Origin of the sequence: Bradyrhizobium sp. 154 (genome assembly GCF_023073875.1) — a bacterium.
GTDB lineage: Bacteria > Pseudomonadota > Alphaproteobacteria > Rhizobiales > Xanthobacteraceae > Bradyrhizobium.
The window spans coordinates 113,414-168,607 of sequence record NZ_JADPKG010000024.1; the positions used below are offsets into that span (position 1 = coordinate 113,414).

At 63.7% G+C, this 55,194-nt stretch carries 55 protein-coding genes, 1 tRNA gene and 3 pseudogenes (2 of these 59 only partly in view); 38 read left to right on the forward strand and 21 right to left on the reverse strand.

Annotated features, from left to right (window positions below):
* Both IVA92_RS04160 and IVA92_RS04165 read left to right on the forward strand, forming a co-directional pair.
* On the forward strand, positions 1–616 hold the 3' portion of the coding sequence (locus IVA92_RS04160; protein WP_247277878.1) for an ABC transporter substrate-binding protein. Its footprint begins 614 nt before the window's first position; only the last 616 of its 1,230 coding nucleotides appear in the window; the start codon falls outside the window, past its left edge; its stop codon occupies positions 614–616.
* Positions 617–812: 196 nt separating this feature from the next.
* Positions 813–2,096, forward strand: a complete 1,284-nt coding sequence (locus IVA92_RS04165) for a glycerate kinase (protein WP_247277879.1) — start codon at positions 813–815, stop codon at positions 2,094–2,096.
* 256 nt (positions 2,097–2,352) lie between these two features.
* Here IVA92_RS04165 and IVA92_RS04170 read toward each other — a convergent pair whose 3' ends face one another.
* Entirely contained in the window at positions 2,353–2,874 is a 522-nt protein-coding gene (locus IVA92_RS04170; RefSeq protein ID WP_247277880.1) for a MarR family transcriptional regulator, read from the reverse strand.
* Positions 2,875–3,051: 177 nt separating this feature from the next.
* Between IVA92_RS04170 and IVA92_RS04175 the strand changes: the two genes are divergently transcribed.
* From IVA92_RS04175 to IVA92_RS04185, 3 genes are read left to right on the forward strand one after another with little or no spacing between them, the layout of a single operon-like run.
* A complete protein-coding gene (locus tag IVA92_RS04175) occupies positions 3,052–4,092 on the forward strand; it encodes a branched-chain amino acid ABC transporter permease (RefSeq protein ID WP_247277881.1) in 1,041 nt (346 codons plus the stop codon).
* A gap of 6 nt (positions 4,093–4,098) precedes the next feature.
* A complete protein-coding gene (locus IVA92_RS04180; protein ID WP_247277882.1) occupies positions 4,099–5,868 on the forward strand; it encodes a branched-chain amino acid ABC transporter ATP-binding protein/permease in 1,770 nt (589 codons plus the stop codon).
* On the forward strand, positions 5,865–6,596 hold the full coding sequence (locus IVA92_RS04185; RefSeq protein WP_247277883.1) for an ABC transporter ATP-binding protein: 732 nt from the start codon (positions 5,865–5,867) through the stop codon (positions 6,594–6,596). The genes IVA92_RS04180 and IVA92_RS04185 overlap by 4 nt, the downstream gene beginning before the upstream one ends.
* Positions 6,597–6,746: 150 nt before the next feature.
* Here IVA92_RS04185 and IVA92_RS04190 read toward each other — a convergent pair.
* From IVA92_RS04190 to IVA92_RS35920, 4 genes and pseudogenes are all read right to left on the reverse strand, one after another.
* Positions 6,747–6,937 (reverse strand): annotated as a pseudogene (locus IVA92_RS04190) (pyridoxamine 5'-phosphate oxidase); the annotation flags it as partial.
* 134 nt (positions 6,938–7,071) lie between these two features.
* Positions 7,072–7,824 (reverse strand): anti-sigma factor, encoded by a 753-nt coding sequence (locus tag IVA92_RS04195; RefSeq protein WP_247277884.1) that lies wholly within the window; start codon positions 7,822–7,824, stop codon positions 7,072–7,074.
* Positions 7,821–8,123, reverse strand: a complete 303-nt coding sequence (locus tag IVA92_RS35915) for a sigma-70 family RNA polymerase sigma factor (RefSeq protein WP_346015509.1) — start codon at positions 8,121–8,123, stop codon at positions 7,821–7,823. Before IVA92_RS35915 ends, IVA92_RS04195 begins: the two co-directional genes overlap by 4 nt.
* On the reverse strand, positions 8,110–8,367 hold the full coding sequence (locus IVA92_RS35920; RefSeq protein ID WP_346015510.1) for a sigma-70 family RNA polymerase sigma factor: 258 nt from the start codon (positions 8,365–8,367) through the stop codon (positions 8,110–8,112). The genes IVA92_RS35915 and IVA92_RS35920 overlap by 14 nt, the downstream gene beginning before the upstream one ends.
* Positions 8,368–8,829: 462 nt before the next feature.
* On the opposite strand from IVA92_RS35920, the gene IVA92_RS04205 reads away from it, so the two are divergent.
* The 3 genes from IVA92_RS04205 to IVA92_RS04215 all read left to right on the forward strand — a co-directional run bounded on the left by IVA92_RS04205 (position 8,830) and on the right by IVA92_RS04215 (position 10,289).
* Positions 8,830–9,387 carry a GNAT family N-acetyltransferase gene (locus IVA92_RS04205; RefSeq protein ID WP_247277885.1) on the forward strand — a complete coding sequence of 186 codons (558 nt, stop codon included), beginning with the start codon at positions 8,830–8,832 and terminating at the stop codon, positions 9,385–9,387.
* Between the two features lie 86 nt (positions 9,388–9,473).
* Positions 9,474–9,947, forward strand: coding sequence for a hypothetical protein (locus tag IVA92_RS04210; RefSeq protein ID WP_247277886.1), 474 nt, complete (start codon positions 9,474–9,476; stop codon positions 9,945–9,947).
* A 162-nt stretch (positions 9,948–10,109) separates the two neighbouring features.
* On the forward strand, positions 10,110–10,289 hold the full coding sequence (locus IVA92_RS04215; protein ID WP_247277887.1) for a hypothetical protein: 180 nt from the start codon (positions 10,110–10,112) through the stop codon (positions 10,287–10,289).
* A gap of 400 nt (positions 10,290–10,689) precedes the next feature.
* On the opposite strand, the gene IVA92_RS04220 is transcribed toward IVA92_RS04215, so the two are convergent.
* Positions 10,690–11,310: a pyridoxamine 5'-phosphate oxidase family protein gene (locus IVA92_RS04220; protein ID WP_247277888.1), complete on the reverse strand. Its 621-nt coding sequence runs from the start codon at positions 11,308–11,310 to the stop codon at positions 10,690–10,692.
* 121 nt (positions 11,311–11,431) lie between these two features.
* Between IVA92_RS04220 and IVA92_RS04225 the strand changes: the two genes are divergently transcribed.
* Positions 11,432–12,316, forward strand: a complete 885-nt coding sequence (locus tag IVA92_RS04225) for a LysR family transcriptional regulator (protein ID WP_247277889.1) — start codon at positions 11,432–11,434, stop codon at positions 12,314–12,316.
* A 96-nt stretch (positions 12,317–12,412) separates the two neighbouring features.
* On the opposite strand, the pseudogene IVA92_RS04230 reads toward IVA92_RS04225, so the two are convergent.
* Positions 12,413–12,826 (reverse strand): annotated as a pseudogene (locus IVA92_RS04230) (PaaI family thioesterase); the annotation flags it as partial.
* 245 nt (positions 12,827–13,071) lie between these two features.
* Positions 13,072–14,241 (reverse strand): 4-hydroxybenzoate 3-monooxygenase, encoded by a 1,170-nt coding sequence (pobA, locus tag IVA92_RS04235; protein WP_247277890.1) that lies wholly within the window; start codon positions 14,239–14,241, stop codon positions 13,072–13,074.
* A gap of 265 nt (positions 14,242–14,506) precedes the next feature.
* On the opposite strand from pobA, the gene IVA92_RS04240 reads away from it, so the two are divergent.
* The 9 genes from IVA92_RS04240 (at position 14,507) to IVA92_RS04280 (ending at position 23,437) form a co-directional block, all read left to right on the forward strand.
* On the forward strand, positions 14,507–15,523 hold the full coding sequence (locus IVA92_RS04240; protein WP_247277891.1) for a TRAP transporter substrate-binding protein: 1,017 nt from the start codon (positions 14,507–14,509) through the stop codon (positions 15,521–15,523).
* A 222-nt stretch (positions 15,524–15,745) separates the two neighbouring features.
* A complete protein-coding gene (locus tag IVA92_RS04245) occupies positions 15,746–16,255 on the forward strand; it encodes a TRAP transporter small permease (RefSeq protein ID WP_247277892.1) in 510 nt (169 codons plus the stop codon).
* Positions 16,256–16,257: 2 nt separating this feature from the next.
* Positions 16,258–17,577, forward strand: coding sequence for a TRAP transporter permease (locus tag IVA92_RS04250; RefSeq protein WP_247277893.1), 1,320 nt, complete (start codon positions 16,258–16,260; stop codon positions 17,575–17,577).
* Positions 17,578–17,589: 12 nt separating this feature from the next.
* The gene (locus tag IVA92_RS04255; RefSeq protein WP_247277894.1) at positions 17,590–18,051 is read left to right on the forward strand and encodes a DUF3237 domain-containing protein; all 462 of its coding nucleotides are present in this window, start codon (positions 17,590–17,592) and stop codon (positions 18,049–18,051) included.
* Between the two features lie 236 nt (positions 18,052–18,287).
* Complete coding sequence (locus tag IVA92_RS04260) at positions 18,288–19,097, forward strand: crotonase/enoyl-CoA hydratase family protein (RefSeq protein ID WP_247277895.1); 810 nt, start codon at positions 18,288–18,290, stop codon at positions 19,095–19,097.
* The gene (locus IVA92_RS04265; protein ID WP_247277896.1) at positions 19,094–20,977 is read left to right on the forward strand and encodes a feruloyl-CoA synthase; all 1,884 of its coding nucleotides are present in this window, start codon (positions 19,094–19,096) and stop codon (positions 20,975–20,977) included. Before IVA92_RS04260 ends, IVA92_RS04265 begins: the two co-directional genes overlap by 4 nt.
* A 25-nt stretch (positions 20,978–21,002) precedes the next feature.
* Positions 21,003–21,764, forward strand: coding sequence for an SDR family NAD(P)-dependent oxidoreductase (locus IVA92_RS04270; protein ID WP_247277897.1), 762 nt, complete (start codon positions 21,003–21,005; stop codon positions 21,762–21,764).
* 10 nt (positions 21,765–21,774) lie between these two features.
* On the forward strand, positions 21,775–22,194 hold the full coding sequence (locus IVA92_RS04275; RefSeq protein WP_247277898.1) for a thioesterase family protein: 420 nt from the start codon (positions 21,775–21,777) through the stop codon (positions 22,192–22,194).
* A gap of 91 nt (positions 22,195–22,285) precedes the next feature.
* Positions 22,286–23,437: an ABC transporter substrate-binding protein gene (locus IVA92_RS04280; protein WP_247277899.1), complete on the forward strand. Its 1,152-nt coding sequence runs from the start codon at positions 22,286–22,288 to the stop codon at positions 23,435–23,437.
* A gap of 188 nt (positions 23,438–23,625) precedes the next feature.
* On the opposite strand, the gene IVA92_RS04285 is transcribed toward IVA92_RS04280, so the two are convergent.
* Together IVA92_RS04285 and IVA92_RS04290 are read right to left on the reverse strand one after the other, a co-directional pair.
* Positions 23,626–24,354, reverse strand: a complete 729-nt coding sequence (locus tag IVA92_RS04285) for a glutathione S-transferase family protein (RefSeq protein ID WP_247277900.1) — start codon at positions 24,352–24,354, stop codon at positions 23,626–23,628.
* Between the two features lie 35 nt (positions 24,355–24,389).
* Complete coding sequence (locus tag IVA92_RS04290; protein ID WP_247277901.1) at positions 24,390–24,650, reverse strand: hypothetical protein; 261 nt, start codon at positions 24,648–24,650, stop codon at positions 24,390–24,392.
* A 113-nt stretch (positions 24,651–24,763) separates the two neighbouring features.
* Here IVA92_RS04290 and IVA92_RS04295 point away from each other — a divergent pair, with 113 nt between their 5' ends.
* Together IVA92_RS04295 and IVA92_RS04300 are read left to right on the forward strand one after the other, a co-directional pair.
* Positions 24,764–25,462: a YafY family protein gene (locus IVA92_RS04295; protein WP_247277902.1), complete on the forward strand. Its 699-nt coding sequence runs from the start codon at positions 24,764–24,766 to the stop codon at positions 25,460–25,462.
* A gap of 5 nt (positions 25,463–25,467) precedes the next feature.
* Positions 25,468–25,791: a YkgJ family cysteine cluster protein gene (locus tag IVA92_RS04300; RefSeq protein WP_247277903.1), complete on the forward strand. Its 324-nt coding sequence runs from the start codon at positions 25,468–25,470 to the stop codon at positions 25,789–25,791.
* Here IVA92_RS04300 and IVA92_RS04305 read toward each other — a convergent pair.
* Complete coding sequence (locus tag IVA92_RS04305; RefSeq protein WP_247277904.1) at positions 25,788–26,198, reverse strand: hypothetical protein; 411 nt, start codon at positions 26,196–26,198, stop codon at positions 25,788–25,790. The genes IVA92_RS04300 and IVA92_RS04305 overlap by 4 nt on opposite strands.
* Before the next feature lie 190 nt (positions 26,199–26,388).
* Positions 26,389–26,736 (reverse strand): DUF3307 domain-containing protein, encoded by a 348-nt coding sequence (locus IVA92_RS04310; protein ID WP_247277938.1) that lies wholly within the window; start codon positions 26,734–26,736, stop codon positions 26,389–26,391.
* Positions 26,737–27,139: 403 nt separating this feature from the next.
* Between IVA92_RS04310 and IVA92_RS04315 the strand changes: the two genes are divergently transcribed.
* The 4 genes from IVA92_RS04315 (at position 27,140) to IVA92_RS04330 (ending at position 30,992) form a co-directional block, all read left to right on the forward strand.
* Positions 27,140–28,585, forward strand: a complete 1,446-nt coding sequence (locus IVA92_RS04315) for a TAXI family TRAP transporter solute-binding subunit (RefSeq protein ID WP_247277905.1) — start codon at positions 27,140–27,142, stop codon at positions 28,583–28,585.
* Positions 28,586–28,708: 123 nt separating this feature from the next.
* The gene (locus IVA92_RS04320; protein ID WP_247277906.1) at positions 28,709–28,927 is read left to right on the forward strand and encodes a hypothetical protein; all 219 of its coding nucleotides are present in this window, start codon (positions 28,709–28,711) and stop codon (positions 28,925–28,927) included.
* 160 nt (positions 28,928–29,087) lie between these two features.
* Positions 29,088–30,197 carry a cyclic nucleotide-gated ion channel gene (locus IVA92_RS04325; protein WP_247277907.1) on the forward strand — a complete coding sequence of 370 codons (1,110 nt, stop codon included), beginning with the start codon at positions 29,088–29,090 and terminating at the stop codon, positions 30,195–30,197.
* Positions 30,198–30,209: 12 nt separating this feature from the next.
* On the forward strand, positions 30,210–30,992 hold the full coding sequence (locus IVA92_RS04330; protein WP_247277908.1) for an enoyl-CoA hydratase/isomerase family protein: 783 nt from the start codon (positions 30,210–30,212) through the stop codon (positions 30,990–30,992).
* 73 nt (positions 30,993–31,065) lie between these two features.
* Here the strand turns inward: IVA92_RS04330 and IVA92_RS04335 are convergent, their stop codons facing one another.
* Positions 31,066–31,710 (reverse strand): glutathione S-transferase family protein, encoded by a 645-nt coding sequence (locus tag IVA92_RS04335; protein WP_247277909.1) that lies wholly within the window; start codon positions 31,708–31,710, stop codon positions 31,066–31,068.
* Between the two features lie 89 nt (positions 31,711–31,799).
* Here IVA92_RS04335 and IVA92_RS04340 point away from each other — a divergent pair, with 89 nt between their 5' ends.
* Together IVA92_RS04340 and IVA92_RS04345 are read left to right on the forward strand one after the other, a co-directional pair.
* Positions 31,800–32,780 (forward strand): YafY family protein, encoded by a 981-nt coding sequence (locus IVA92_RS04340; protein ID WP_247277910.1) that lies wholly within the window; start codon positions 31,800–31,802, stop codon positions 32,778–32,780.
* Positions 32,781–32,915: 135 nt separating this feature from the next.
* Positions 32,916–33,164: a hypothetical protein gene (locus IVA92_RS04345; RefSeq protein WP_247277911.1), complete on the forward strand. Its 249-nt coding sequence runs from the start codon at positions 32,916–32,918 to the stop codon at positions 33,162–33,164.
* Positions 33,165–33,225: 61 nt separating this feature from the next.
* Here the strand turns inward: IVA92_RS04345 and IVA92_RS04350 are convergent, their stop codons facing one another.
* The 3 genes from IVA92_RS04350 to IVA92_RS04360 all read right to left on the reverse strand — a co-directional run bounded on the left by IVA92_RS04350 (position 33,226) and on the right by IVA92_RS04360 (position 36,162).
* Positions 33,226–34,173 carry a fatty acid desaturase gene (locus IVA92_RS04350; RefSeq protein ID WP_247277912.1) on the reverse strand — a complete coding sequence of 316 codons (948 nt, stop codon included), beginning with the start codon at positions 34,171–34,173 and terminating at the stop codon, positions 33,226–33,228.
* 14 nt (positions 34,174–34,187) lie between these two features.
* A complete protein-coding gene (locus tag IVA92_RS04355) occupies positions 34,188–35,204 on the reverse strand; it encodes an alpha/beta fold hydrolase (RefSeq protein WP_247277913.1) in 1,017 nt (338 codons plus the stop codon).
* 154 nt (positions 35,205–35,358) lie between these two features.
* Positions 35,359–36,162, reverse strand: coding sequence for an MBL fold metallo-hydrolase (locus tag IVA92_RS04360; RefSeq protein WP_247277914.1), 804 nt, complete (start codon positions 36,160–36,162; stop codon positions 35,359–35,361).
* Positions 36,163–36,347: 185 nt separating this feature from the next.
* Between IVA92_RS04360 and IVA92_RS04365 the strand changes: the two genes are divergently transcribed.
* Positions 36,348–37,547, forward strand: coding sequence for an MFS transporter (locus tag IVA92_RS04365; RefSeq protein ID WP_247277915.1), 1,200 nt, complete (start codon positions 36,348–36,350; stop codon positions 37,545–37,547).
* Positions 37,548–37,682: 135 nt separating this feature from the next.
* Here the strand turns inward: IVA92_RS04365 and IVA92_RS04370 are convergent.
* A pseudogene (locus IVA92_RS04370) lies at positions 37,683–39,297 on the reverse strand (acyl-CoA synthetase).
* A gap of 198 nt (positions 39,298–39,495) precedes the next feature.
* Between IVA92_RS04370 and IVA92_RS04375 the strand changes: the two are divergent.
* Complete coding sequence (locus IVA92_RS04375; RefSeq protein WP_247277916.1) at positions 39,496–40,698, forward strand: ABC transporter substrate-binding protein; 1,203 nt, start codon at positions 39,496–39,498, stop codon at positions 40,696–40,698.
* A gap of 95 nt (positions 40,699–40,793) precedes the next feature.
* Here the strand turns inward: IVA92_RS04375 and IVA92_RS04380 are convergent, their stop codons facing one another.
* Entirely contained in the window at positions 40,794–43,850 is a 3,057-nt protein-coding gene (locus IVA92_RS04380; RefSeq protein WP_247277939.1) for an AAA family ATPase, read from the reverse strand.
* Positions 43,851–44,108: 258 nt separating this feature from the next.
* On the opposite strand from IVA92_RS04380, the gene IVA92_RS04385 reads away from it, so the two are divergent.
* Together IVA92_RS04385 and IVA92_RS04390 are read left to right on the forward strand one after the other, a co-directional pair.
* On the forward strand, positions 44,109–44,603 hold the full coding sequence (locus IVA92_RS04385; protein ID WP_247277917.1) for a hypothetical protein: 495 nt from the start codon (positions 44,109–44,111) through the stop codon (positions 44,601–44,603).
* 302 nt (positions 44,604–44,905) lie between these two features.
* Entirely contained in the window at positions 44,906–45,943 is a 1,038-nt protein-coding gene (locus IVA92_RS04390; protein ID WP_247277918.1) for a thermonuclease family protein, read from the forward strand.
* A gap of 90 nt (positions 45,944–46,033) precedes the next feature.
* Here IVA92_RS04390 and IVA92_RS04395 read toward each other — a convergent pair.
* Both IVA92_RS04395 and IVA92_RS04400 read right to left on the reverse strand, forming a co-directional pair.
* Positions 46,034–46,110: transfer RNA gene (locus IVA92_RS04395), tRNA-Met, on the reverse strand.
* Between the two features lie 493 nt (positions 46,111–46,603).
* A complete protein-coding gene (locus IVA92_RS04400) occupies positions 46,604–47,365 on the reverse strand; it encodes an SDR family oxidoreductase (protein WP_247277919.1) in 762 nt (253 codons plus the stop codon).
* 136 nt (positions 47,366–47,501) lie between these two features.
* On the opposite strand from IVA92_RS04400, the gene IVA92_RS04405 reads away from it, so the two are divergent.
* Together IVA92_RS04405 and IVA92_RS04410 are read left to right on the forward strand one after the other, a co-directional pair.
* Entirely contained in the window at positions 47,502–48,014 is a 513-nt protein-coding gene (locus tag IVA92_RS04405) for a CvpA family protein (RefSeq protein WP_247277920.1), read from the forward strand.
* 201 nt (positions 48,015–48,215) lie between these two features.
* The gene (locus IVA92_RS04410) at positions 48,216–48,998 is read left to right on the forward strand and encodes an SDR family oxidoreductase (protein WP_247277921.1); all 783 of its coding nucleotides are present in this window, start codon (positions 48,216–48,218) and stop codon (positions 48,996–48,998) included.
* 47 nt (positions 48,999–49,045) lie between these two features.
* Here IVA92_RS04410 and IVA92_RS04415 read toward each other — a convergent pair whose 3' ends face one another.
* Positions 49,046–49,522, reverse strand: coding sequence for a DUF3775 domain-containing protein (locus IVA92_RS04415; protein WP_247277922.1), 477 nt, complete (start codon positions 49,520–49,522; stop codon positions 49,046–49,048).
* A gap of 112 nt (positions 49,523–49,634) precedes the next feature.
* Between IVA92_RS04415 and IVA92_RS04420 the strand changes: the two genes are divergently transcribed.
* From IVA92_RS04420 to mbfA, 6 genes are all read left to right on the forward strand, one after another.
* Positions 49,635–50,483: an MBL fold metallo-hydrolase gene (locus tag IVA92_RS04420; protein ID WP_247277923.1), complete on the forward strand. Its 849-nt coding sequence runs from the start codon at positions 49,635–49,637 to the stop codon at positions 50,481–50,483.
* Positions 50,484–50,693: 210 nt separating this feature from the next.
* Positions 50,694–51,536 (forward strand): fumarylacetoacetate hydrolase family protein, encoded by an 843-nt coding sequence (locus tag IVA92_RS04425; protein ID WP_247277924.1) that lies wholly within the window; start codon positions 50,694–50,696, stop codon positions 51,534–51,536.
* A 181-nt stretch (positions 51,537–51,717) separates the two neighbouring features.
* Positions 51,718–52,329: a glutathione S-transferase family protein gene (locus tag IVA92_RS04430; protein ID WP_247277925.1), complete on the forward strand. Its 612-nt coding sequence runs from the start codon at positions 51,718–51,720 to the stop codon at positions 52,327–52,329.
* A 15-nt stretch (positions 52,330–52,344) separates the two neighbouring features.
* The gene (locus IVA92_RS04435) at positions 52,345–53,214 is read left to right on the forward strand and encodes an MBL fold metallo-hydrolase (RefSeq protein ID WP_247277926.1); all 870 of its coding nucleotides are present in this window, start codon (positions 52,345–52,347) and stop codon (positions 53,212–53,214) included.
* 116 nt (positions 53,215–53,330) lie between these two features.
* Positions 53,331–54,479: an alpha/beta hydrolase gene (locus IVA92_RS04440; protein ID WP_275974759.1), complete on the forward strand. Its 1,149-nt coding sequence runs from the start codon at positions 53,331–53,333 to the stop codon at positions 54,477–54,479.
* A 63-nt stretch (positions 54,480–54,542) separates the two neighbouring features.
* Positions 54,543–55,194, forward strand: partial view of an iron exporter MbfA gene (gene mbfA / locus IVA92_RS04445; protein ID WP_247277927.1) — the 5' portion only. It continues 320 nt past the right edge of the window; the window shows 652 of its 972 coding nt (coding positions 1–652); its start codon is at positions 54,543–54,545; its stop codon lies beyond the right edge, outside the window.

Here is a 55,194-nt window from a genome sequence, read left to right on the forward strand (position 1 = left end):
GAACATGATCGTAGCCGAGGAAAGCTACGAGACGTCGGAACCGACCATTGACAATCACATCGTCAAGCTGAAGGCGACGGGCGCCGATGTCTTCGTCAACATCACCACGCCGAAATTTGCGGCGCAGGCCATCAAGAAGAACGCCGAGATCGGCTGGAAACCGACCCACTTCCTCAACAACGTCTCGGCCTCGGTCGGAAGCGTGATCAAGCCGGCAGGCTTCGAAAACGCGCAGGGTATCATCTCGGCGGCCTATCTGAAGGACACCACAGACACGCAATGGGCCAACGACGCCGGGATGAAAGCATTTCTTGATTTCATGACGAAATACTTCCCCGAAGGCGACAAGACCGACGGCGGCACCATCGTCGGCTACGGCGTTGCGCAGACGCTGGTCCAGGTCCTGAAGAACTGCGGCGACGAGCTGACGCGCGCGAATGTCATGAAACAGGCGGCCAGCCTGAAGGACTTCCGCACCGAGGTGCTGCTGCCGGGCATCAAGATCAACACCTCGCCGACCGATTTCGCGCCGATCAGTTCGCTGCAGCTGCAGCGCTTCAAGGGCGAGCGCTGGGAGCTGTTCGGCGACGTGATCAACGCTGAAGCCGGCGGCTAGCCCTCTGAAACAGATGACGAGAACACCCCTGCGCGGCTCGCGCAGGGGTTTTTGCTTGCGCGCCGATTATGATCACGCGATTGCATAATCGAATGATGGCAGTGCCCGCTTACGCTTTGGCGCCCGATGCGGTAGGCAGGGGAGCGGCGGTATCGCCGCCATCGCTTCGCCCGAGACCCTGCCCAAGGCCTTCGTCATGACCGACCGCCGTCCCCTGCTCCGCGCACTCTACGACGCTGCCGTTGCTGCCGCCCATCCCAACGTCGTGCTGGCGCCGCACCTGCGGCCGGCGCCCAACGGACGGGTGATCTGCCTCGCCGCCGGCAAGGGCGCAGGCGCCATGGCCGCGGCCGCGGAGCGGCACTATCTCGACACCTTGAAGCTCGCGCCGGAGCGCCTCGTCGGCATCGCCACCACGCGCCATGGCTATGGCGTGCCGACGCGCCGCATCCGAGTGGTCGAGGCCGGCCATCCCGTGCCTGACGAGGCTGGCCTCAAAGGCGCGGCCGACACGCTCGCGCTCGCGGACGAGGCCGGGCCGGACGATCTGCTCCTGGTGCTACTCACCGGCGGCGGCTCGGCGAACTGGATCGCGCCGGTGGACGGCATCAGCTTCGCGCAGAAGCAGGCGGTCAACAAGGCGCTGCTGCGCTCGGGCGCGCCGATCGGCGAGATGAATACGGTCAGGAAACATCTGTCGCGGATCAAGGGCGGCCGGCTGGCGCGTGCCGGCAAAAATGCCGCCGAGATCGTCACGCTGGCGATCTCCGACGTGCCGCACGACGACCCTTCCGCGATCGCCTCCGGCCCGACCGTGCCGGATCCGACCACGCTTTCAGATGCACGAGCGATCGTGGCGAAATACAAGCTCGACATCGACGACGCCGTGCGCCGCGCGCTCGACGATCCCGCCAATGAAAGCTGCAAGCCCGGTGACGCCGCCTTCGCGCGCGCGCATTTCGAGCTGATCGCGCGGCCCAAGCAGTCGCTCGACGCGGCCGTGAGGCTGGCGCGCGAGTCCGGTTACGAGACCATCGACCTCGGCGCCGATCTCGAAGGCGAGGCCCGCGAGGTCGCTGCCGATCATGCCAAGCTCGCGCTGCAAGCGCGCGCGCAAGGCAAGCGCGTCGCGATCCTCTCCGGCGGTGAGCTTACGGTGACCGTGCGCGGCCACGGGCGCGGCGGACCGAACCAGGAATACGCGCTGGCGCTCGCGGGCCTCTTAAAGGACGCGGCTGGCATCTCGGCGCTGGCCGGCGACACCGACGGCGCCGATGGCGGCGCCGGCCATCCCACCGACCCCGCCGGCGCGCTGATCGACGCGGCCACGTTCGCCAAGATGAAGGCGCAGGGGCTTAAGCCAGAAGCCTATCTCGACAACAACGACGCGACCACGTTCTTCGAGGCGACCGGCGATCTGCTACAGCCCGGCCCGACGCTGACCAATGTGAACGATATCCGCGTGATCCTGGTGGATTGAGGTCGCTCTCCACACTGCGCTGTCATTCCCCGCCACCGGGTCTCGCCTTCGGCGAATCCAGTACGCCGCGGCTTCTCGATTTAGCCGCGCCGGCTCTGGAATGCTGGATCGCCCGGTCCCGGCTACGCTAAAGCTTCGCCGGGCTCCTCGGTGTTGGGCCGGCGAAGCGTTAGCGAAGACGGCAAGCCGGGGCGATGACAGCGGAGAATGTGGCTTGGGCTTGCCACGAGACGGCTCGGTACGCGGCCCCGCCCCCTCAAAACTCGTTGGCGATTTTCGCGAGCATCGCGAGCAGGGTTTCGCGGTTGGCCTGCCCGAGCAGGTCGTTCAGCCGCGCCTCGTGCTTGGTGGCAACGAGCTTCTTGGCGCGGGTCAGCACGGCCTTGCCCTTGTCGGTCAGGACCAGGATATGCGAGCGGCGGTCGTTGGTGGAGCGGATCCGCGCGCAAAGGTCGCGGCTTTCGAGATTGTCGAGCATCGCCACGAAGTTCGGCCGGAGAATGCCGAGGGTGGAGGCGATCTCGGTCTGGTTACGGCCCGGATTCTTCTCGACCAGCAGCAGCACCGAGAATTGCGCCGGCGTGAGCTGGAGCGTGGCCATGCAACGCAAAAAATTCTCGAACACCTTGAGCTGTGCCCGCTTCAAGACGTAGCCAAGCTGCTCCGAGAGCTCGCCGAGCTGGAGCGCCTCGGGCTGAGCCTCGGCCGCGTCCTTGCGGCCCTTGGCCATGTCGGCCGGCTTTTCGGAGGACTTTTCAGCAGTTTTGGAAACGGTCATCGCCTCTTGCTCGTAATCCCGCTAAATTCGGCCCGATCGCCCGCGCCACGCTTGAGATTATATTTGATAATTGTTATGGACCATATCAAATATCGCCAGCGTTTTTCAATGGCTGTGAGCGGACCGTCCACCACAATGGGGGGACCGGTCCGTAATCTTTAGGGGGAGCGTCCGGTCTTGAATACCACCATCATGCTGTTCCTGGTGCAGGACGGCATCACTAATGGCGCGATCTATGCGCTGCTCGGCCTGGCGCTGGTGCTGGTGTTCGCCGTCACCCGCGTCATCCTCATTCCCCAGGGCGAATTCGTCACCTATGGCGCGCTGACCTATGCCTCGCTGGCGGCGGGCCAGATGCCGGGCACGGCAAAACTCGCGCTGGCGCTGGGCATCGGCGCCTTCGTCTTCGATCTGTTCGTGGCGCGCAAGGCGCTGCACGGGCGGCTGATCCTGCGCAGCATCGTTGCCAACATCGTGCTGCCGGCGATCGTGCTGGCGCTGACCGTTTACTTCGCCGCCCAGAAACCGCCGGTGGCAATCTGCATCGCGCTATCGCTGGTGATCGTGGCGATGATCGGCCTGTATCTTTACCGGATCGCCTTCCAACCGCTGGCGCACACCTCCGTGCTGGTGCTGCTGATCGCATCGGTGGGCGTACACCTCGCGCTCCAGGGGCTGGGCCTTTTGTTCTTCGGCGCCGAAGGCCAGCGCGGACCGGCGGTGCTGTCCGGCGCCTTCACCGCGGGCGCGCTGCGCTTCACCGGCCAGAGCATCACCGTCTACGCCATCACCATTGCCTTCATCATCGGTCTCTGGCTGTTCTTCGGGCTGACACTCTACGGCAAGGCGCTGCGCGCCACCGCCGTCAACCGGTTAGGGGCACGGCTCGCCGGCATCCGCACCACGCTGTCAGGGCAGATCGCCTTCCTGCTGGCGTCCGTCATCGGCGCGCTGTCGGGCATCCTGATCGTGCCGATCACGACGCTCTACTACGACTCCGGCTTCCTGATCGGCCTGAAGGGCTTCGTCGCCGCGATCATCGGCGGCCTCGTCAGCTACCCCTTGACGGCCGTCGCGGCGCTGGTCGTCGGCATCGTCGAGGCGTTCTCGTCCTTCTATGCTTCCAACTACAAGGAGGTGATCGTTTTCATGCTCTTGATCCCGGTGCTGCTGCTGCGCTCGCTCGCCGCGCCCGCGGTCGAGGAAGAGAAGGACTGACGCGCGATGCAGAGCCGGCTTTCCATCCTCATCTTCGCGCTTGTCATGGCGGCGATCCCGTTTGTGCCCGGCATGCCGCCGTTCTGGATCGTGCTGCTCGACAATATCGGCCTTGCCGCCCTCGTCGCGATGGGCCTCGTGCTGCTGACCGGCGTCGGCGGTCTGACCTCGTTCGGGCAAGCGGCGTTCGTCGGCTTCGGCGCCTACACCACCGCGGTGCTGTCGACGAGCTACGGCCTGTCGCCCTGGCTGACGCTGCCGTTGTCGCTCGTGGTCAGCGGATCGCTCGCGGTGCTGCTCGGGCTGATCACCGTCCGCCTCTCCGGTCATTACCTGCCGCTCGGCACGCTCGCCTGGGGACTCGGCCTGTTCTACCTCTTCAGCAAGCTGGAGTTTCTCGGCCGCAACGACGGCATCTCGGCGATCCCACCGCTGTCGATCGGCGCGTTCAAAATGCTCTCTCCCGGGTCGATCTATTACGCGATCTGGGTCGCCGTCATCGTCTCGGCCCTGCTGACGATGAACCTCTTGGACTCACGCACCGGCCGCGCCATCCGCGCGCTCCGGCGCGGCCATGTCGCGGCGGAAGCCTTCGGCGTGCACACGCCGCGCGCCAAGCTGCTGGTGTTCATCCATGCCGCGGTGCTGGCCGGCCTCTCCGGCTGGCTCTACGCGCATCTTCAGCGCGCGGTGAACCCGACGCCGTTCGGCGCCCAGGCCGGCATCGAATATCTCTTCATCGCGGTCGTCGGCGGCGCCGGCTATGTCTGGGGCGGCGTGCTCGGCGCGGCGATCGTCGTGGTGCTGAAGGAGGTGCTGCAAAGCTATCTGCCGCTGATCCTGCCCGGCTCCGGTCAGGTCGAGACCATCGTGTTCGGCATCATGCTGGTGGCGCTGCTGCAGCTCGCGCCCGGCGGCCTCTGGCCCTGGTTCATGTCGTTCATGCCCGAGCGCACCAGCGGCGGGAAGCCTGATACCTCGTTGAAGCTCGAATCACGCACTCGCGCTGCGGGCCCATCCGGCATTCTGCTCCAGGTCGAAAAAGCGCGAAAACAGTTCGGCGGCGTAGCCGCCGTCAACAACGTCTCCTTCGACGTCCAGGCCCGCGAGATCGTCGCGCTGATCGGCCCGAACGGCGCCGGCAAGAGCACGACGTTCAACCTGATCACCGGCGTGCTGTCGGCGACCTCGGGCTCGATCTCGGTGCTCGGCAACAAGGTCGACAAGGCGCCGCCGCAGGAGATCGTCAAGCTCGGCATCTCCCGCACCTTCCAGCACGTCAAGCTCGTCCCCGACATGACGGTCCTGGAGAACGTCGCGATCGGCGCGCATCTGCGCGGCCATTCGGGGCCGATCGCCTCGATGCTGCGGCTCGACCGTGCCGACGAGGCCAAGCTGCTTGCCGAGGCCGCCCGCCAGATCGAGCGTGTCGGCCTTGCCGAGCAGATGCACCAGCTTGCAGGCTCGCTGTCGCTGGGACAGCAGCGCATCGTCGAGATCGCCCGCGCGCTCTGCGTCGATCCGATGCTGTTGCTGCTCGACGAGCCCGCCGCCGGCCTGCGCCATATGGAGAAGCAACGGCTCGCGACCCTGCTGCGCGACTTGCGCGACGGCGGCATGAGCGTGCTGCTGGTCGAGCACGACATGGGTTTCGTGATGAACCTCGCCGACCGCATCGTGGTGCTTGATTTCGGCACCAAGATCGCAGAGGGAACACCCGCGACGATCAAGAGCGATCCCGAAGTGATCAAGGCCTATCTCGGAGTGGCGGCATGAGCGCGCTGTTGTCCGTCACCGACGCACATGTCGCCTATGGCAAGGTCGAGGCCGTGCGCTCGGTCTCGCTCGAGGTTGGGGCCAACCAGATCGTCACCATCGTCGGCGCCAACGGCGCCGGCAAGACCACGCTGCTCTTGGCCATTATGGGCATTTTGCCGCTCAAGGGCCGAGTCGCCTTTGCGGGCCAGGATCTGGCGCAGCTCGATATCGAGGACCGCGTCGCGATGGGCCTCGGCCTCGTTCCCGAGCACCGCGAATTGTTCGTGACCATGAATGTCGAGGACAATCTCGAGCTGGGCGCCTTCCGCATCGAGCGACGCAGGGCGAAAGCCTCGATGGAGCGGGTCTACGCGCTGTTTCCGCGGTTGAAGGAGCGGCGCAAGCAGCTCGCCGGCACGCTCTCCGGCGGCGAGCAACAGATGCTCGCGATGGGCCGTGCGCTAATGGGCGAGCCGAAGCTCCTGATGCTGGACGAGCCGAGCCTCGGCCTCGCCCCGATCATCGTCGCCGACATTTTCCGCATCGTCACCGAGCTCCGCGCCAGCGGCGTCTCCGTCCTGCTGGTCGAGCAGAACGCGCAGGCCGCCCTGAAGATCGCGGACCAGGCTTATGTGATGGAGCTCGGCGAGTTCGCGCTCAGCGGCAAGGCCAGCGACATCGCGGCAAACGAGCGCGTCGCGGCCAGCTATCTCGGCTTCCAGCACGAAGGCGAGAGTGCGTTGTAGATTCGAGGGGCTTCGGCGGCCCCCCTTGTCATCGCCCGCGAAGGCAGGCGATCCAGTACCGAGACGGTTGTGATTGAACCGAGGGGCCGCGGCGTACTGGATGCCCCGCCTTCGTGGGCATGACGGCGGAGGGTGCTGCGAAATCCGTGCCTAACGGCCCGCCGCCTTCTCTTTCAGCGCCGCGACTTCCGCCTCCAGCTCCGCGATTCTCGCATCCGTCGCCGCCAGCGCAGCGGCCACATCCGCGGCATCGAATTTCTGCAGGATGTGCTGCGGGCAGTTGGCGTCCACGCCGCGATCTTGAACAGGATCACCTGCTCGGGCCGCGCGCGGTACCCCTTCGCATATAGCTCCTCGCCCAATTTCTCGTACCGATTTAGCCCACGGCGTTTTTGCCGGCGTAGCGACGACATCCGCGGCTCCTTCGGCTGACTGCCACGTCCGATGAGGCTTGTTCACGCAGGTCAGCTTGATACTAGCTGGCACTACCTCGGAACATCTTCACAAATGCTTCGAGTTCCTTCACGTTCAGATCTGAAATTGCGATGTAGGATCGCTCACGGTCTGACCATCTGACCATATTGAAGCCATTCTCAGTGCGCAACTCGAAGGGCACGTCCAGGTGATGATGCACGGAGATTTCGGTCAGACTGATCACGTGCTCGCGTCTGCGATATACCAGGGTCGACAGCGGAGTCCTGCCGACGACATCAACGCGTCCGCCGAGAAGTTCGAAGCCTTGAGCAGCAAGATCAACGACCGTTGGCGATTCCGTGATCCGACCGTTGAACCAGGGCTTGACGGTGTGCTTGTCCGAGGAAACGACATCGGTGGGCCGTGCTGCCATTAGCGAGCGGAGATGGCCGTCGAAGAGTTCGGCTACGACGATATCCCGCTGCGCGGTCCCGCGGAGTGCGATTCCCGTCAAGGTGCTTGACAGGGCAGCTACGACCAAGATCGAGGCTGCCATCTTGGCCCAACTGGGCGTTCGTTGTCTCGTTTGGAGCCCAAAGGTGGCCTCGAGCCGCGATCGGAGCCGCGGCGGAAGCGGCTCCGGCGGGAATTTCTCGGCAAGCACTTTCTTCAAGGCACCAACTTCATCTGCGAGCTTCCGCAAGTCGGGGTCGCTTGCGATCTTGCGCTCGACTGTGAGCGCGGCGGTGACGTCGAGTTCTCCGTCGAGATAGGCGTGAATGAGATGCACGTCATTGTCGTCGGAGAGTGTCATGAGCATCTCTCCTCCTTCATTCCTGCAATCAGCTTCTGGCGGGCTCGCGCAAGCCTCGACATCACGGTTCCGATCGGACTACCCGTGATGTCAGCGATGTCGCGATATTCGAGCCCCTGGATATCTCGCAAGACCAGTACTTCCCTGAATTCCGGCGGCAGGGCCGCGATGAACATTTCAAGTTTCGCCGCCTCGGCCGCGGCAATAAGCGCTGCTTCCGGTGATCCTGACGCATCCAGTTCACCTCCCCGCTCGGCAATGGAGCGATCACCCTCGCTCAGTTCGTCAAGGCTGACCAAAGCCGCGGCCTTTTTTTTCCCTGAGTAAGGTGAAGGCAGTATTCCTCACTATCGTCAGCAGCCAGGCGCGTGCATTCGGTCCCGAAAACCGCGGTAATGCGCGAAACGCCCTGATGCACGCCTCCTGGACGACGTCCTCGGCATCTGCACGGTTATGCGTGAGCCAGCGCGCAAACGCATGCGCGTCGGCGAGATAGGGCGCTACGACAGTCGCGAATTTCTTCCTGTCGTCGTTGGGGTTCAAGCTCATCCCCTGCCTAATCAACTCAAATATGGAACCAATTATTCCCGGTCTGCAGAAAAATAAGGGGACGCTCGCTGTAGCGTTCTTCAAAGGACAAGCAGCCTCGCAACTCGGAGTACCGGCCGCAGCGGCAGCCAACCTCATTCGAATGGACTATTCCGCTGCAAATGAGGCGTCGCAAGCAGATTGCCGCATCTCACCGCTGCAGGGCTCTTGCTGGACAAAAACGGGCGCTTGCCTGAATCGCGACGAACGGCCTACCCGGCACTTGAATCTAACGGCACAACTGGACTCGAAGACGCCGTTGTTTATTCCCAAGCCCCGGCGAAAAAGATTTCTGGTGGCCACCGGGAATTTTTCCGCACCGGGCCAAGTTAACTGAACATCGGTACACTTGGGCAATTCCAGCATTCGCTCAAAGGGGCACCAATGGCGGCGATTAGAGGAATCGCGCGAGCAGACATGGACGTGCTGTTGTGGTCCAACCCCCAACACTATGATCCTGACATCTGTCAGCTCGACATTCGGCAGCTTCCATTGGTGCAGGCATTCTTGTCCACGCTCGATGCTGAGACCCGCTGCCGCCGGTTTGGCGTGCCGGTCTCTGACGCGGTGCTTGATCTTCATGCGATCAGCGCACTCGACAATGCTGCGCTCATGCTCGGAATCTTCTCCGAACAGAGGCTTCGCGGGATGCTGGAGCTCTATCGGCGCGGCGGCTCCGACGTGATGGAGCTTCTGATGGTGGTAGAGCGAGGATCGCGTCGGCGTGGAATGGGCAGGCGCCTGCTGAATGCGTCGATGCTTCACGCCTTGAATATGGATGCTCGAAGCGTTGATCTTATCTACGCGAGCGACAACTGGCCGATGCGAAGACTTGTGCAAAGGGCGGGAGCCAGGATCGATCTTGCCTTTGGCACATTCCGTGCCCGGATCGATCTTGCGCAGAGGCCAACGATCGCAAGACATTTGGGAACTCCCATTGCCGATGATTTGCCGGCAATTCGAAGAGCTACGTGAAGGACAAATTTGGCCTCTTCTGCTCCCGAGCCTTATGAGCTGGTTCACAGAAAAGCGCAGGATACTCGGATATTTGGAGTGCAGACATGACTTTGGCAGATTACTCGTTTGGCGCATTCGCATTTTTGAACACAGCGAGACTGTTGGGCTATTTTCCCCAGATCGTGCGCGTCCACCGCGACAGCAATGGCGCCGAGGCAGTTTCAGTCTTTACCTGGCTGCTGTTCTCCGCCGCAAATATAGCGACTGTAAGCTACGCCATGATCGTCTCGCATGACGCTGCGATGGCGACCATTTTCGCGCTTAACACGCTCGGATGTCTGACCATTGTCGGTCTGACGATGTGGAGGCGAGCAGGGATCCGCAAGACGGGGGCCGATGATGGAGCGTCAAATGAGAGAATATTTGGAGCCTCAACGGAGAAAGTACCTCTACGAGCTAAGTCCCAAGGACCGCAGATTTTGGCGGAGATGGCAGATTGGCTGGTCGTTGGCCTACTCCGCCGTTCTGTTCGCTCTCATCGGCGTAGGATACCTTCTGCCTGGACCCACGGACACTGAAGTCATGCAACTTAATTCGCCAGGACAGCACATCCGCATCGTGCGATTTGGCGGATTGAATTGAAGTCGCGCGCTAAACTTCGAACCAGCGTTCCGCGCGAACCCACATCGCTGCTCCATTCGGCATGCGACCACTGTGTTTCTCAACGGGGAGTAATTGACATGACGATAGCAGATCGCATCCAAAACACTTCCTCCGATTTAACGGCTCGCAGTTACGATGGATTGATCCTGCTTGGATATGCCGCGTTCGCGGTGCTTGCGCTCGCTGCGATTTACCTCGCCGCAGAAAGTCCAGGTCTGGCCAGCGGCGATCTTGTGGCGGCGGCAGTAATGCCATGAATTGAATCATCGAGCTCGCGGTCGATCGATTGGAGCTTTGGCTGGGGAAGCTCAAACATGCAAATGGTCAAGCAGGAGCGCGCCTTGAAAGCACTCTTGGCGGTCCCAGTCCGCGCGATAAAAACTCCTGCTTGAGCTCGAATAAGAACATCGCCTCCTGGCAATTTCGCGCATTTGATGCACATGGCCAGTGTATGTGCTTGCACGTTGGACTCGCGCCTCGCCGTTTGCTTCACGAGCGACGAATACTCCCCGATCGTCGCCTGTCGGTACTCCTCCACCAGAATCGTGCACTGCATATGCACGCCCTGTATAGCTGCGGCGCTGGCTCCGCAAAATCACTGCGAGTTGCAATCGCGGAGCACCCCCTTCTCCCGGCAAGCGAGGACAGGCGAAAAGCTCAGCTCGCCTTCTCGCTCTTCAACGCCGCAACCTCCGCTTCCAGCTCCGCAATCCTCGCGTCCCTCGCCGCCAGCGCAGCGGCCACATCCGCCGCATCGAACTTCTGCGGGATGTGCTGCGGGCAGTTGGTGTCCCACGCCGCGATCTTGAACAGGATCACCTGCTCCGGCCGCGCGCGATAGCCCTTCGGCATCAGCGACGCGATCAGCGCCTCGTCGTCCTCGACGACGCGCGCCTCACCCCAGATCTTCACCCGGCGGCGATGGGCGTAGTCCATCATGAAGATGTAGGCCTTGGGATTCTCCGAGAGATTACCCTGGGTGATGAACTGCTGGTTGCCGGCATAGTCGGTGAAGGCGAGCGTCTGCTTGTCGAGCACCTTGAGAAATCCCTTCGGGCCGCCGCGGTGCTGGATGTAGGGCTGGCCGTCCGCCGAGGCAGTGGCGAAGTAAAAGCTGTTGGCCTCAGTGAGGAACGCCGCGAGGTTGTCGTCGACCTCGGTGCGCCAGCCGCGCTGCTCGGCGCGGGCATAGGCCTCTCGCGAGCCCTTGCGCGCCTGAATCGCCTTCACCGCCGGCGAAAAGGCGACGTCGCTGGCATAGGTGTGGGCTGCTGTCATCGGAACGTCTCCTGAAATTCCGGCGCATTCTTCCGTCTTTCGCCAGCTAAGATGGACTTGCCAACGCCCAGAACAATCTGGCCGCTTGACACTTCACCGTTGCAATATATGCAATAATGCCATGGATCGCTTGGAAGCCATGCACGTCTTCGTCACCGTCGCCGATTTGCGCGGCTTCGCGCCGGCGGCGCGCAAGCTGCGCCTATCGCCCTCGGCAGTGACCCGGCTGATCGCTGCGCTGGAGGAACATCTCGGTGCGCGACTGTTGCAGCGGACCACGCGACAGGTGACGCTGACCGACGTCGGCACCCGCTATCTCGAGCGCGCCCGCCGCATCCTCGCCGACGTCGAGGAGGCCGACGGCTCGGCGCGGCAAGAGCGCAGCCGACCGAGCGGACGTCTCGTGGTGTCGGCGCCGGTCGGCTTTGGCCGGCTTCATGTCGGACCGGTAATGACCGCCTACCTCAAGCGCTATCCCGAAGTCACAGCCGAATTGCGGCTGTCCGACAACCTCGTCAATCTCGTGGAAGACGCCATCGATGCCGCCGTCCGCATCGGCCATCTCGCAGACTCTTCACTCGTCGCGCGCCACGTCGGCGAGATGCGGCGGATCGTGGTGGCCGCACCCGGCTATCTCAAACGTCACGGCGAACCCAGGACGCCGGAGGCCCTCGTCTCGCACCAGACCATCCAGTTCGGCCCTTGGTCCGCATGGCGCTTCCTGCGCGACGGCCGCGACATCGAGGTGACGCCGGCCCCCCGCTTTATCAGCAACAGCGCCGACGCGGCGCTGCAATATGCCGAGGCCGGCGGCGGCCTGACGCGGGTGCTGGCCTATCAGGCCGCCGAAGGACTGAAGCGCGAGCGGCTCAAAATCGTGCTGGCGAAATATGAGCAGCCGGCACTGCCGATCCACATCGTCTATCCGACCTCGCGCCTGCTCTCGGCCAAGGTGCGCGCCTTCATCGATCTCGTAGTGGAGACGACGCAATGGAGGTTCGGATGATGATGATGACTGTCATTCCGGGGCGGTCCGCGGGACCGAACCCGGAATCTCGAGATTCCGGGTTCTCGCTTCGCGAGCCCCGGAATGACGGTCATCCCTCTTCGGCACCACGCGGAACGTCCCGCTCGCCCGCGCGATCACGGTATCGTCGGCCTTGATCAGGCACTGTGCGAAGCAGATCGTCTTGCCGGTCTTGATCACGTCGCTCTCGATCGAACACCAATGGCCGATCTCGGCGGAGCCGACGAAATCGACCGAGAGCGAGACCGTCACGAACGACGTGGTCCAGCCTGTCGCCTGCGCGCAGCTATAGCCCATAGCATTGTCAGCGAGCGCGGTGATGAGGCCGCCATGGATCAGGCCGCGGCCGTTGGTGTGCGGCTTCGCCAGCCGCAGGCCGATGATGACGGCCTTGTCGGTCTTCTTCGCGTAGAGCGGCTCCCAGGGCTCGGTGAGAGGGCTCTTGCGAAAGAGCGGCTCGAAGCCAGCGGGGATATCGGGTGCGGTCATGGCTGTCTCGCGTTGCTGATCGTTGGCATTGAACGCGATGGACGTGACGAACGCATCACCTACAAAGTTTTAAACGGGATTTGCGCGGGCGTTTGAAACGATCCCGCCGTCATTGCGAGGAGCCCTTGCGACGAAGCAATCCAGACTGTCTCCGCGGAGATTTCTGGATTGCTTCGCGGAGCCTGTCATCGGGCCGCGCTTCGCGCGGACCCGTTGGCGCGCAATGACGATGTGGACGCACCGTCCTAGAACGGCAGCCCCACATAATTCTCCGACAGCGACGTCATCGCGGCCTGCGAGTGCGTGACGTAATCGAGCTCGGCGAGCTGGATTCGAGCGCCGATGGTGCCGGTGTCAGGGAATTTGTGCAGCATCGAGGTCATCCACCAGGAGAAGCGCACGGCCTTCCAGACCCGCGCCAGCGCCTTGGCGGAATAGGCGTCGATCCCGGCGCTGGATTTCTCGTCATAGAATTCGCGCAGCGCGCTCGACAGGTAATGCGCGTCGCTCGCGGCGAGGTTCAGCCCCTTGGCCCCGGTCGGCGGCACGATGTGCGCGGCATCGCCGCACAAGAACATGCGGCCAAAGCGCATCGGCTCGGCGACGAAGCTGCGCAGGGGCGCGATGCTCTTCTCGATCGAAGGACCGGTGACGAGGCGGTCGGCCGCCTCCTGGTCGAGCCGGCGCTTCAATTCGTCCCAGAAACGCTCGTCCGGCCATTGGTCGACATGGTCTTCGAGCGAGCACTGCACATAGTAGCGGCTGCGCTTGGTCGAGCGCATGGTGCACAGCGCAAAGCCGCGCGCGTGATTGGAATAGATCAGCTCGTGGCTGACCGGGGGCGTTTCGGACAAAATGCCGAGCCAGCCGAACGGATAGACCCGCTCGAATTCCTCGACCGCCGTGGCTGGGACACTGGCGCGGCTGACGCCGTGAAAGCCGTCGCAGCCGGCGATAAAATCGCATTCGATCGTGTGGGTGATGCCGTCCTTGACATAGGTGACGCGCGGGTGAGCACCGTCGAAATCATGCGGCTGCACGTCCCTGGCCTCGTACACCGAAATGAGACCTGCAGCCTTGCGCGCATTCATCAGGTCGAGCGTGACCTCGGTCTGGCCGTAGATCATCACCGTCTTGCCAGTCGCGGCCTTCATGTCGATGCGGTGACGGCGGCCGGAGAAGGCGAGCTCGATGCCCTCATGCACCAGGCCTTCAGCATGTGCCCGCGATCCGGCGCCGATCTGGTTGAGCAGCGCAACGGTGCCCTCCTCCAGCAGGCCGGCGCGGATGCGGCCGAGCACATAATCTGGGCTCTGCCGTTCCAGAATGACATTGTCGATGCCATATGTGTGCAGCAGTTGCCCAAGCAACAATCCGGCCGGTCCTGCCCCGATGATTGCGACTTTTGTCCGCAATACTTGCTCCTTCCGATGCTGTAGGCTTTCGTCGCGGCCTGCTTGTCGCGCCGGCCGGCTGACGATAATTATATCATATAATCGTTGAGCAAAAGGGGAGCGGTCGTCGCCGCAGCGCGGCAAATCTATGCAACATGGCTGCCGTAGATGGCGCGGCGAGGCATGCGTCAGTTCCGGCTTGAACACGCCGGCCAATTAGATAACATGTTAATTAATGAGACCGGGGCCATCGAAGCCCGCCGTCGAAAACAGGGAGAGACGCGTGATGAGGAAAGCCTGTCTGGCGTTGCTGCTGGCAGCAAGCGTGACGCCTGCGCTCGCGCAGGACAAGACCTTCGATTTGAAGATCTCGCACTGGGTGCCGGCCTCGCATCCCCTACAGAAATCGCTGGAAGACTGGGCGGCCGCGGTCGAGAAGGACTCCGGCGGCACCATCAAGGGCAAGGTGTTTCCGGCCCAGCAGCTCGGCAAAGCCTTCGACCATTACGACATGGCGCGCGACGGCATCGCCGACGTCACCTATGTCAATCCGGGGTACCAGCCCGGCCGCTTCCCAATTATCGGCGCCGGCGAGCTGCCGTTCCTGATCTCGGACGCCAAGGGCGGCTCGATGGGGCTGGATGCCTGGTACCGCAAATATGCCGAGAAAGAGATGAAGGACGTCAAGTATTGTCTCGCCTTCGTCCACTCGCCCTCCTCATTCCACTCCCGCACCAAGAAGATCGTGGTTCCCGATGACGTGAAGGGCCTGAAGATCCGTCCAGCCCACGCTACCATGGCGAATTTCGTCACTTCGCTCGGCGGCACCAATGTGCAGTCCTCCGCACCCGAAGTGCGCGACATCATCGAGCGCGGCGTCGCTGACGGCGTCACCTTCCCCTGGGGCTCCCTGGTGCTGTTCGGCATCGACAAGGTGACCAAATACGACATGGAGGCGCCGCTCTACACCACGACCTTCGTGTTCGTGATCAATAAGGACAAGTACAATGCCATGTCCGACAAGCAGAAGGCCGCGATCGACAAGAATTGCACGGTCGAAATGGCAGGCGCGGTCGGCGAGCACTGGGGCAAGTTCGAGGACGCCGGCATCGACAAGGTGAAGGCGGAATCGAGCCACGAGGTCTACAAGCTCACGGGCGAGCAGACCGCGGCCTGGAAGAAGGCCGCCGAACCGCTGGTGAAGACCTGGAGCGACGGCGCCAAGAAGGCCGGCGCCGATCCGGATGCAGCCCTTGCGGATCTGAAGGCATCCCTGAAGAAGTACAACGCGCTGGCGGAGTAGTGCTTCGCGGCGCGCTCTATCCACCCCCTCTCTCCGTTCTAACAGGGAGAGCATTGGGGTGAGGGGCTGCTTCCGCAAAGATGGTGACAGATGGACTCGCGGAGAGTTCCCCCTCACCCGAATTCGAGCTGCGCTCGAATTCGACCTCTCCCCGCGATCGGGGCGAGGTGAAGTTCGGCTACACCGAGATCAAATGATGACAGCACACGACAGGACACACCCGTGAAGCGCGCCTGGATGGATCGCTTTATCGACTCGATCGAATGGATCGCGGCAGGCTTTGTCGGCCTCGTCGCACTCGACATCTTCCTGTCGGTGCTGCTGCGGAACACGCTGAACTATTCGATCCCCGACAGTTTTGATATCGGCCGCATGCTGCTCGGCATCCTGATCTTCTGGGGCATCGCGGCGACCTCCTATCGCGGCACCCACATCACGGTCGACCTGGTCTGGGGCAATGTCGGGCCGCGCTATCAGCGCTGGATCGACGTGTTCGCAACGCTGGTGCTGCTGTTCGTCGTGACGGTGCAGACCTGGACGCTGTTCGACAAGGTGCGCGGCACCTACAACGACAACGTCCAGACTTTCGACATGCACATGCCGACCTGGCCATTCTTCGCGATCGCATGGATCGGCGACGTCTCCGCCGTGCTGCTGATCGCGATTCGCACCTACCGGCTGATCTTCCATCCCGAAGAGATGCACGATCCCAAAATCAAGGCGACGGAGTGATCATGAGCACCGATGCCGTCGCCGTAATCGGCTTCGTTTCCCTGTTTGTCCTGATGCTGCTGCGCGTGCCCGTCGGCATGGCCATGGGCCTCGTCGGCGTCTCCGGTTTCTCCTATCTGGTCGGCGCGACGCCCGCGCTAAAGCTGGTTGGCCAGACCTCGATGCGCACGGTCACCGACTACACCTTCGGCGTCATCCCGATGTTCCTGCTGATGGGCTCCTTTGTCAGCAATTCCGGCATGAGCCGCGAGCTGTTCCGCGCCGCCAACGGCTTCGTCGGGCATCTGCGCGGCGGGCTCGGCATCGCCACCGTCGGTGCCTGCGGCGGCTTTGCCGCGATCTGCGGCTCCTCGGTCGCGACCGCCGCGACCTTCTCCGCCGTCGCCTATCCGGAGATGCGCCGCTTCGGCTATCCACAGTCCTTTGCCACCGGCGTGATCGCAGCCGGCGGCACGTTAGGTGCGATGTTGCCGCCCTCCACCGTGCTCGCGGTCTACGGCATCATCACCGAGCAGGACATCGGCAAGCTCTTCATCGCCGGCATCATCCCGGGTCTGCTCGCGATGACCATGTACATGATCACGATCGGCCTGATCGGCTATGTCAGGCCCGACTTCCTGCCCAAGGGCAAGGTGCTGCCGTGGCGCGAACGCTTTGCCGGGTTGAAGGACATCTGGGCGCCGGTGCTGCTGTTCGTGTTTGTCATCGGCGGCCTGTACGGCCTGCCGTTCCTGCCGCGCTTCACCCCGACGGAAGCCGGCGGCGTCGGCGCCACCGGCGCCTTCATCATCGGCGTGCTGACGGGCCGGCTCGACCGCGAGAAGGTGCTGGCCTCGCTGCTGCAGGCGACGCGCACCGCGGCCGCGGTGTTCACGGTGCTGATCGGCGCGCTGATCTTCGGCTACTTCCTGACGGTGACGCAGACGCCGCAGAAGGTCACGGAATTCCTCACCGGGCTCGGCCTCGGTCCCTACGGCGTGCTGGCGCTGATCATGGTGATGTATCTGGTGCTCGGCTGCCTGATGGACGCCATGGCGATGATCATCCTCACCGTGCCGATCATCTTCCCCGTGATCACGCATCTCGGTTTCGACCCGATCTGGTTCGGCGTCATCATCGTCATGACCGTCGAGCTTGGCCTGATCCACCCGCCGGTCGGCATGAACGTCTTCGTCATCAAGAGCGTGGTGAAAGACGTCTCCTTCTCCACCATCTTCAAGGGCGTGATCCCGTTCGTGGCGACGGATTTGGTGCGCCTCGTGATCCTGATCGCCTTCCCGCTGCTGGCAACCTGGCTGCCGACGCGGATGATGGCGCATTGACGAGGTGACGCGATGACCACACCGACGCTCGAGACAAAGTACGTCTTCACCATCACGGCAAAAATCGGCGACGTCGTCAGCGCCGGCGAGACCGGGATCGGCGTGCGACGCATCATTCCGATCATCGGCGGCGAGGTGACGGGCGCGATCGCCGGTCGTGTGCTCCCCTTCGGCGCGGACTTCCAGACCATCCGTCCCAACGAGCTGATCGACCTCGAAGCCAGATACGCCTTCCAGACCGACGACGGCGCGACCGTCTATGTCGAGAACAAGGGCATGCGCTTCGGCCCGGTGGAGCTGCTGCAAAAGCTCAAGCGCGGCGAGCCGGTCGATCCGAAGCTGATCTATTTCCGCACCGTGCCGAGATTCGAGACCGGCGACGAGACCTATCGCTGGCTGATGGAACATATCTTCGTGGCCTCAGCCGCCCGGCATGCCGGCCGCGTGGTGATTGATGTGCACCAGGTGATGTAAGACACGCCCCGCCGTCCTCCTGGCGAAGGCCCGGACCCCTACCGCGGATCCATCGATTGTAGACGGCCGGAGTACCGGGCAAGGGGTCTTCGCCAAAGTGCTCCCTGGGGGTATGGGTTTCGGCCTTCGCCGGGCGACGTCGCGTTTTGAAGCAGCATTCTGGCGCGTCTGGACCGCCCCCGCCTTGACTCCCCCAAAATTCGTTATACAACATAACTATTCTGACAAGGACGCAAATGACACAGGGAAACGCCGAGACCGCTAAGGCGGGCGCCTCCGGGCTGTTGAGGATCGAGCGCGCGGACCGGGTTCTGACCGTGGGTCTGAACCGGCCGGCCAAGCGCAACGCACTCAATGACGGCATCATCCTGGAAATCGGCGAGTGTTTTGCGTCCCTGCCCGACGACATCGGCGCGGTCGTCATTCACGGCATCGGTGACCATTTCTCCAGCGGTCTCGATTTGTCCGAGCTGACCGAGCATGACGCGACCGGCGGCCTGCTCCATTCCCAGATGTGGCACCGGGTGTTCGACCGCATCCAGTATAGCCGCGTGCCCGTGATCGCCGCGCTCAGCGGGGCCGTGATCGGCGGCGGGCTGGAGCTCGCCTGCGCCGCGCACATCCGTGTCGCCGAGCCCTCGACCTATTTCGCCCTGCCGGAGGGGCAGCGCGGCATCTTCGTCGGTGGTGGCGGCTCGGTGCGCCTGCCGCGGCTGATCGGGGTCGCCAGGATGATGGACATGATGCTGACCGGCCGGGTCTATAGCGCGACCGAAGGCGCCTCCTACGGCTTTGCGCAATATCTGACGGATGCCGGTAACGGGCTCGGCAAGGCGTTGGAGCTTGCGACCAAGGTCGCCTCCAACGCGCCGCTGACGAATTTTGCCGTGCTCCAGGCTCTGCCGATGATCGCGGAGGCCAATCCGCAGACCGGCCTGCTCATGGAATCGCTGATGGCGACCGTCGCGCAGAGCGACAAAGAGGCCAAGCGCAGGATCCGCGAGTTCCTCGAACACAAGACCGCAAAGGTGAAGCCGAAGTCATGAGCGCGCAGCCGTCCTCTTCTAGCACGGAGCGCGGCGCGAGCACTTTCCCGCTGCGGCCCATCTCGTTCGGCGATCCCGTCGTCCATATCGAGCGCCGCGACGACGGCACGATCTATCTCAGGCCAAAGCAGCCGCTCGGCGACTATCCCCTCCGCATCACCGACCGCCTGCATCATTGGGCGAACACGACGCCCGACCGCGTCTTCATGGCCGAGCGCGAAGGCGGCCGCGGCTGGCGCAAGATCACCTATGCCGAGCTGCTCACGGCGAGCCGGCACATCGCATCAAGCCTGATCGCGCGCGGCCTGTCGGCGGAGCGGCCGGTCGTCATTCTCTCCGGCAATTCGATCGACCACGCACTGCTCGCCTTCGGCGCGTTCTATGCCGGCATTCCGTTCTGCCCGGTGTCGCCGGCCTACTCGCTGGTGTCAAAGGACTATGGCAAGCTGTCCTATCTGATGAAGCTGCTGACGCCCGGCCTCGTCTTCGCGGAGGATGCCGACAAGTTCGCGGGTGCGCTCGCCGCCAATGTCTCGCTCGGCACCGAGATCGCCGCGTCCTATGGCAAGGTGCCGGGCCGCGACGTCACCCTGCTCGCCGAGCTCATGGCCACGCCGATCCGCAGCGATCTCGACGGCGTCCACGGCAGGATCGGCCCCGACACGATCGCAAAGTTCCTGCTGACATCGGGCTCGACCGGCAATCCCAAGGCCGTCATCAACACCCAGCGCATGATCTGCGCCAACCAGGTGATGCTGCGCGAGACGCTCGCCTTCCTCAAGGACGAGCCGCCCGTCATCGTCGACTGGCTGCCCTGGAATCACACTTTTGGCGGCAACCACAATATCGGGCTGACGCTCTACAACGGCGGCTCGATGTATCTGGACGCCGGCAAGCCGGTGCCCGGCGGCATCGAGGAAACGGTGCGCAATCTCCAGGAGATTTCGCCGACGGTCTATTTCAACGTACCCAAAGGCTACGAATCGCTGCTGCCGTATTTGCGCGACGACCAGGGCCTGCGCGCAAAGTTCTTCGACCGGCTGCATGCGATGTTCTTCTCCGGCGCGGCGCTGTCGCCCTTCGTCTGGAACAGCCTCGACGAGCTCGCGGTGAAGGAGAAGGGCTATCGCGTGCCGATGCTGACCGGCTTAGGTGCCACCGAGACCGCGCCGTTCTTCATGTCGGTCAATCCGCGCACCAGCCGCTCCGGCCATGTCGGGCTCCCGGTGTCAGGCAATGACGCAAAACTGGTGCCGAACAACGGCAAGCTCGAGGTCCGCGCCAAGGGGCCGAACGTGATGCCCGGCTACTGGCGCCAGCCCGACATCAGCGCGAAGTCCTTCGACGAGGAAGGATTTTACAAGCTGGGCGACGCGCTCAAGCCCGCCGATCCCAACGATCTCAACGCCGGCTTCGACTTCGACGGGCGCGTCAGTGAAGACTTCAAGCTCGCCAGCGGCACCTGGGTCAGTGTCGGACCCTTGCGCGCGCGCTTCGTTGCGGCCTGCGCGCCGCTGGTGCGCGATGTCGTCATCGCCGGCATCAACCGTGACGAGATCTCCGCGCTCGTGGTGCTCGACCTCGACGGTTGCCGGCTGATCAATCCGACGCTGCCCGCCGACGATCTCGTCGTCGCTGCGCGCGACCGGCTCGTGCGCGAGGCGTTCCGCGAACGCCTGACGGGTTTCCTGTCTTCGGCGACCGGCTCCTCGACACGGATCACGCGCGCGATCCTGATGGACACGCCGCTCTCGATCGACAAGGGCGAGGTCACCGACAAGGGCTCGATCAACCAGCGCGCCGTGCTGGAGCATCGCGCTGCATTGATCGACGAGCTCTATGCTGCCAATCCATCGGACCGTGTGATATCGGTCGGGTAAGAAACCATCTCTATAGGAGAACGCCATGTTGTTGAAGGATCAGGCAGCCATCGTCACCGGCGGCGCATCGGGATTGGGCGCGGCGACCGCGCGAAAACTGGCGGCGCAGGGCGCCAAGGTCGCGGTGTGCGACCTCAATGCCAAGCTCGCGGAGACGGTTGCCGCCGAGATCAAGGGCGTGGCCGTGACCTGCGATGTTTCCGATGCCGCCTCGGCCGAGGCCGCCATCGCGCAGGCGACCAAGGCCCACGGCCCGGCCCGCGTGCTGGTCAATTGCGCCGGCATCGGCGTTGCAAAACGCGTGGTCGGCCGCGACGGTCCGATGGCGCTCGCCGATTTCGACAAGGTGATCAAGGTCAATCTGATCGGCACCTTCAATATGCTGCGCCTTGCCGCCGCCGAGATGTCCAAGCTCGAACCGCAGGCAACCGGCGAGCGCGGCGTCATCATCAACACCGCCTCGGTCGCCGCCTATGACGGCCAGATCGGCCAGTCCGCCTATTCGGCCTCGAAGGGCGGCATCGTCGGCATGACGCTGCCGATCGCGCGCGAGCTCGCACAATTCGGCGTCCGCGTGTTGACGATCGCGCCGGGCCTGTTCCTCACGCCGCTGCTCGCCAACCTGCCGCAGGAAGCCCAGGATTCGCTCGCCGCCGCGATCCCCTTCCCTCGCCGGCTCGGCAACGCCGACGAGTTCGCCGCGCTCGCGCTGCACATGGTCGAGAATGCGTATCTGAACGGCGAAGTGGTGCGCCTCGACGGCTCGCTGCGCATGGCGCCGAAATAAGGCGCGTCGCATGTTCGTGAACAGGCGCGACGTCCAGATCCAGTGGGGCGATTGCGACCCCGCCAATATCGTCTACTACCCGCGCTATTTCGCGATGTTCGACGATTCGACGTCGACCCTGTTCGAGGTCGCTGGATTCTCCAAACAGGATCTGGTCCGCAAATACGGCTTGGTGGGGATTCCCATGGTCGACACGCGGGCCAAGTTTTACATCCCCTCGACCTACGGCGACTGGATCACGATCGAGACCAGAATCGAGAGCATCAAGCGCTCGAGCTTCGAGGTGAAGCACAACGTCTACAAGGGTGACGCGCTGGCGATCGAGGGATTCGAGACCCGCGTCCTGGTCGGCCGCGATCCCGTTAACCCCGACAAGCTGAAATCGGCACCGTTCCCCGCGGAAATGGTTGCCAAATTCACGGGGAGTTAGAGCCCGGAGCTAAATCGCCGCATCACCAAAAGAGGGGGCTGAATTACCCCCCGATTTCTGCTTTCAAAGAAGAACGTAAAGGGAGGAATAGATGAAACGCTTTTACCTGACCGCTGCCATCACCGCGGCCGCGCTGGCGCTGCCGGCCCTGCCCGCGCAGGCTCAGACCAGCGAGATCACCATCGGCATCACCACCACCACGACCGGCCCGGGCGCTGCGCTCGGCATTCCCGAACGCAACGCGCTGGAATTCGTGCCGAAGGAGATCGGCGGCGTGCCGCTGAAGGTGATCGTGCTCGACGACGGCGGCGATCCCACCACCGCGACCACCAACGCCCGCCGCTTCGTGACCGAATCCAAGGCCGACATCATCATGGGCTCGGCGCTGACGCCGCCGACCATCGCGGTCTCCAACGTCGCCAACGAGGCCGGCATTCCGCATTTCGGCCTCGCGCCTTTCCCGATTACGCCGGAGCGCATGAAATGGTCGGTGGCGATGCCGCAGCCGATCCCGATCGTGGGCAAGGTGCTGTACGACCACATGAAGGCCAAGGGCGTGAAGACCCTCGGCTATATCGGCTATTCCGACTCCTATGGCGACCTCTGGTTCAACGACCTCAAGGTCCAGGCCGTGCCGATGGGCATCACCATCGTCGACGAGGAGCGCTTCGCCCGTCCCGACACCTCGGTGACCGGTCAGGTGCTGAAACTCGTCGCCGCCAATCCCGACGCGATCCTGGTCGGCGCCTCCGGCACCGCGGCCGCGCTGCCGCAGACCGAGCTGCGCGAGCGCGGCTATCAGGGCCTGATCTACCAGACCCATGGCGCGGCCAGCATGGACTTCATCCGCATCGCCGGCAAAGCGGCCGAGGGCGTACTGATGGCCTCGGGTCCCGTGATGGACCCGGAAGATCAACCGGACACCGCGCTGACCAAGAAGCCGGGCCTCGCACTCAACTCGGCCTATGAAGCCAAGTACGGTCCGAACAGCCGCAGCCAGTTCGCCGGCCATTCCTACGATGCGTTCGAGATCCTCAAGCGCATCATTCCGGCGGCATTGAAGACGGCCAAGCCCGGCACGCCGGAATTCCGCGAAGCGATTCGTCAGGCTTTGCTGACGGAGAAGGAATTGGCGGCAAGCCAGGGCGTCTACAACTTCACCGAAAAGGACCGCTACGGCCTCGACGACCGCTCGCGCATCCTGCTCACGGTGAAGAACGGCAAGTACTCGCTGGTGAAGTAGCCACGGCGAAGGTTTCGCAACGAGAAGAGCCGGCCCAAGGGGCCGGCTCTTCTGTTTTACGGTTGAGGTAGGCAGCAGCATCGACGCCGCGCAAAAAGCCCGGCAGCGGGAATCACTCCCGCACATCCAATTATGCAAAGCTCTCGCAAGCGGGAGAGGTGCAGCGAGCGATGGACGCGAATTGCGCCTCAAGCCGCCTGCCGCAACGGGGTCCAGGCGAACTCCGGATAATACGTGTCCATCATGCGGTCGACATAGGTCGTGAGGTTCGGAAATCCCTCGGCGCGCTTGCGCAAGGCCGATTCGAAGAACGGCGTCAGGATCCCGGCAAGTGCGCCGAAAGCGGTGGCATCGACGCCGCAGGGCCTGCTGCCCATCAGATACGACTTGTCGCCAAGCTGCACCGCGAGCGCGAACAGCGAGCGTACGGCGAGATCGACATCGTCGTCGGGCGCGTGGCGGCCCAACCCGGAGAGCAGATAATTCTCGGCAACACGGAATTGCGCGTCCTCGCGCAGCTTCTCACGGCTATGTTCGGGCGCGCCGTCGAAGAAATGCGACGGGCCCTTGGCGAAATTGACCGGATCGACCCAACGCGCCCCGACCAGCGCCCAATAGACGTGGTGCTCGATCATCCGCTCGAACGCCCAGGCCTGTGCGCGCTCGGTCAGCGACAGGCCGGCGTCGAAATCGAAGCCGTAGCGCCGCTCGATATGGGCGCGGATGAAGGTGGAATCGGCCACCGCCTCGCCGCCGTCGTCGATGAAGGGCAGCTGCCCCTTGGGCGAAGCGGGCGGCATCGCGCGCTCCTTCCGGTAGGGCAACCCCGCCATCTTGAGCTGCACCTCCGTCTTGGTGACGAAGGGGCTGATTTCCGGCAGGCCGAAGCCGGTGCCAAAGCCGTAAAGCGTGATCATGAAACCTCTCCTGAACCTACCGAAACTGACGGAACCTATCTGCCCGCTGCTGCCACCATGGTGGCAGCAGCCGTGATATCTTCTGCGAAACGGGCCCCCTGCCAGGCGCGGCCCATGATGTGGTGGACGAGCGCGTCCGCAGCCTGGATCAGCGAGCGTGCCACCACGCTTGCGAACGCAAATCGGAGGTCAGCAGCCATGAGATCGAACGAGACGAGGCGGCTAAGCCCCCGGGCCTGCCACATCTGGGCGCGCCACAGCGGACTGGCCGAGCCGAAATGGGTTGGAATGATCATGGACAAATCCTCTTCAGTCGACGTGTTGTCCCGGTATAGAACTCCCCTGCTGCCAACATCCTGTCAGCAGCCGCGCGCCGCCTTTTGAAAAGACCAGGAACAAGAGACCAGTCATGAGACGTGCCGACCGGCTGTTTCAGATCATCCAGGTGCTGAGGCGTACGCGTAAACCGCTCACGGCGGACGCGATCGCGGCCGAACTCGAGACTTCGAAGCGCACCATCTATCGCGACATCGCAACGCTCATCGGCCAGCGCGTGCCGATTCGCGGCGAAGCCGGCATGGGCTACATCCTGGAAAAGGGTTTCGACTTGCCGCCGCTGATGCTGACGCCCGACGAGATCGAGGCAGCAGTGCTGGGCGCGCAATGGGTCGCGGGCCACGCCGATTCCGCGCTGGCGCGCGCCGCCGAAGATTTGATGGCCAAGATCGCCGACACCGTCCCCGAGCGCCTGCGTCCCTTCGTGCTGGAGCCGGCGAGCCGCGCGCGGCCAAGCTGGAACAGGGAGCCGGACCGCCTCGACATGGCGCGCACGCGCACCCAGATCCACGAAGGCAAGAAGATCATGTTGCGCTATCGCGACGAGCAGGGCCGCCCCAGCGAGCGTATGATCTGGCCGATTTCGGTCGGCTATCTCGAAGCCGTGCGCCTGCTCGCGGCTTGGTGCGAGCTGCGCAGCGACTTCCGCAGCTTCCGCACCGACCGCGTGGTGGAGGCAACCTATCTCGACGAAAAATATCCGGAGCGGCGCGACGTGCTGCGCGCAAGATGGCGGCAGAGCCTGGTCTGGGGTCCGCCAAAGGACACGTGACCACGATGGAACAGACCTCGCCGCTCGATCCGTCGAGCTGTTGCCAGAGTTGCGGTGCTTGCTGCGGCTATTCGGCGAACTGGCCGCGCTTCTCGATCGAGAGCGACGAAGAGCTTGCAGCTATTCCGGAGGCGCTCGTCAACGCGCGCCAATCCGGCATGCGCTGCGAGGGCGATCGCTGCTCGGCGCTGAAGGGAGAGATCGGCACGGCGACGGCATGCGGCATCTACGCGGTGCGGCCGGAGGTGTGCCGCACCTGCATGCCGGGCGACGCCGAATGCACGATGGCGCGGCGGAAATTCGGGCTTCCAGCGCTAGAGGCCGTCTAAGCCGGAACGGCTACGCCGATCTCGTCGCTGATCTCGTCATCGAGCTCGTCCTCGAGCGGGGCCAGCACCGAGAGCGGCTTGGTCGACAGCGTGATCGGCTTGCGCCCCCCCGACAGCGACGGCGAGGATTTCGCGGCGCCTGCGCGCGACAGCGCATAGAGCGTCGAACCGACACGGCCGCCGTTCTCGATCAGGTCGCGCTCGCTACAGCTTGCAGCGATCGCGAGCGCCAGCGAATGCAGGTGGCTGCGGCGATAGCAGAACAGCGCCAGCCTGGCGCGCGCGTCAGGGGAAACACTCTCAACCAACCTGGGCAGGCCACTCTCGCTGGCGCGGTACATCTCGCCAAGGAGCTCGTCGCGGACCGGGCAGAAATCGCTTTCAAAGGTGTCGCGGCTTGAAAACATTGCAGTTCTCCCTCGTGTACGGAAGATGCCGCGCAATTCTCTAACGAAAGGTTAACCACTCTGCCCGGTAGTCACCCGGGGTCCTTGCGCCCTGGCCGCGAATCACGGGAACGCGACTGCCGCCACAGCGGCATGGCCGGGGCTTTTTGATGCCGGTCAGGAATTGCCCCGCATCGCGCTAAGCCCGGCCTCAGTTCGCCGCCATGAAGATGGAGAGCCCGAAGCCGGTGAGGTGATGCAGTGCTTGGTCGACGCCGATCAGGGTCCAGAACCAGGGGTGCGCCATGTCGACACCGAAATTTGCCGAGACCAATCCCTTGGCGCGGTCGATCGTGATGTGGATCACGAAATCGATGAACGCCACGAACCAGAATTTCGGGGCCACGATCAGGATCAGCGGCAATGCAACCGCAAGGTGAACGAGGCAGTGCACCAAAAGCGGTAGGGCCCAGCCGTGCTTCTGGTCCTTGCCCTGCGCCATCCAGGCGGTCTGGAGGACGAAATCGGCGATGATGTGCTTGAAGGTGAGCAGCAGCATCCAGCCAATGAGCGCTTCAACCGGAACCGCCGATGACATGGGTGGAAACGACAAGCTGACGCCCTTCATTGACGTGACAAGAAAAATTGGAGCGTTCAGCGCAACTTCTTCTTGGACCGGTCAAACGGCCGGGACCTCTGATTTATGACATCTCCCGCGGCGGAATGCAGCCGGGGGGAACCGGAAAATCGTCAACTGTGGCTAACTGGTGATAGATGACCAATCGCCGCGGTGGCGCCGGGTAAGGTTACCTACGGCTCGAAATTTGCATTCCGCGACCTTGGCGCTATCATTGGCGGTAGAGAAATACGTTCTTTTTTCAGGCGTTTACGAATTACAGGCGCCCGCTGCGCTTCCCGTCCACGCGCCGCCGCCAGCCAAAGAATAAGGCCGGAGTGCTGCCATGAGTGCTGAAGGCCCCACCGCATCACCGATCGAGCCGCTGCCCCGGCGCCCCAAAGTGATCAAGACCAACCAGCAGCAGGTCTTCCTCTACGTCGTGCTGACTCTGCTGCTGTCGCTTGCCACCGTCTGGGCCGGCCGCACGTTGGTGCACAATTCGGAAACGCTGACCTTTGCCGTCGGCGGCCCCAACAGCGACGAGGCGCTGTTCGCGGCCAAGCTCGCCGCTCTCCTGAAGAACAACGCCTCGCGCTTTCGGATCAAGATTGTCAACAATGCGGACAACGGCAAGGCAATCGCGCAGTTCGATCGCAAGCAGGCCGACCTCGCCGTGTTGCGCACGGACGCGAAAGTGCCGCTGCGGGCGCGCACGCTTGCGATCCTCGAGCACGATCTCGTGCTCCTGCTTGGTCCCGGCAACAAGAAGATCAAGTCGCTCGCCGAGTTGAAAAAGAAGAAGGTCGCGGTCCTCGCCGAGAACGAATCCTCGCTCGCCTTCGTCCGCAGTGTTCTCGACGTCCCCGACGGCCCCGATGCCACGAAAATCCAGATGGCGCCGCAGGGCGCAACGCTCGACAAGCTGTTTGCCCCGACAAATGGCTTTGGCGCGGTGATTGCCATCGTCCACGCCTCCAGAGCTGTCAGGGACAAGTCCTATGAGCAGGTCGCCAAGCGCGGCGGCTTCACGCTCAACGCGATCGACGAGGCCAAGGCGCTGGCGCGCAAATTCCCGGGCATTTCCGACGAGACGCTGACAGCGGGCACGTTGTCGGCGTCCCCGCAAATTCCCGAGGACGATCTCGATACCATCGGGCTCGAATGGCTCCTGGTCGCACAATCCAGGATGTCGCCGACCACCGCAGGCGAGCTCGCGCGCATCGTCTACGAGAACAAATCCGCGCTCGGGCTCGAGAACGGCTTTGCCACCAGGATAGAGCCGGCCTCTGTCGAGAAGGACGCCTTCGTGATCGCGCATCGGGGCGCCGCCGATTACATCAACGACGACACCAAGTCGTTCATGGATAAGTACAGCGACCTGATGTATCTGGGCGCCGGCGCGCTCAGCATCATCGGCTCGATCTTCGCTGCGATCTACGCCAAGATCACGAGGATCGCGCCGGAGAAGGCCAGCGAGCTCTCCACCGCCATTCTCGACATCGGCGAGCGGATCGAGCACGCCCATTCGCTGGATCAGCTCGAGTGCCTCCAGGACGAGTTGGAGAGCATCTTGCGCGGGGCCGTCATTGGACTCAGAGATGGTACGATTAGCACCGACGGGCTCGATACCTTCAAGCTGGGCTATGAGCTCGTCCGCGACGAGATCGGGATGCGCCGCGACTATCTGAAACGTCATGCGAGCGAGAATGAACAGGCCGCCCGCGATGCCGGCTCGCCCCAGCACGACGACAGCAATGTCGTGGTGGTCAAGACTGCCCAGAGCGCCTGATCCGCGGGTTTGATGCCCTCAGCTCGGGCTGACGGACGTCTTGCCCGGGAGTCGACGGCCGGAACTCAGGAACCGTCACCAGCCACAACCGTTGGCTCCCGGATTGCAACCGGAGAACGCGCCATGCGTACACTCCTCGTCATCTTCCTGCTGGGAATGCTGGCGGCGGTTGGCTATTTCGCCTATTCCGCCATGGCGGTCGAAGGCGAGCCGATCCCGACGGAAGGCTATTGGGCCCTCGCGCTGGGGGCCGGATTTTCCGTCGTCGTCGGCGTTGGCCTGATGGTGCTGCTGTTTTTCAGCAGCCGCCGCGGCTACGACGAGCCACCGCATTTCAGGTAGCGTCTCGGCCTGGCGCTCCGCCAGGCACCTTACCCGCCTTCACTGTCCGCCCCCGACGACGCTGCGGCCCGAGGCCGTCGTTGACGGCCTAGGCCCGGGCGGGCACTTTGGCCCTGAAGTCCCAGCCGGGACCACGAGCCAGAACCGAGCCGCCTTCCCCATGTCCAAGCCGCTGATCTCCGCTCTGGCCCAGTTTGCGGCCGCCACGGCCGGCCGCAACATGACCAAGGCGGCCTATGTGGCCGTCGGCGTTGGCGTGCTCAGCATGGTGCTGCTGACGGACAATCCGGCTTATGAGGCGTCGCGCCGCTGGGTCGATATCCTGCTGTGGGCCTGCCTCCTCTATTTCGTATTCGAATGGCTGGTCCGGCTGCGCCATATGACGCGGCAGGGGCGGCTTTCGCTCTACATGTCGTCCTCGGCCGGCATCGTCGACGCGGTCGGAGCGCTGGCCGTGCCGACTGCGCTGGTTCTCGGCGTCGAGCCGAAGACCGCATGGCTGCTCAGCGTGCTCTGGGTGCTGAAGGTGGTGCCGGGCATTCCGGGCTTGCGACAGCTGCGCCGCGTGCTGGTGCTGGAATCGGGACCGCTGATCAGCGTGCTCGTGATCTTCTTGATGGTGATCTTCCTCGCCTCGGTCGCCGAATATTTCCTGGAAAGGGACGTGCAGCCGCAGACGTTTGGCAGCGTCCCTGCCGCGCTATGGTGGGCCGTCGCCACACTGACGACGACGGGCTATGGCGACGTCGTGCCGATCACTCCGCTCGGACGCATGGTGGCGGCGCTGGTGATGATCTCCGGCCTCGGCGTGTTCGGGCTGTGGACCGGTATTCTGGCGACCGGCTTTGCCGCGGAGACCAGGCGCGACAATTTCCTCAAGACCTGGGAAGCCGTCAGCAAGGTGCCGTTCTTCGCGGCGCTCGGGCCTGCGGCCATCGCCGACGTCACCCACATGCTGCGTACCATGGAGCTGCCAGCACGCACCATAGTCATCCGCAAGGACACGCAAGGCGACTGCATATATTTCATCGCCGCCGGCGAGGTCGAGGTCGACCTGCCCGGCAAGAAGGTGCAGCTCGGCGAGGGCGCCTTCTTCGGTGAGATGGCGCTGCTCGGCAACAACAGGCGCGGCGCCAATGTCTCGACCACGAAAGTGTCGCGGCTGTTGGTGCTCGACCTCGTCGATTTCCGCGTGCTGATGGCGCGACATCCCGAGCTCGCCGAAACCATCGACGCCGAGGCGAAGCGGCGCGCGCTCGAAAACACATGAATGGAGACAAGAATGTCGGACGCAGCCGACGCGACCAGCCCCGTGCTCGAAATCACTGGCGCACGCGCCACCATCCGCCTCAACAGACCAAAGCATCTCAACCGGCTCCAGGCGGAGGATCTTGGCGAACTGGTCAAATTGTTCGACCGGATCGAGAGCGATCCTGATATCCGCGTGCTGGTGCTCACCGGCACCGGGCGCGCCTTCTCCGCGGGCTACGATCTCAACTCGGTGGCGGAACGCGCTGTCAGCGCCCAGGAGCAGCAGAGCGCGGGCTCGGCGTTCGAGGCGGTCGTCAATCGGCTCGAGGATTTGGGCGTACCGACGATCTGCCGGCTCAACGGCGGCGTCTATGGCGGCTCGACCGACCTCGCGCTGGCCTGCGATTTCCGCATCGGCGTCGACACCGCCGAGATGTTCATGCCGGCGGCGCGGCTCGGGCTGCATTATTACCCGAGCGGCATCAAGCGCTACGTGACCCGGCTCGGCGCCGATAATGCCAAGAAACTGTTTCTGACCGCGCAGAAGATCAGCGCTCCCGAAATGCTGCGCATCGGCTATCTCACTGCCGTGGAGCCGCTGGAATTCCTGGACGAGGAGGTCGACAGGCTCGCCACTATCCTCGCCGGCAACGCGCCGCAGGCGATGCGCGGCATGAAGCGCGCCATCAACGAATTCGCTCGCGGGGAGCTGGACGAAGCCGCCGCCGACCAGCGTCACCGCGACAGTATGCGCGGCGACGAGATCAAGGAAGGCATCAAGGCGTTCGCGGAGAAGCGGCCGCCGCGGTTTTGAGAGCTTGTGGGGGACGATGCCGCCACATATTGCATTGTCGTCCCGACCAGCGCGCCTCGGGCGCGCGACCCTATCATCCTCCAGCGGCCGCCGCATGCTGCGCGGCCATCTCCTCATCCGCCGCATTGATGCGCTGGAACGCAGGCCGCGATGTCATGCGCTCGGCATAGCGGACGAAAACGTCCTTCTTCGGCACGATACCGAACATCATGGTCCAGCTTAACGCGACGCCCCACAGCACGTCCGCCGCCGTCATGCGCTCGCCGAGCAGATACGGCCCCTTCGCCAGCTGCGCCTCGAGCGCGCCCAGCATGGTGTCGTAATCGGCATAGGGCGATTGCGTGATCGGCGCCGGCTCGCGCTGCATGAACTTGTCGATGAGGGCCGGCTCGAAGGATGAGCCGTAATAGGCAATCCAGCGCAGGTAAGGCCCGCGCAGCGGATCGTTCAACGCGGGCGTCAGCCCCGCCTGCGGGAAGAGATCGGCGAGATAGATGGTGATCGCGACCTGCTCGGTCACAAGCGCCTCGCCGTGGCGGACCGCGGGCACCTTGCCGAGCGGGTTGATGGCGAGATAGGCGGGCTTGCGCTGCTCGCCGGCTTTCATGTTGAGGACATGGAGATCATAGGGCGCGCCCAACTCCTCCAGCAACACCCGCGTGCCGGTGGCGCGGCTCTGGGGCGAATAGTACAGCGTGATGCGGTTCGCATCGGTCATGGCGGGTCTCCCATCTGGCCTTTTGGCTATAGCGCAGCTTGTAGCGGATCATACCTGACATCTTGTGTCAGGTATGATCTAAGGAGATCATGCGCGCGAGCCGGATGTTGTCGATCCTCACCACCCTCCAGGCCAAGGGGCAGGTCACCGCGCCCGAGCTCGCGGAAGCCTGCGAGGTGTCGGTGCGCACGATCTATCGCGACATCGATGCGCTCGCCGCGTCCGGCGTGCCTGTCTACGCCGACCGCGGCGCGGAGGGCGGCTATCGCCTGCTTGACGGCTATCGCGTGCGGCTGAACGGACTGTCGCAAAGCGAGGCAGGCGCGCTGTTCCTGGCGGGATTGCCGGGCCCGGCCGCGGCGCTGGGGTTCGACGCCGCGATGATCGCCGCGCAGAACAAGTTGATGGCGGCGCTGCCCGCGAATCTGCGCGACGACGCCGGGCGGATGCAGGAGCGATTTCACCTGGACGCGCCGGGCTGGTTCGGCGAGGCCGAAGACCCAAAGCATCTGCGCGCCATCGCTGGCGCAGCGTTGCGGGGGACGCTGATCAAGATCCGCTACCAAAGCTGGCGCGCAGAGAAGCAACGCCGCGTCGCTCCGCTCGGCCTCGTGCTGAAGGGCGGCAGCTGGTATCTCGCAGGGCAAGTCGACGGCAATGTGCGCACCTATCGCATCGCGCGGGTGCTCGACTGCACGGCGCTCGACGATCGCTTCGATCGTCCCGCCGGGTTCGATCTCGCTTCCTACTGGCAGGCCGCGACACTTCGTCTCGAGGCCGAGATGCACCCCAATGTGGCGATTGTCCGGCTGTCGCCATTCGGCGTCAAGCTGCTGGACGCGTTGAGCCAGCCTTACGTCAAGGCACGCACGCAGCTTGAAGAGACCGCCGACGCAGACGGCTGGCGCATCGCCAAGGTCCCGATCGGCAAGACGTCATGGCATGCCGCGGCCGAACTGCTGCGGTTGGGCCCCGAGGCCGAAGTGCTGGAGCCCGCCGATCTCCGCGACAAGATGATGGAGCTGACGCAGGCGATGGCCGCACGCTATCGCCTGGCGCGGAAAGCCTGACGGCGGCACATTTGCCGCGGCCCACGAAACAATCCTGAAACACGATTCTGAGCCAACGCCATGAACGCAATCGCGTCTCGGTCCGACCGAGATGCAGGGACACAACAATGGCACTGCGCCAAATGGAGAATGAAGATGTTTCGTAAGCTTGCACTTGGTCTGATCGCTGCCGGCTCGCTCGGCGTTGCCGCGCTCGCTCCCACCGCCGCCTCGGCCGGCGCCTTCCATCACCACTGGGGTCATCACCATTGGGGTCCCGGCTGGGGCTTTGGCGGCGTCTACGTCAACACCGGCGTCAGCAACTGCTACCAAGAGCGCCTCGTCCAGACCCGTCACGGCCTGCGCGTGCGCGTCGTGAATGTCTGCGCCTACGGGATCTACTGATACCTCGCATCGTCGACAGAGCCCCGATCGCTCCGCGATCGGGGCCTTTGCGTTGAGCTAGCTAGCCAACCTGCCGCTGCCGGCGAAACCAGGCCCAGGTCTCGCGCGTCGTTCTGATGTAGCCGCGGCCGCGATGGACAATCTCGCCATCGACGATCTCGTTCAGCTTCGGCAGCGCATGAAAGGGGATCGAGGGATAGGCGTGATGCTCGACATGATAGGGCATGTTCCACGCGAACCATTTGACGATCGCGCCGGTATAGGTCGTGCGGGTATTCTGGAAGGCGCTGCGGGTGCGGTCGCAGCCAGTATGCTCGGCGTAGAGATAGGGCCGCAGGAAGAACTGCCCGATTACGAGTGGGACGATCCAGACCCAGAGCAGCATGGCCGACGAGAGCCACAGCGACAGCGCAAACAACATCGCGTAGAGCGCGACATAGGCGCGCGCCTCGGCCATGATGATGGAGCGCTTGCTCTCGGGGATCCACGGCACGACGACCTTGCCGGTGATGGCATGGCCGAGCATCAGCCATAGCCGGCCGGCGACCTGAAGCAGGCCGCTATAGGCGATCGCGAGCTGGGTGTCGGATTTCGGCTTCACGCCGACAATCAGCTCGGGGTCCTTGTCCGGATCCTGGGTGTAGCGGTGGTGATCCCAGTGGAACAGGCAATAATATTCGTAAGGCAATCCAATGATGAAAGCCGAGAGATAGCCAATTGCGAGATTGAGGCCGCGGCTTTTGAAAGCGGTCTTGTGCGCTGTCTCGTGCACCGCCATGAACAGGAAGGCAACGACATAGCCCTGCACAGCCATCAACGGCAGCGCCCAAAGCACGCCATGGCGCGAGGCGACCATCCAGATCAGCATGCCCACCAGCACGATCGCGCCATAATGGCCGAGGCTCTGCGCCGCGCCCCTGAGGTCGGAGCGGACCGACAATTGGCGCAGCATCGCCGATGTCAGCGGCTTCAAGCGATGGCCGGGTTCTGAAACAATTGTGTCAGCCATGTCAGGATGCCTGCCTACCTGCTGAGAAGCGCTGCGATCTCGGCCTTGATGAAAGCCTGATCGCGCGGATTGTTGACGGGGTTGCCGGCGCGATGGCCGTGCAGCGACGGGATCGGATGCAACACCGCAGATTTCGCGCTGGTCAACCGGCCGAGCTCATCTTCGTTGTCGCGGACGTCGAAATAGCGATCGGTCGCACCCGGCATCAGCAACATATGGGCCTTGATCGCGCCGAGCGCGCGGCCGAAATCGCCACCGAATGCGGCGCAGCGGCTGACGTCGCCATTCTGCCAGATCTCGATCTGCGCCAGGAGATCGTTGGCGTCGCGTCGCGCAAAGGCGGCATCCCAGCCACGCACGAGATAATCTTCGAGCGAGGTGAAACCGGTGTCGCGCCAAATCTCGTCGCGATAGAAGCCGTGCGACATCGCCCAGCCGGCATAGACACGTCCCATCGCGCGGTAGCCGGCGACGGGCTTCTCGACGAAGCGGCCATCGCGGAAGGCGGGATCGGCGGTCAGGGCGGCCTTCACGCTTTCGAGAAAGACATGATTATAGGGCGCGCAGCGCGCGCTGCCGCAGACGATCGCTGCGCGCTCCACCATATCAGGGTGTAGCGCCGCCCAATGATAGGCCTGCATACCGCCCATCGACCAGCCATAGACCAGCGTGAGCTTCGAGATGCCGAAACATTCGGTGAGCAGCCGGTGCTGGACCGAGATCGCGTCGTGATAGGTGACCTTCGGGAACGGCGCGGCGGTATTCGACGGCGATGAGGACAGGCCGTTGCCGAACAGGTTCGGTATGATGATGAAGTAGCGCGTCGGATCGAGCACGCCGTCGGGCCCGATCAGCCATTCGGTGTCGACGTGCTGCGCGCTGAAAGAGGTCGGATAGAGGATGACGTTGTCCCTGGCCGGGCTCAGCGTTCCATAAGTCTTGTAGGCGAGCTTCAGCCCGGGAAAGACGGTGCCGGACTGGAGCGTGACGTCGCCGGCCTCGAATATCCCGTAGTCGCTCTCTGCCGTCATGGGCCAAACTCCCGCTCACGCATCGCAAGGCGCGCGGCGTTTTGCAATGCACCGATCATGCCGAATCCGCCAGCGCGCCATCGCCCGCGCCCAATAATTGTACTTATAGTACAGTTATTCTGGCGCGGCAAGCGCTCCCAAAACGGCATGTGGCTCAGGCGATGGCCGCCAGATAGCGTGCGACCGAGGTAGCAAAAGCGGCCTTGGCGCCTGCGGCGACGTTGCGGCCCCACCAGGCGCCATAGATGCGGTCGAAGGCGAGCGGCTCAACGGCAGATGCGATCCGCCGCACCGCGGCGGCGTTGAGCGGCATGTAGTTGGGGTAGGAATACATGAAGCTGACGAACCGGCGATCCATCGTCACCTGCGCGATATCGCCGGTGAGCAGCGCGCCCCTGCCGTCCGCACCGTGCCGCCAGTGCAGCACGGTGGCACCGGCGAAATGACCGCCGGTGCGCAGCAGCAGCACGTCGTCGGAGATGCGGTGGTAATCGCCGGTCCAGTGCACGATCGATGCATGCGGCCGCGTCACCCATTGGCGATCATCTGAGTGTAGATAGATCGGCACGCCGCCGAACGCCTCGCTCCAGTCGGCGAGCGCGCCATAATAATGCGGATGCGAGATCGCGATCGCCTTCAGTTCGCCGAGCGAACGCACATGCGCAATCGCCTCTGGTGTTGCCAGCGGTATGCAGTCCCACATCATGCAGCCGCCGCTGAGCGGGACCAGCAGCGCGCGCTGGCCGATGGCGAAGCTCGGCTCGAGCGAGAGGCCGGTCAGGCCGTGATCGTCGCGCCAGACGACGCGGTGGCGTTCTGCCAGCGCCTCGCGAGTCAGGAAACTTTGCCCTTTCCAGCCCACAAACTGCCGTTCGTCCTCGCAGATCGGGCAGGATGCGGGCGGATGTCCGCTGTCCGGAAATTGCGCGCCGCAGGTTTCGCAGGTCCAGAGTGGCATGGCCGAGATCCTGATCGAGACAGTCGCAAGTATGACATGACGTCGCGGTCATGCGATCGCAAGGGCGATCGGAACCAACGCGACGAGCGCAGGTTAGGTTCTGGTCCGCCCGGGCGCCCATGGGCCCGAACTCTCCGCCTCATGCGAGATCCTATTCGATCGGCAGCATTGCGTTCAGCGTCTCGATGACATCGCGCCCTTCACCGTCTCGTATCTGGCCCCTGTTCGCGCTCAACTTCTTCATGGCCGACATGCAGTCGGGCATCGGGCCGTTCGTCGGCGTCTTCCTCCAGGAGCGCGGCTGGGCGAGTGGATTGATCGGCACAGCACTGACGATCGGCAACGTCGCGGGCATGTTGATCACCACCCCGATCGGCGGCCTAATCGATTCCAGCCGCAACAAGCGCATGTGGGTCGTCATCCCCGGCATCTGCGTGGTGCTGGCATCTGCAATCATCCTGATCTCGCAAAATTTCTGGGCCGTCACCTTTTCCCAGGTCGCCCAATCGCTGGCGAGCGCCGCGATCGTGCCGGCGGTGACAGGCATCACGCTCGGCATCGCCAAGCAGAAGGGCTTCAACGCGCTCAACGGCCGCAACCAGGCATTCAACCACGCCGGCAACATGGTCGGCGCCGCGCTGTCGGGCTATCTCGGCTACAAGTTCGGCTATATCGCCGTGTTCGTGCTGGCGGCCATATTCGGCGCCATCGCGATCGCCTGCGTGCTGATGATTCCCGCCAAGGCGATCGATGATCGCGCCGCGCGCGGCAGCAAGGAGGACGACTCCAAAGCTCCGCCGGATGCGATGACGATGCTGCTCAAGCACAAGCCGCTGCTCGTGCTGGCACTCGCGCTCGCCCTTTTCCATCTCGGCAATGCCGCGATCGTGCCACTCTATGGACTTGCGGCAGTGGCCGACGGGCAGGCCAATGGCCCGAGCTTCGTCGCGACCACTGTCGTGATTGCGCAGGGCGTGATGATCGTGACCTCGCTGATCGCGATGAAGGCCGCGAGCAAGCGCAATTACTGGCCGGTGATCCTCATCTCCTTCATGTTCCTGCCCATCCGCGGCGTGCTTGCTTTCTTCGTCACGGGATGGTGGGGCGTCGTGCCAATGCAGGTGCTCGACGGCATCGGCACCGGACTCCAGACCGTTGCCGTCCCCGGCATGGTCGCGCGGTCCCTTAACGGAACCGGTCGCATCAATCTAGGCCAAGGCGCGGTAATCACGGTGCAGGGCGTCGGCGCGAGCTTCAGTCCCGCGCTCGGTGGCTGGATCGCGCAATGGATCGGCTACGGCCCGACGTTCCTCCTGCTCGGCGGCTTTGGGCTAGCCTCGATGGCGCTGTGGCTGGCGTTCGCCGCGACGGTGAAGAAGTATTGAGGGCGCATCTCCGCAATGACGATGTGGAAACGCTGTTGTTCCAAGGCTGACTGCGGAGTCGCGGGGCCCCCTCACCCGGGATTCTCTCTCTCAAATTTCCAGCTCTCCCCGCACATGGAGAGGCGAAAAGCGCGTTCATGTTGCAAAATTCTTCTGGATCGCCTTGTCGAGCGTGTCGCCGCCGACGAAACGCTGGCGCAGCTCCCGCTTGAGCAGCTTGCCGCTCGGATTCTTCGGCAAGCTATCCACGAAGATGACGCGCTTGGGGACCTTGAAATGCGCCATCTGGCCGGCGCAATGCTTGATGACGGACTCTTCGTCCAGCGTTTCGCCGTTCTTGACCACGATGATCGCGGTCACCGCCTCGATCCAGCGCGGATCGGGCAGGCCGACGACGGCGACCTCGGAGACAGCGGGGATGCGGTAGACCATTTCCTCGACCTCGCGGCTTGCGACGTTCTCGCCGCCGGTCTTGATCATGTCCTTGACGCGATCGACCACGGTGATGTGGCCCTCGTCGTCGACGGTAGCGAGATCGCCCGAGTGAAACCAGCCGCCTGAAAACGCCGCCGCGGTCTTCACCGGATCGTTGTAATAGCCGGAGAGCAGATGCGGCGAGCGGTGCACGATCTCCCCGACCTCACCCACCTTGACGTCCTCCATCGCAGTGTTGACCACCCGCGTCTCGACGTTGAGCACCGGCTTGCCGGCCGAGCCGGCCTTGCGCAGCTGATCCTCCGGTCGCAGCACGGTCGCGAGTGGCGCAATCTCGGTCTGGCCGTAGAAATTCCAGAATCTGACGTTGGGCAGGCGGCGCTGCAGTTCGAGCAGCACCTCCACCGGCATGATCGAGGCGCCGTAATAGCCCTTCTGCAAGCTCGACAGGTCGGTCTTGTCGAAATTCGGCGAGCGCAGCATCGCGATCCAGATCGTCGGCGGCGCGAAGAACGAGGTGATCTTGTGCGCCTGGATGTGCGCCAGGATGTTGTCGGCGGTCGGCTTGCCCGTGATCACGCCGGAAGCGCCGAGATAGATTTGCGGCCCCAGAAACACGTCGAGCTGGGCGCAATGATAGAGCGGCAATGCATGCAGGAACTTGTCGTCCACGCTCATGCCGCCGTCGATGATGCAGCTGACATACTGCCACATCACGGCTTCATGGGTCAGCATCGCGCCCTTGGGCAGCGATTCCGTGCCGCTGGTGTAGACGATCTGCGCGAGATCGCGGCTGTCGACCGACGCGTCCAGGAACGAGCCGTCGGCATGCAAGAGATCATCGAAGGTGGTGAGGCCCGAAGGTGCCGTGGCCGGATCCTCGCCCGGCAAGCAGATCATCTTCTCGACGGCGCAATCCTTGGCGCTGGCCGCGCTCGCTTGCTCGACGAAATCAGGACCGGTTGCGAGCAGCCTTGCCCCAGAACTCTTCAGGATGAAGTTGATCTCGTCCGGATTGAGCATGAAGTTAACCGGCACCAGCACGGCGCCGATCCGTGCCACGGCAAAGCGCAGCGCCGCGAAGGCGTGCGAATTGCGCGAGAGCACGGCGAGACGGTCGCCTTTTTTGACGCCGAGACCGAGCAGGCCGCGGCCGAGCCGGTTGCAGATCGTGTCCATCTCGGCAAAGCTCCAGCTCACATTGCCGCAGCTCACCGCGAGCTTGTTCGGCTCGCGGCCTGCCGACCGGCGTAAGGAGATCGCCGATGGAATGCTCGCGGGCTTTCGCGATGGTGGCTGCGGTATCGCTGGTCATTTCCGTCCCCTAATTTGAGATGGCGCAGAGGCCGGCCCGAACAGTGCATGCGCACGCTTCCCATGTTTGCGCAAACCGTAGTTGGCGCAATCGCCCGCGTCAATTCAGCCGACGAGCGCGGCGCCGTTACGCAAGAATTGGCACTTCAGAGAGGCAATCTGGGCTGGTGCACCAATTATAAATATCAGAGGAAATGCCATGTGCCGGATTATGCGTGCCGCTTTCGCGGCCGGACTCGCCGTGCTCGCGACCAGCTCGTCTTCTGCCCAGCAGGCACCGCTCAAGATCGGCGTGCTCTCCGACTTCTCCTCCGTCTATTCCGACATCGGCGGCATGGGGAACGTCGAGGCCACCAAAATGGCGATCGAGGATTTTGGCGGACAGATGTTCGGCAAGTCGATCGACCTGGTCTCGGCCGACGTGCTCAACAAGCCCGACGTTGCCTCCAGCATCGCCCGCAAATGGTGGGAGACCGAGGGCGTCGACATGATTATCGACCTGCCGACTTCGGCCACTGCGCTCGCGGTGATGGAGCTGTCGAAGCAGTACGAAAAGATCATGATCGTAACCGATGCGGCCAGCTCCGATATCACCGGGAAATCCTGCTCGCCTTACACCGCGCACTGGACTTACGACACCTATTCCAACGCCCATACCGTCGGCAGCGCCATCGTCAAGAACGGCGGCGACAGCTGGTTCTTTCTTACCGCGGACTACGTGTTCGGCCATTCCATCGAGCGCGACACCGGCGACGTGGTGAGGGCGGCTGGCGGCAAGGTGCTCGGCAGCGTCAAGCATCCGCTCAACACCGCGGACTTTTCGTCATTCCTGCTCCAGGCCCAGGGCTCCAAGGCCAAGATCATCGGCCTCGCCAATGGCGGCGGCGACACCATCAACGCGATCAAGCAGGCCGGCGAGTTCGGCATCGTCGCTGGCGGCCAGAACCTGGCTGCGATCGTGATGTTCATCTCCGACGTGCACAGCCTTGGCCTCAAACTCGCGCAGGGGCTGATCGTCACCGAGGCCTATTACTGGGATCTCAACGAGAGGACCCGCGCCTTCGGCAAGCGCTTCCTGGAGCGCGTCAAGCGCATGCCGACGATGAACCAGGCCGCGACCTACAGCGCCACGCTGCATTACCTCAAGGCCGTGCAGGCCGCGGGCACGAAGGACACCAAGACGGTCATGGCCAAGATGCGCGAGCTGCCGGTGCGCGACGCCTTCACCGACAACGGCGTGCTGCGAGAGGACGGCCGCATGGTGCACAGCATGTACCTGTTCCAGGTGAAGAAGCCGGAGGAATCGAAGGGGCCGTGGGACTACTACAAATTGCTCGCCGAGGTGCCCGCCGACCAGGCGTTTCGGCCGTTGAAGGACGGTGGCTGTCCGCTGGTGAAGTGAGGCTCGCGCGAGCATAGAACCCGTCGGTCGGCCTCAGTTGGTTCGCAGTGACGCTAAGGTCGGCCGCAGCGGTGCCGTCGCGGACCCCGCCGGGGTCAGGTCAGCTCGTCGCCTCGCGCGAGCATGTCGTTCAGTATCGCCTCGGCCTTCTGCTGGAGCGGCCGCGCGCCGCTCTCGGAGGCGATCGCGATGCTGGCGCGCAGCGCGGCGAGGATGGCCGCCTTGCCTTCGGCGCTGGACGCCGGCGTCACCACGGCTTCGCCAAGCAGGGCCTCGGCCTCGAGGCCCGAAAACCCCTGCTGGCGCGCCGTGTTGCGCGCCTCGCGCAGCATGTTCTGCGCAGTCCCGGCGTCGCCGAGGCGCCAGGTCGCCAGCGCCAGGTAGATCGAGCTGCGCAGCACCGCCGAAGTATAGCCGACCGCCTTCGCCTCCTCGCGCGCCTCGGTCAACATGCCCCGCGCCCGGTCGAACAGGCCCTGGTCCAGATAGGCCATGCCGAGATGGCAGGCGAGCACCGGCACGAACAGCCGGATGCCGTGCTTCTGCGCGAGGACAAAGCCGTCCTCGAGGATGGAAGCGGCGGCTGCCGGATCATTCTGCCCCAGCTTCAGCCAGCCGCCGCTATAGGCGGCCGCGACGCGGTCGTAGGGCCGACCGGTCTCCCCCGCTATCGCAGCGGCCTCGCGCTGGAGCTGCTCGGCGGCATCGAGCTCGCCCATCACGGTGTGGGTGATGCTGTTCATCATGCAGCAAAGGAGGAGCAAAGATCGTGGGGTCGTGCCGATCGGAGCACTCGCTGTTGGACCCGCGAGATGGACGCGGGCCGTGGCCAGCATCTTCTCGGCCTGATGGTAGCGGCCGGAAAGAAAATAGGCCTGCCCAAGACCATATTGGGCGAGATTGCGCCAGCCGGGATTGCCCGAGCTCTCCGCCAGATCCACCACGTCTTCCCCGATCGCGACAGCTTCGACCGGCGCTCCATAGAAGTTCTGTGCGCCCGCCCTCATGGTCATGGCCGCGACCTTGCGCTCAATATCGTTGATTGCATCGGCTCGCCGTTCGGCCTCCCTTCCCAGATCCAGGGCTTCCGCGACGCGCCCAGATCCGGCAAAGGCCAGACGTGCTTCCATTCGGATGTCAATGGCGTTCACCTCGCGCGCGTGCGTCACTGGTGTCTTGTCGAGAGATCCCATCGCAATCTCGAAATAGTCGACCGCGCCGGCATAGGCCGAGCGAACCAAACATTTTCGAGCAGCGCTCCTGCCGTGGTCGAACGCCTTCTGCCAGTCCTTTGCTCGCGTCGCGTGATAGCAGAGCGTATCCGGATCGTCGGCCCATGCCTCGTCGCCTTCGAGGGCGGCAAGTATGCTGGCATGGATGCTTTCGCGCACCTTCTCGACCATGGAATCGTAGGTCACCTGCCTGACCATCTCGTGCCGAAATTCGAGCGAGTCCTCCAACTCACTGTCGATCTTGACCAGCAGTTCGGCCCGGTCGAGTGCGGCGAGGCAATCCTGCAGAACCTTTTCCGGCAGGGCCGCTACTTTCCGCAACATGGCTTGGTTGGCCCGGCGTCCGAGCGCCGCGGCGATCTGAAGAAGTGACCTTTCCTGCCGCGACACGCGATCGAGCCGTGCCGCGATCACACCTTGAATGCTGCTGGGGATGCCGAGCTCGTCCACAGGACGCGCAACGGAAAGATCACCCCACTGGCCAAGAAGCAGGCCGCTGTCCTTCAGACTTCGGCAGACCTCCTCGATGAACAGCGGAACGTTGGCCGTGTGAGAGATGATCCGATTCTTCAGGTCCGTATTCGAGGTAGCGGGGCCAAGCATCTCCGCGAGCATGGCCAGACCCGAATCGTCGTCGAGAGGCCGCATCGCCACGATCTCCGCCTGACAATTTGCGATCCACACCGGCATTCCGTTGGGCCGCGTCGTCAGCAGCACAAGCAAATCGGGGCTTTGCAGCCCGGAGAGGGTGGCCACAATCGCGTCGCTGGCCCGATCGATCCAATGCAGGTCTTCGATCAGAAGGACAGTGCGTTGGCGACGGGCGACGCTCGCGACGATCGCGCAGCTCGCGTCTGAAATCGCGCGGCCGCGGGCGTGAGGCTCCAATTCGTCCCATTGCGGATCGGAAATCGGCAAGTCCAGGACGGCGTCGATGGCGCGCTGCTGCACCACCGGCAACGCGTCTCTGGGATCGTCCGTCCTGGTCTGATCCCTCGCAGCTGCATCAAAGACCGAGAGCAACAGGCGCTTGAGGGCGCTGTACGGAGCGCCCTGGAGATTCGGGCTGCACTCGGCATCGATCAGCCGCCAGCCGCTGGCTCGAAGGTCCTGGGCGAACTCATGTGCGAGCCGCGACTTACCAATGCCGGCATCCCCCATCAGCAGAACCGTTTGCCGGCCGGCCGCAATCCTTTCCGTCGCGCGCCATAGCAATGCCCGCTCCGTCGTGCGATCGACGAAACGGGAAACGCTGCGCGCACGTCGGACCCGCCAGCTCGACAGATCGCTTGCGCCCATGATCCGGTACACGGGCATGGGCTCGCCAAAACCACGGAGCGCTTTTCGGCCGAGGAATTCAAAGCGCACATGTCCGTCCGCGAGCTCCTGGCAGGCTTGCGAGACATAGATCTGGTTCGCCTCGGCCGCTGCTTCCAGCCGGGCTGCCAGATGCTGGGCGGCTCCGCCGATCTCATAGACTTTGGAAAATTCGCTGGCGACCATGTAGGCCACCACATGGCCTGAGTGGAGGCCAACCCGGACCTGAAGCCCGGGATCTCCCAGGCTGCCGACACGCCGGACAAGTTCGATGGCTGCGTGGCAGGCCAGCGGGGCATGGTTGTCGTCGGCGATCGGAGCGCCGAATACCGCGGCCAACCCATCGCCCAACTCTTTACTGACGATGCCGCCAAACTGGCGCACCGCGCCTCTCATCGCCGCAAGAGCCGGTTCGAGACGCGACACCGCCGCCTCCGGCTCGAGCTCCGCAACAAGTCCCGTGGAATCGACGACGTCAGCGCGCAGAATGGTCACAAAGCGTCGCTCGCTGTCGGGATCAACGCGCTCGCGCACCGCCGCTCCGCATTTGGAGCACCAGCTATCGCCGGGATCAATCGTCGACTGACACGCGAAGCAATGCATTTCAGCGCCTTCAACGAACTGCCTCGGCAGTCCCGCTCCAACGCCTGCGAGGCGTTTGGCGTACATTACCCATAGAGGAATGCATGGCAATCGGGCTTGCGGGATACGCGATGTTACCGGATCGCGGCTCTCTGGACGAAGTACAGTCGTGGGTGGTAGCGTGCCTGCACACAACGAATGTGTGATCGGCGGCAGCGTGACGCGTATTTCGGCCGCCAGCACCAAGTTTTGACAACAGACATATCGGGGAAAGAGGCGATGGCCGGACTGGTATATAGCGGCAAGGCATTTCGAGACTTGATGAACAGAAATTACTATCCCCTGGCGAACATGAAAAAGAGCGTCGCGAAGCTCAAGGAATCGGACGACATCGATCTGCCGACGCTGGAATATGGCCAGTATCACCTGATCCTGAACCCGCCATCCAAGTGGCCGCAGGGAAGCGCCAAGTACTGGCACAAGGAGAAGGGCCGGGCCCGCGTCGACCTCAGCACCCAGCCGAACACGGCTCCGCTGTCCAAGGACGAGCCCGGTGTCATCCCTCTGACGCGATGCGATCTGCTCGATGCCTGCGTCCGGAAGTGCTTCAATTCCGAACCGCCGATCCCGATGAAGACGAACATCATCACGCACAAGGCGAGCGATGCCTATGCGCACCGCCACGAGATCCGGCTGGAGTGGGAGTACAGGAACGGCGAGGACAAGGCGCCGACGCTGCTCTATCTGACGATGGTCTGTCCGCATCGATCGTGATCTTCAGAAGCATTCTTCTTGGTTCAAGAACCCATTGCCGCCCGCGACAGGCGCGCGGGCGTCTTGTTGCGACTGATGCCACCCGCCAAGGCGTGCCGTCCGTCGCTCTACCCCTTCGAGCGCACCCCATGACAACCTCGTTGTCAGCATCGTGTAGCCGAGAGCTGAGGCCACGGCCGCAACGCGTCGCGCCTGTCCTAGCCGCCGTCATGGGCCTGTCGCACGAAGATGCTCGGTTACGCCTCACTGTTCGCGCGAATCGCTTCCTCAGAAGTCGTCGTGCGCCGTGACAGGAGCGGCCGATGCCCGTTGGACTGTTGGAGGTTGAAGGTACGATTGATGTCGGCCAGTTCTGGCCGGAGGGGCGGTCGGACGCCGACACCACCAAGGTCGTGGTGGCCATCGCGCCGGACGCGATCCGCTTCCGCAAGAACGACTCGTCGCCATTCCAGCCGACCCACGCCTTCGAGGGCGCCAAGGTCAAGGGCCGGACCGCAACGGCACCGATCAAGAACGGCAAGCTCACCGTCCGCCTCCAGGGCATCGACGCACCGGAGCTGCACTACCAGCCCTCGCCACTCTCGACGGCCGAGAAGAAGGGTCTGACGCAGGCCAAGCGGCAGGCCTATCACGAGGTCACGCATTCCTACCGACAATTCCTCGGCGCCACCGCGAGCAAGGTGCTGCACGATTTCCTCAGCCGTCCCGGCGAAGTCACCCTTCCCTGCCGCGTGTTCACCCATGTCGATGCGCCGAACGAGGTGTTCGACACCTATGGGCGGCTGGTCGGCGACATCGAGGTGACGGTTGGTGGCGAGACAATCGACATCAATCACTGGCTGGTCGAGCAGGGCTTTGCCTATCCGACGTTCTACTCCTCGATGAACGAGGATGAGATCAAGGCCTTCCTCGCGCTCGCCAAGACGGCGCGCGCAAAGAAGCTGCCGGTCTGGAAACATCTCGCCAAGACGATTGGCCCCTTCGACTTCGGCCTGCGCGAGCCCAGGGCCGGCGAGACCGCCGTGCTCGCGACCGACAAGGGCCCGGTGATCCTGCCAAAGCTCTACCGCCGCTACACCAACTGGTCGGCGCGCAAGAAGGCCAAGATCACGAGCCAGACCTTCCAGAAGTTTTTGGGCGAAGGCTCCGGCGGCAAGCCCGACACCTGTTACGAAATCGATGACTTCCTGGCGAACGGCGTGCACTCGGCGACGCCGCGCAATTTTGCGGAGTTCGTCGAGGGCGGGAAGACGATCAAGTTTCAGCCAGAGGGGCTGGTGTTTGGGGAGGCACCGTCGACGCTGGTGGGCGCGGATGGGAAGGTGGTTAGGGAGTTTTGAGGCGCAGGATTTAGCAAACAAACATTTACCAAACAAAAATGGCCCGCTTCATGCGGGCCATTTTCATATCAGATCCGGTCAATCCGAATTTGGTTGCGGGGATAGGATTTGAACCTATGACCTTCAGGTTATGAGCCTGACGAGCTACCGGGCTGCTCCACCCCGCGTTAAACACTTGCTTTGCCTTCGCCAAAGGCCGGGGACGGTCGGTTAGGGCCGGCGCTGTTCGCGTGGCTTGCTTCGTCCGTCCCAAAGGCTTCCTTGGAAGGCGACCCGGGGCAAAGCCCGTCGGGTGCGGGGCGTATGTAACAAGGCGGGCTGCCTTTGGAAAGGGCTGCGGGAACGTTTTTTTCGACTTTGTGACAGGCGGATGGACCGGTTTTGGGGCCGTTTCGGCATGCACTTGCCAGGAGTTCCGCAAAGAGCCAGCTTGGCCGTAACAAAATCAGGGCGCAACGTCATTTAGGGGATGCTGCCATGGACCGTGCCTTGGACAATCCCTGACAAACACCCCGCTGCAGGCGCTGGAGGATGCCTTTCGGTGCCATGGTCGCGCGGTCGCGGCCGAGCCGGCTCGCGGCGGCCGCGGGACGCAATCGGACGCCTTTGTCCGGGACGAGACCGGAGTAAAGCTCTCGCGCGCCAATAGCGCAGCGTAGCTCAATTCAATAAGAACCCGCCGTCCACCGTCACCACACTGCCCGTCATGTAGCGCGAGGCGTTCGACGCCAGCAACAGGATCGCGCCGTCGAGATCGGACTCGGCGCCGACGCGGCGCTGCGGGATGCGCTTGGCCAGGCGCTCGCCTGCGGGCGTCGACCAGAAGGCGTGGTTCATCTCGGTATCGATATAGCCGGGCGCGAGCGCGTTGATCCGGATGTTCTGGCCCGCGAGCTCCAGCGCCATCGCCTTGGTCGCCTGGAGGATGCCGGCCTTAGAGATCGCGTAAGGAGAGACCGCCTTCAGCACGCCGGTGCCGAGCACGGAGGCGATGTTGACGATGTTGCCCGGCTGCTTGCGCGCGATCATGCGCCGCGCCACTTCCGTCGCGAGGAAATAGGCGCCCTTCAGGTTGGCACCGATCACGGCATCCCAGTCAGCCTCGGTCTGCTCGGTCGCGAGCTTCTCGATGGCAATGCCGGCATTGTTGATCAGCACGGTGACCGGCCCGAGCGCAGCTTCCGCCGCATCGACCGCCCTGGCGATCGACGCGGTGTCGGTGACGTCGAGCGCGACGGCAGCGGCGCGGCCGCCATTGCCGCGGATCTCTTCTTCCAGGCTCTTCAGCTTGTCGGTCTGCCGCGCCGCGAGCGCGACGGATGCACCATGGGCCGCCAGCACTCGGGCAAATTGCCGTCCCAGCCCCTGGCTCGCGCCGGTCACGAGGATGGTTTCTTCACTGACGTCGAATAGGTCTGCCATGACGATTTCCTTGGGCGTAATCCCTGAGCTTTTGAAGCCATCAATACAGACGATTTTAGCGATCTGAAACCGGAATGATCGGCTCGGCGTTCATTCGTTCCAGCGCAGCAACGTTTCCTGAGGTGAGCTCGCAGGCATGAACAGTTTCGATCTCGCGGTCTATTCGGCACTCGCCATCGCGGTCGGCCTCGGTTTCAGGACCGGGCTGCTGCGCAGCGCTGTGACCATCCTCGCCTATCTGCTCGCCGCGCCGATGGCGGTGGCGCTGATGCCGCTGATCGCGCCGCAGATCGCAGCCAACGCGAATTCACCGCTGCTCCAGAACTGGATCTGGTTCTTCGCCATCTTTGTGGTGATCGGCATGCTGCTCGGGCATATCGGCCGCACCGCCCTGAACGACACCATCGGCGAGGCCGGCATCGGCGACCGGCTCGGCGGCGCCGCGCTCGGCACCATCAGGGTCGGCCTCGTCGCCACCACGCTGGTAGCGGTGTTCGACCAGATCGTGCCGGCCAACCGCCAGCCGCCTTTTCTCGCCGGCTCGCATCTGCGCCCGCTGTTCTCGACGGTAGGACAGATGGGATTCAAGTCGCTGCCGCCGGAGGCGGCTGCCGCGATCGACCGCCTCAAGCAGGAGCGGCGCATCTGAGGCGCGATCAGATCGCGCTTTGTTGTTTGGGCATGATCTCTTTAGAAAACCGCGATACATTCTTCCGGACCATGCCTCCGCATTTGCATCGCCGCAGCGCGCGCCATGCATTTTGAAGCGGGCCCGTCCCTTATCAGCAGCGTCGAGGTTGGATAGAGTAGCCGCCGTCCAAAACCTACCTGACATTACGGGAGTGAAACAGTGGATCTTGGGATCAAAGGTCGCCGCGCCATCGTCTGCGCATCCAGCAAGGGCCTCGGGCGCGCCTGCGCCATCTCGCTGGCCGAGGCCGGGGTTCATGTCACCCTGACCGCGCGCGGCGCCGAGGCCTTGAAGAAGACGGCCGACGACATCCGCAAAGCCTATTCCGGCGTGACCGTCACCGAGATCGTCGGCGACATCACGACGCCGGCAGGCCGCGAGGCCGTGCTGAAGGCCTGCCCCGAGCCTGATATCCTGATCAACAATGCCGGCGGCCCGCCGCCCGGCGATTTCCGCAACTGGACCCGCGACGATTGGATCAAGGCAATCGACGCCAACATGCTCACCCCGATCGAGCTGATCAAGGCGACGGTGGACGGCATGATGGCGCGCAAGTTCGGCCGCATCGTCAACATCACCTCGGCCGCCGTCAAGGCGCCGATCGACATCCTCGGCCTTTCCAACGGCGCGCGCGCCGGCCTCACCGGCTTCATCGCCGGCCTGTCGCGCAAGACCGTGATCAACAACGTCACCATCAATGGCCTGTTGCCTGGCCCGTTCGAGACTGACCGCCTGACCGGCACCGCCAAGGCCGAGGCCGACAAGCGCGGCGTCACGCCGGAGCAGATCCTGGCCGAGCGCGCCAAGCAGAACCCCGCCGGCCGCTTCGGCCAGCCCGACGAGTTCGGTTATGCCTGCGCCTTCCTTTGCGGCGCCAAGGCCGGCTTCATCACCGGGCAGAACATTTTGCTGGATGGCGGCGCGTTCCCGGGGACCCTGTAGTCGCGCATCTCGCTCTCCCCGTTCTTACGGGGAGAGCATTCTCCGTCTCACCGCTGCTTGGTCGGTTCGTCCTCGTCCTGCTGACTTGGAGCGGAGGAATCAGCGGTGGTGCGCTCATCGGTCCAGTCGATGCCGAATGCGTCGAGACCGTCGGCGAGCAGATCGCCCAGCATGGGCTCGCCGAGCAGATAGTGCACCGTTTCGCGGCGCGGACTGCGATATTCATTCCGCGCCTCCACTGCGCGGGTGCGCAAATCGTCCCAATCATCGATCGTGCCGTCGCCGCGGCCGAGCCACGTCAGCGCGACGAGATCGAGCTGCTCGTCCTCGTTCAGGGCAATCATGAAGCTCCCGAGCTCTTGGACGACAGGATCGGAGCCGTCGTCCTCGAGAACGTCGAGCGCATCGTCATCGCTCGGGTTCGAGCCGGAATCCGGATCGGAATCGCCCTCCTTGACGTCCAATTCGCGCGCCTTCTCGATGATAAAAGCGACTTTTTCAGCGGATATTGCAAGCTCTGGCATGGCTCCTCCTCCGGTTCCCGCGATAACGCCGCATCGCGTCAGATGATCCATTGCGCTCCATGGCGGAAGGCCGCATGTTTCGGCACCAAAACAAGAACATGGGAAGGCGCCGATGCAGTGGAAGGTGGGCAGGGTCAAAATCACGAAGGTGGTGGAATTGGAGACGGTCGGCTCGACCCGCTTCATCCTGCCGCTCGCAGGGAACGCAGAGATCCAGAAGTTGCCCTGGTTGATCCCGCATTTCGCCACCGAAGAAGGCCGGCTGAAGATGTCGATCCATTCGCTGGTGGTGGAGACGCCGACGCGCCGGATCGTGGTCGACACCGGGCTCGGCAACGACAAGCAGGGCCGCAACGTCCCAACCTGGAATCATCGCAGCACACCATTTCTGGAGACGATGACGGCGGCAGGCTTCGCGCCTGACAGCATCGACACGGTGCTGTGCACGCATCTTCACGTCGATCATGTCGGCTGGAATACGAAGCTGGTCGACGGCAAATGGCTGCCCACCTTTGCGAATGCGCGCTACGTGTTCGGCAAGACCGAATACGAGCACTGGCGCGACCACTCCGCCGAACCGGACAAGGCAGCGGTGTTCAATGATTCCGTGCAGCCGATCGTCGATGCCGGCAGGGCCGATCTGATCGCGAGCGACCGCCAGCTCTACGACGAGATCAGCATGATCCCGACGCCAGGCCACAGCCCCGGCCATATGAGCATCCTGATCCAGTCCGACGGCGAGCAGGGCCTGCTCACCGGCGACGTCGCCCACCACCCCTGCCAGATGGCGCATCTCGACTGGTCCTCGACCGCGGATTCCAACCAGGCGCAATCGGCCGAAACGCGGCGCGACTTGTTCGGCCGCTTTGCCGACACGCCGACGCTGGTGATCGGCGGGCATTTCTCGGCCGGGCATATCAAGCGGGATGGCGACGCGTTCAGGTTTGTGGCGCTGGGGTGACGGTACTCCTCATGGTGAGGAGCGCGTCTTCGCGCGTCTCGAACCATGAAGGCCCCGCCCGCGGCCATCCTTCGAGATGCCCGCCTTCGGCGGGCCCTCAGGATGAGGGGGTGTAATGCGGAAACGCCCGGCAGTGAGCGGTTGAATTTCCCGCCGCCCTGTTCCATGAAGCTGTTCAACCGATCGGTCTATTCCCAGGGAGAAACGAGAATGAAGCTTGTTCGTTATGGCGAGAAGGGTGCGGAAAAGCCCGGCCTGATCGACAAATCCGGCCAGTTGCGCGACCTGTCGGCGCATGTGAAGGACCTGACCGGTGAGGCCTATTCGCCGGAATCTCTGAAAAAGCTGGCGAGCCTCGACCCCGCCTCGCTGCCCGCGGTGTCCGGCAAGCCCCGCTTCGGCGCACCGGTCACCGGCATCTCGAAATTCGTCGCCATCGGCCTCAATTACAGCGACCACGCCAAGGAGACGGGCGCTGCGATCCCGACCGAGCCGATCATCTTCATGAAGGCCAACACCTCGCTCTCCGGCCCGAACGATCCGGTCGAGAAGCCGCGCGGCTCGACCAAGCTCGACTGGGAAGTCGAGATCGCCGCGATCATCGGCACCCGCGCCAAATATGTCTCGGAAGCCGATGCGCTGAACTACGTCGCCGGCTATTGCGTCTGCAACGACGTCTCCGAACGCAACTTCCAGACCGAGCGCCTGGGCCAATGGACCAAGGGCAAGTCGCACGACACGTTCGGCCCGCTCGGCCCATGGCTCGCCACCAAGGACGAGATCAAGGACGTGCAGGACCTCTCGATGTGGCTCGACGTCAACGGCCAGCGCCGCCAGACCGGCTCGACCAAGACCATGATCTTCTCCATGGCCAAGTGCGTCTCCTATGTGTCGCAGTTCATGACGCTGTTGCCCGGCGACATCATCACCACGGGCACCCCGCCCGGCGTCGGCCTCGGCATGAAGCCGCCGACCTTCCTCAATGTCGGCGACGTCGTCACGCTCGGCATCGAAGGTCTCGGCGAGCAGCGCCAGGAGATCATCGCGGCGTAGGCTCTCCGCCCTCATCCTTAGGAACGCGCAATGCGCGTCTCGAAGGATGCGCCAATAACACGGTCACTCGACTCATTGGCCGGGTGACGAGAGAACGCCTCCCATTCCGTCCTTCGAGACGCGCGCCGAAGAGGCGCACTCCTCAGGATGAGGCGTGTGTGTTTGGATAGAGGTTATTCAGATGAAACTCACCTTCTCCCCCGCCTCGCCCTTCGCCCGCAAGGTGCGCATCGCTGCGGTCGAACTCGGGCTGATCGACAAGATCGAGCTCGTGCCCGCAACCGTCGCGCCGGGCACCGCCAACGAGGATTATTCGCGCATCACGCCGCTGAAGAAGCTGCCGGTGCTGATCACCAATGACGGCGACGTGATTTTGGACTCCTACGTCATCGTCGAATATCTCAACGAGATCGCCGGCGGCAGCCTGATCCCGGACTACGGGCCGCGGCGCTGGAAGACCAAGACCAACCACTCGCTGCTCAACGGCATGCTCGATTCCATGCTGCTGTGCCGCTACGAGAAGATGGTGCGGCCGCAGGGCCTGCAATGGCAGGCATGGTCGGACGACCACTGGAACAGGGCCTGGACGGGCATGGCACGCTTCGAGAATATGCCAGAGGTGCTGAACGGCCCGTTCGACATCTCGCAGATCGGCCTCGTTTGCGTGCTCGGCTATGCCGACTTCCGCTTCGCCGATTGCGGCTGGCGCCAAGCCTATCCCAAGCTCGACGCCTTCCATCAGAGAATGCTGGAGCGGCCTTCCGTGAAAATCTCGGTGCCGCCTCCGGCATAATTCGCAGGAGCTCTCATGAGCCTCAAATACTCCGTCGGCGATCTCACCATCCATCGCGTCATCGAGCAGGAAGTCCCGTTCTTCCCGGCGCTGGAGTTCATTCCCGGGCTGACGGCGGAGGTGCTGGCCGAGAACCGCGCATGGATGCGGCAGGCCAAGGCACTGGACGAGCAGGACACGCTGATCCTGTGCTTCCAGTCCTACGTGGTGAAGACGCCGCATCACACCATCCTGATCGACAGTTGCATCGGCAACGACAAGCCGCGGCCGCAGCGGCCGAAATGGCACATGAAGACCGACGACACGTATCTGCGCGGGCTCAATGCTGCCGGCGTGTCGGTGGACGACATCGACTTCGTGATGTGCACGCATCTGCATGCGGATCATGTCGGCTGGAACACCCGGCTCGAGAACGGCCGCTGGGTACCGACCTTCCCCAAGGCGCGCTACGTCTTCGCCAAGCGTGAGTTCGACTACTGGACCGAGCAGAATGCGAAGGCGGAGGTCCCGCCCTTTGCCGACAGCGTGCTGCCGGTGGTGGAGGCGGGGCGCCACGAACTCGTCGGCAGTGACCATCAGATCGGCGATCACATCCGCATCCTGCCGACGCCGGGCCACACGCCGGGCCATGTCGCCTTCACTGTCGGACGCGGCAAGGACGATGCGGTGTTCTCCGGCGATCTCATCCACTCGCCATTGCAGGCGCTCTATCCCGAGTTGTCGATGAAGTTCGACGTCGATCAGGCGACAGCGGCGAAAACGCGCCGCGGCTTCCTGGAGCGCTATTGCGACACCGACACGCTGTGCTGCACGGCGCATTTCCCCTCGCCGTCGGTGGGCAAGATCAAGCGCAAGGGCAGCGGCTTCGTCTGCGCGGCGGCCTAGCGGAACGACCTCTCTTCACATGCCCGGGCTTGTGCCTGGCATCTAGGTTCTTACAATCAACGGCAACGAAGAACGTAGATGGCCGGGACAAGCCGGGCCATCACGAGGAAGCGCCTATGGCCGATCTCCCCGACGTCCCGCTCCCCGCCGGCATCCGCGCACGCTATGTCGATGGCATCAACGGCTTGCGCATGCATGTGCTGGAAGCCGGGTTCGAAACCGGGGGCCGGCCGTGCATTCTCTTGCTGCACGGCTTTCCCGAGCTGGCCTTCTCCTGGCGCAAGGTGATGCCGGTGCTAGCTGCGGCGGGCTATCACGTGATCGCGCCGGACCAGCGCGGCTATGGGCGCACGATGGGATGGCGCGCCGAGTACGACGGCGATCTCGCGCCCTTCTCGCTCTTCAACCTGATACGTGATGCGCTCGCCCTGGTGGCGGCTTTCGGCTACCGACAGGTCGATGTGGTCGGGCACGATTTCGGCAGCGCGGTCGCGGCCTGGTGCGCCCTGAGCCGGCCCGACGTGTTTCGCTCGGTGACGATGATGAGCGCGCCGTTCGGTGGACCGCCGCCGCTGCCTTTCAACACAGTCGACACGCCGGCAAAGCCTGCGGCCGAAGACGCCGTGCATCGCGAACTCGCCGCGCTGCCGCGTCCGCGAAAACACTATCAATGGTACTATTCGACACGCGCGGCCAACGCCGACATGCACTGCGCGCCGCAGGGCGTGCACGATTTCCTGCGCGCCTACTATCATCACAAGAGCGCGGACTGGTCCGACAACAAGCCGTATCCGCTGGCATCATGGTCGGCGAATGAACTGGCGAAGCTGCCGACCTATTACGTGATGGACCTGAACGAGACGATGGCTGAGACGGTGGCCAAGGAGATGCCGTCGCCGAGCGCGATCGCCGCCAATCAATGGCTACCGGACCGCGAGCTCGCCTACTACAGCGCCGAATATGGCCGCACCGGATTCCAGGGCGGGCTGCAATGGTATCGCTGCGGCACCTCGGGCGCTTTCAATCGCGAACTGCAATTGTTCTCTGGCCGCGGCATCGACGTGCCCTCCTGTTTCATCTCGGGCAAGCAGGATTGGGGCACCTATCAACGCCCCGGCGCGTTCGAGGCGATGCAGGCGCGCGCGTGCACGAAGATGCTCGGCTGCCATCTCGTCGATGGCGCCGGCCATTGGGTGCAGCAGGAGCAGCCCGCCGAAGTCGGCCGGCTGTTGCTGGACTTCCTCGCCAAGGCCCGCACCGGCTGATTTGACCGGGGAACCGCGGCGACCTATAGTTTAGAATAATTCTAAACTAATGGCAGGACCGTCGTGAAGAACTTTGCCGACCTGACCGAGCGCGAGGTGCTTGCGGTCGCGATTTCCTCCGAGGAGGAGGACAGCCGCATCTACATGACCTTCGCCGAGGACTTGCGCGAGCGCTACCCGGACACGGCCAAGATCTTCGAGGAGATGGCCGAGGAGGAACGCGGCCACCGGCATCGCCTGCTCCAGCTCTACGAGGAGCGTTTTGGTTCGCATCTGCCGCCGATCCGCCGCGAGGACGTGAAGGGCTTCCTGCGCCGCCGCCCGATATGGCTGACCAAGAACCTGCCGCTCGACACGATCCGGAAGGAAGTCGAGACCATGGAGCTCGAAGCCGAGCGCTTCTACGCGCGGGCTGCCGAGCAGGCGGAGGATGTCGGTGTGCGCCGCCTGCTCGGCGATCTCGCCGAGGAAGAGAGGCATCACGAGAATCGGGCCGTCGCGCTCACCGACGAGATCCTCAAGCCCGACGTGCGCGCCGAGGAGGACCGGACACGGCGGCGGATGTTTGTGCTGCAATATGTGCAGCCGGGCCTCGCGGGCCTGATGGACGGATCGGTCTCAACGCTGGCGCCGCTGTTTGCGGCCGCCTTCGCCACGCATCAGAACTGGCAGACATTTCTGGTCGGCCTTGCCGCGTCGATTGGCGCCGGCATCA

Excerpts from the sequence above, each read along its gene's own strand:
- IVA92_RS04320 (WP_247277906.1), top strand. The coding sequence starts at position 28,709 with ATGCGTACACTCCTCGTCATCTTCCTGCTGGGAATGCTGGCGGCGGTT.
- IVA92_RS04215 (WP_247277887.1), top strand. The coding sequence starts at position 10,110 with ATGACGATAGCAGATCGCATCCAAAACACTTCCTCCGATTTAACGGCT.
- IVA92_RS04375 (WP_247277916.1), top strand. The coding sequence starts at position 39,496 with ATGTGCCGGATTATGCGTGCCGCTTTCGCGGCCGGACTCGCCGTGCTC.
- IVA92_RS04325 (WP_247277907.1), top strand. The coding sequence starts at position 29,088 with ATGTCCAAGCCGCTGATCTCCGCTCTGGCCCAGTTTGCGGCCGCCACG.
- IVA92_RS04385 (WP_247277917.1), top strand. The coding sequence starts at position 44,109 with ATGGCCGGACTGGTATATAGCGGCAAGGCATTTCGAGACTTGATGAAC.
- IVA92_RS04285 (WP_247277900.1), bottom strand. The coding sequence starts at position 24,354 with ATGATCACGCTTTACGGCTTTGGCACCGGCTTCGGCCTGCCGGAAATC.
- IVA92_RS04270 (WP_247277897.1), top strand. The coding sequence starts at position 21,003 with ATGTTGTTGAAGGATCAGGCAGCCATCGTCACCGGCGGCGCATCGGGA.
- IVA92_RS04405 (WP_247277920.1), top strand. The coding sequence starts at position 47,502 with ATGAACAGTTTCGATCTCGCGGTCTATTCGGCACTCGCCATCGCGGTC.
- IVA92_RS04420 (WP_247277923.1), top strand. The coding sequence starts at position 49,635 with ATGCAGTGGAAGGTGGGCAGGGTCAAAATCACGAAGGTGGTGGAATTG.
- IVA92_RS04440 (WP_275974759.1), top strand. The coding sequence starts at position 53,331 with ATGGCCGATCTCCCCGACGTCCCGCTCCCCGCCGGCATCCGCGCACGC.
- IVA92_RS04195 (WP_247277884.1), bottom strand. The coding sequence starts at position 7,824 with ATGACACTCTCCGACGACAATGACGTGCATCTCATTCACGCCTATCTC.
- IVA92_RS04430 (WP_247277925.1), top strand. The coding sequence starts at position 51,718 with ATGAAACTCACCTTCTCCCCCGCCTCGCCCTTCGCCCGCAAGGTGCGC.
- IVA92_RS04305 (WP_247277904.1), bottom strand. The coding sequence starts at position 26,198 with ATGTTTTCAAGCCGCGACACCTTTGAAAGCGATTTCTGCCCGGTCCGC.
- IVA92_RS04255 (WP_247277894.1), top strand. The coding sequence starts at position 17,590 with ATGACCACACCGACGCTCGAGACAAAGTACGTCTTCACCATCACGGCA.
- IVA92_RS04225 (WP_247277889.1), top strand. The coding sequence starts at position 11,432 with ATGGATCGCTTGGAAGCCATGCACGTCTTCGTCACCGTCGCCGATTTG.
- IVA92_RS04415 (WP_247277922.1), bottom strand. The coding sequence starts at position 49,522 with ATGCCAGAGCTTGCAATATCCGCTGAAAAAGTCGCTTTTATCATCGAG.
- IVA92_RS04315 (WP_247277905.1), top strand. The coding sequence starts at position 27,140 with ATGAGTGCTGAAGGCCCCACCGCATCACCGATCGAGCCGCTGCCCCGG.
- IVA92_RS04260 (WP_247277895.1), top strand. The coding sequence starts at position 18,288 with ATGACACAGGGAAACGCCGAGACCGCTAAGGCGGGCGCCTCCGGGCTG.
- IVA92_RS04330 (WP_247277908.1), top strand. The coding sequence starts at position 30,210 with ATGTCGGACGCAGCCGACGCGACCAGCCCCGTGCTCGAAATCACTGGC.
- IVA92_RS04350 (WP_247277912.1), bottom strand. The coding sequence starts at position 34,173 with ATGGCTGACACAATTGTTTCAGAACCCGGCCATCGCTTGAAGCCGCTG.
- IVA92_RS04180 (WP_247277882.1), top strand. The coding sequence starts at position 4,099 with ATGCAGAGCCGGCTTTCCATCCTCATCTTCGCGCTTGTCATGGCGGCG.
- IVA92_RS04240 (WP_247277891.1), top strand. The coding sequence starts at position 14,507 with ATGAGGAAAGCCTGTCTGGCGTTGCTGCTGGCAGCAAGCGTGACGCCT.
- IVA92_RS04165 (WP_247277879.1), top strand. The coding sequence starts at position 813 with ATGACCGACCGCCGTCCCCTGCTCCGCGCACTCTACGACGCTGCCGTT.
- IVA92_RS04280 (WP_247277899.1), top strand. The coding sequence starts at position 22,286 with ATGAAACGCTTTTACCTGACCGCTGCCATCACCGCGGCCGCGCTGGCG.
- IVA92_RS04290 (WP_247277901.1), bottom strand. The coding sequence starts at position 24,650 with ATGATCATTCCAACCCATTTCGGCTCGGCCAGTCCGCTGTGGCGCGCC.
- IVA92_RS04390 (WP_247277918.1), top strand. The coding sequence starts at position 44,906 with ATGCCCGTTGGACTGTTGGAGGTTGAAGGTACGATTGATGTCGGCCAG.
- IVA92_RS04210 (WP_247277886.1), top strand. The coding sequence starts at position 9,474 with ATGACTTTGGCAGATTACTCGTTTGGCGCATTCGCATTTTTGAACACA.
- IVA92_RS04170 (WP_247277880.1), bottom strand. The coding sequence starts at position 2,874 with ATGACCGTTTCCAAAACTGCTGAAAAGTCCTCCGAAAAGCCGGCCGAC.
- IVA92_RS04275 (WP_247277898.1), top strand. The coding sequence starts at position 21,775 with ATGTTCGTGAACAGGCGCGACGTCCAGATCCAGTGGGGCGATTGCGAC.
- IVA92_RS04360 (WP_247277914.1), bottom strand. The coding sequence starts at position 36,162 with ATGCCACTCTGGACCTGCGAAACCTGCGGCGCGCAATTTCCGGACAGC.
- IVA92_RS04205 (WP_247277885.1), top strand. The coding sequence starts at position 8,830 with ATGGACGTGCTGTTGTGGTCCAACCCCCAACACTATGATCCTGACATC.
- IVA92_RS04185 (WP_247277883.1), top strand. The coding sequence starts at position 5,865 with ATGAGCGCGCTGTTGTCCGTCACCGACGCACATGTCGCCTATGGCAAG.
- IVA92_RS04365 (WP_247277915.1), top strand. The coding sequence starts at position 36,348 with ATGACATCGCGCCCTTCACCGTCTCGTATCTGGCCCCTGTTCGCGCTC.
- IVA92_RS04310 (WP_247277938.1), bottom strand. The coding sequence starts at position 26,736 with ATGCTGCTGCTCACCTTCAAGCACATCATCGCCGATTTCGTCCTCCAG.
- IVA92_RS04425 (WP_247277924.1), top strand. The coding sequence starts at position 50,694 with ATGAAGCTTGTTCGTTATGGCGAGAAGGGTGCGGAAAAGCCCGGCCTG.
- IVA92_RS04435 (WP_247277926.1), top strand. The coding sequence starts at position 52,345 with ATGAGCCTCAAATACTCCGTCGGCGATCTCACCATCCATCGCGTCATC.
- IVA92_RS04295 (WP_247277902.1), top strand. The coding sequence starts at position 24,764 with ATGAGACGTGCCGACCGGCTGTTTCAGATCATCCAGGTGCTGAGGCGT.
- IVA92_RS04220 (WP_247277888.1), bottom strand. The coding sequence starts at position 11,310 with ATGACAGCAGCCCACACCTATGCCAGCGACGTCGCCTTTTCGCCGGCG.
- IVA92_RS04400 (WP_247277919.1), bottom strand. The coding sequence starts at position 47,365 with ATGGCAGACCTATTCGACGTCAGTGAAGAAACCATCCTCGTGACCGGC.
- IVA92_RS04335 (WP_247277909.1), bottom strand. The coding sequence starts at position 31,710 with ATGACCGATGCGAACCGCATCACGCTGTACTATTCGCCCCAGAGCCGC.
- IVA92_RS04265 (WP_247277896.1), top strand. The coding sequence starts at position 19,094 with ATGAGCGCGCAGCCGTCCTCTTCTAGCACGGAGCGCGGCGCGAGCACT.
- IVA92_RS04355 (WP_247277913.1), bottom strand. The coding sequence starts at position 35,204 with ATGACGGCAGAGAGCGACTACGGGATATTCGAGGCCGGCGACGTCACG.
- IVA92_RS04250 (WP_247277893.1), top strand. The coding sequence starts at position 16,258 with ATGAGCACCGATGCCGTCGCCGTAATCGGCTTCGTTTCCCTGTTTGTC.
- IVA92_RS04340 (WP_247277910.1), top strand. The coding sequence starts at position 31,800 with ATGCGCGCGAGCCGGATGTTGTCGATCCTCACCACCCTCCAGGCCAAG.
- IVA92_RS04345 (WP_247277911.1), top strand. The coding sequence starts at position 32,916 with ATGTTTCGTAAGCTTGCACTTGGTCTGATCGCTGCCGGCTCGCTCGGC.
- IVA92_RS04300 (WP_247277903.1), top strand. The coding sequence starts at position 25,468 with ATGGAACAGACCTCGCCGCTCGATCCGTCGAGCTGTTGCCAGAGTTGC.
- IVA92_RS04380 (WP_247277939.1), bottom strand. The coding sequence starts at position 43,850 with ATGCATTGCTTCGCGTGTCAGTCGACGATTGATCCCGGCGATAGCTGG.